The 57233-nt window shown below is 55.2% G+C and carries 56 protein-coding genes, 1 pseudogene and 1 riboswitch (2 of these 58 running past the window's edge); of the genes and pseudogenes, 16 read left to right on the top strand and 41 right to left on the bottom strand.

Features of this window, described 5'->3' with window-relative positions; genetic code table 11:
- Positions 1-752, top strand: partial view of a glycoside hydrolase family 95 protein gene (locus OGM59_09195; protein UYI90859.1) — the final stretch only. The gene continues 1333 nt to the left of window position 1, outside the view; 752 of the gene's 2085 nt are visible here — the last part of the coding sequence; its start codon lies off the left edge, out of view; the stop codon is at positions 750-752.
- A 349-nt stretch (positions 753-1101) separates the two neighbouring features.
- Here the strand turns inward: OGM59_09195 and OGM59_09190 are convergent, their stop codons facing one another.
- The 19 genes from OGM59_09190 to rpmH form a co-directional block, all read right to left on the bottom strand.
- On the bottom strand, positions 1102-2280 hold the full coding sequence (locus OGM59_09190) for a DUF975 family protein (protein UYI90858.1): 1179 nt from the start codon (positions 2278-2280) through the stop codon (positions 1102-1104).
- 22 nt (positions 2281-2302) lie between these two features.
- Positions 2303-3685, bottom strand: coding sequence for a glycine--tRNA ligase (locus OGM59_09185; GenBank protein ID UYI90857.1), 1383 nt, complete (start codon positions 3683-3685; stop codon positions 2303-2305).
- Between the two features lie 370 nt (positions 3686-4055).
- The gene (gene nadA, locus OGM59_09180; GenBank protein ID UYI90856.1) at positions 4056-4970 is read right to left on the bottom strand and encodes a quinolinate synthase NadA; all 915 of its coding nucleotides are present in this window, start codon (positions 4968-4970) and stop codon (positions 4056-4058) included.
- Between the two features lie 24 nt (positions 4971-4994).
- Positions 4995-5423, bottom strand: coding sequence for a Fe-S cluster assembly scaffold protein NifU (gene nifU / locus OGM59_09175; protein ID UYI90855.1), 429 nt, complete (start codon positions 5421-5423; stop codon positions 4995-4997).
- A gap of 17 nt (positions 5424-5440) precedes the next feature.
- Positions 5441-6616, bottom strand: coding sequence for an aminotransferase class V-fold PLP-dependent enzyme (locus OGM59_09170; protein ID UYI90854.1), 1176 nt, complete (start codon positions 6614-6616; stop codon positions 5441-5443).
- 231 nt (positions 6617-6847) lie between these two features.
- Positions 6848-7588, bottom strand: a complete 741-nt coding sequence (locus tag OGM59_09165) for an aminoglycoside phosphotransferase family protein (protein UYI90853.1) — start codon at positions 7586-7588, stop codon at positions 6848-6850.
- 14 nt (positions 7589-7602) lie between these two features.
- Positions 7603-10203, bottom strand: coding sequence for a bifunctional acetaldehyde-CoA/alcohol dehydrogenase (gene adhE, locus OGM59_09160; GenBank protein ID UYI90852.1), 2601 nt, complete (start codon positions 10201-10203; stop codon positions 7603-7605).
- 588 nt (positions 10204-10791) lie between these two features.
- The gene (serS, locus tag OGM59_09155) at positions 10792-12078 is read right to left on the bottom strand and encodes a serine--tRNA ligase (protein ID UYI90851.1); all 1287 of its coding nucleotides are present in this window, start codon (positions 12076-12078) and stop codon (positions 10792-10794) included.
- Positions 12079-12082: 4 nt separating this feature from the next.
- Positions 12083-12934 carry a ParB/RepB/Spo0J family partition protein gene (locus tag OGM59_09150; GenBank protein ID UYI90850.1) on the bottom strand — a complete coding sequence of 284 codons (852 nt, stop codon included), beginning with the start codon at positions 12932-12934 and terminating at the stop codon, positions 12083-12085.
- A 46-nt stretch (positions 12935-12980) separates the two neighbouring features.
- Positions 12981-13745: an AAA family ATPase gene (locus OGM59_09145; protein ID UYI90849.1), complete on the bottom strand. Its 765-nt coding sequence runs from the start codon at positions 13743-13745 to the stop codon at positions 12981-12983.
- A gap of 301 nt (positions 13746-14046) precedes the next feature.
- The gene (locus tag OGM59_09140; protein ID UYI90848.1) at positions 14047-14880 is read right to left on the bottom strand and encodes a ParB/RepB/Spo0J family partition protein; all 834 of its coding nucleotides are present in this window, start codon (positions 14878-14880) and stop codon (positions 14047-14049) included.
- A gap of 99 nt (positions 14881-14979) precedes the next feature.
- Positions 14980-15684 (bottom strand): 16S rRNA (guanine(527)-N(7))-methyltransferase RsmG, encoded by a 705-nt coding sequence (gene rsmG / locus OGM59_09135; protein ID UYI90847.1) that lies wholly within the window; start codon positions 15682-15684, stop codon positions 14980-14982.
- Complete coding sequence (mnmG, locus tag OGM59_09130; GenBank protein UYI90846.1) at positions 15681-17546, bottom strand: tRNA uridine-5-carboxymethylaminomethyl(34) synthesis enzyme MnmG; 1866 nt, start codon at positions 17544-17546, stop codon at positions 15681-15683. Before mnmG ends, rsmG begins: the two co-directional genes overlap by 4 nt.
- Positions 17546-18910 carry a tRNA uridine-5-carboxymethylaminomethyl(34) synthesis GTPase MnmE gene (gene mnmE, locus OGM59_09125; GenBank protein ID UYI90845.1) on the bottom strand — a complete coding sequence of 455 codons (1365 nt, stop codon included), beginning with the start codon at positions 18908-18910 and terminating at the stop codon, positions 17546-17548. Before mnmE ends, mnmG begins: the two co-directional genes overlap by 1 nt.
- 496 nt (positions 18911-19406) lie before the next feature.
- Positions 19407-20453 (bottom strand): Jag N-terminal domain-containing protein, encoded by a 1047-nt coding sequence (locus OGM59_09120; GenBank protein UYI90844.1) that lies wholly within the window; start codon positions 20451-20453, stop codon positions 19407-19409.
- A gap of 42 nt (positions 20454-20495) precedes the next feature.
- Positions 20496-21479 carry a YidC/Oxa1 family membrane protein insertase gene (locus OGM59_09115; GenBank protein ID UYI90843.1) on the bottom strand — a complete coding sequence of 328 codons (984 nt, stop codon included), beginning with the start codon at positions 21477-21479 and terminating at the stop codon, positions 20496-20498.
- Entirely contained in the window at positions 21476-21760 is a 285-nt protein-coding gene (yidD, locus tag OGM59_09110) for a membrane protein insertion efficiency factor YidD (protein ID UYI90842.1), read from the bottom strand. Before yidD ends, OGM59_09115 begins: the two co-directional genes overlap by 4 nt.
- On the bottom strand, positions 21744-22088 hold the full coding sequence (gene rnpA, locus OGM59_09105; GenBank protein ID UYI90841.1) for a ribonuclease P protein component: 345 nt from the start codon (positions 22086-22088) through the stop codon (positions 21744-21746). The genes yidD and rnpA overlap by 17 nt, the downstream gene beginning before the upstream one ends.
- A gap of 20 nt (positions 22089-22108) precedes the next feature.
- Positions 22109-22243, bottom strand: coding sequence for a 50S ribosomal protein L34 (gene rpmH / locus OGM59_09100; GenBank protein UYI90840.1), 135 nt, complete (start codon positions 22241-22243; stop codon positions 22109-22111).
- 222 nt (positions 22244-22465) lie between these two features.
- On the opposite strand from rpmH, the gene OGM59_09095 reads away from it, so the two are divergent.
- The gene (locus OGM59_09095; protein ID UYI90839.1) at positions 22466-23311 is read left to right on the top strand and encodes a VanZ family protein; all 846 of its coding nucleotides are present in this window, start codon (positions 22466-22468) and stop codon (positions 23309-23311) included.
- Positions 23305-24012, top strand: coding sequence for a 5'-methylthioadenosine/adenosylhomocysteine nucleosidase (locus OGM59_09090; protein ID UYI90838.1), 708 nt, complete (start codon positions 23305-23307; stop codon positions 24010-24012). The genes OGM59_09095 and OGM59_09090 overlap by 7 nt, the downstream gene beginning before the upstream one ends.
- Here OGM59_09090 and OGM59_09085 read toward each other — a convergent pair whose 3' ends face one another.
- A complete protein-coding gene (locus OGM59_09085; protein UYI91774.1) occupies positions 24013-24648 on the bottom strand; it encodes a helix-turn-helix transcriptional regulator in 636 nt (211 codons plus the stop codon).
- Here OGM59_09085 and OGM59_09080 point away from each other — a divergent pair.
- On the top strand, positions 24647-25507 hold the full coding sequence (locus OGM59_09080; protein ID UYI90837.1) for a histidine phosphatase family protein: 861 nt from the start codon (positions 24647-24649) through the stop codon (positions 25505-25507). The two genes, OGM59_09085 and OGM59_09080, sit on opposite strands and share 2 nt — an antisense overlap.
- Positions 25508-25774: 267 nt before the next feature.
- On the opposite strand, the gene OGM59_09075 is transcribed toward OGM59_09080, so the two are convergent.
- The 10 genes from OGM59_09075 to dnaA all read right to left on the bottom strand — a co-directional run bounded on the left by OGM59_09075 (position 25775) and on the right by dnaA (position 37916).
- Complete coding sequence (locus tag OGM59_09075) at positions 25775-27565, bottom strand: LCP family protein (GenBank protein UYI90836.1); 1791 nt, start codon at positions 27563-27565, stop codon at positions 25775-25777.
- Positions 27566-27737: 172 nt separating this feature from the next.
- Complete coding sequence (gyrA, locus tag OGM59_09070) at positions 27738-30251, bottom strand: DNA gyrase subunit A (protein UYI90835.1); 2514 nt, start codon at positions 30249-30251, stop codon at positions 27738-27740.
- A 41-nt stretch (positions 30252-30292) separates the two neighbouring features.
- Positions 30293-30817 (bottom strand): hypothetical protein, encoded by a 525-nt coding sequence (locus OGM59_09065; GenBank protein ID UYI90834.1) that lies wholly within the window; start codon positions 30815-30817, stop codon positions 30293-30295.
- Positions 30814-31326 (bottom strand): YcxB family protein, encoded by a 513-nt coding sequence (locus OGM59_09060; protein UYI90833.1) that lies wholly within the window; start codon positions 31324-31326, stop codon positions 30814-30816. The genes OGM59_09065 and OGM59_09060 overlap by 4 nt, the downstream gene beginning before the upstream one ends.
- A 283-nt stretch (positions 31327-31609) precedes the next feature.
- Complete coding sequence (gene gyrB, locus OGM59_09055; GenBank protein ID UYI91773.1) at positions 31610-33529, bottom strand: DNA topoisomerase (ATP-hydrolyzing) subunit B; 1920 nt, start codon at positions 33527-33529, stop codon at positions 31610-31612.
- A 122-nt stretch (positions 33530-33651) separates the two neighbouring features.
- Positions 33652-33885, bottom strand: a complete 234-nt coding sequence (locus tag OGM59_09050) for a DUF370 domain-containing protein (protein ID UYI90832.1) — start codon at positions 33883-33885, stop codon at positions 33652-33654.
- Positions 33885-34976, bottom strand: a complete 1092-nt coding sequence (recF, locus tag OGM59_09045; GenBank protein UYI90831.1) for a DNA replication/repair protein RecF — start codon at positions 34974-34976, stop codon at positions 33885-33887. Before recF ends, OGM59_09050 begins: the two co-directional genes overlap by 1 nt.
- Complete coding sequence (locus OGM59_09040; GenBank protein ID UYI90830.1) at positions 34973-35215, bottom strand: RNA-binding S4 domain-containing protein; 243 nt, start codon at positions 35213-35215, stop codon at positions 34973-34975. The genes recF and OGM59_09040 overlap by 4 nt, the downstream gene beginning before the upstream one ends.
- A complete protein-coding gene (dnaN, locus tag OGM59_09035; protein UYI90829.1) occupies positions 35205-36317 on the bottom strand; it encodes a DNA polymerase III subunit beta in 1113 nt (370 codons plus the stop codon). Before dnaN ends, OGM59_09040 begins: the two co-directional genes overlap by 11 nt.
- A 252-nt stretch (positions 36318-36569) precedes the next feature.
- On the bottom strand, positions 36570-37916 hold the full coding sequence (gene dnaA / locus OGM59_09030; GenBank protein ID UYI90828.1) for a chromosomal replication initiator protein DnaA: 1347 nt from the start codon (positions 37914-37916) through the stop codon (positions 36570-36572).
- 319 nt (positions 37917-38235) lie between these two features.
- Here dnaA and OGM59_09025 point away from each other — a divergent pair, with 319 nt between their 5' ends.
- The 7 genes from OGM59_09025 (at position 38236) to OGM59_08995 (ending at position 42131) form a co-directional block, all read left to right on the top strand.
- Positions 38236-39168, top strand: a complete 933-nt coding sequence (locus OGM59_09025) for an LCP family protein (protein UYI90827.1) — start codon at positions 38236-38238, stop codon at positions 39166-39168.
- 72 nt (positions 39169-39240) lie between these two features.
- A complete protein-coding gene (gene folE, locus OGM59_09020; protein ID UYI90826.1) occupies positions 39241-39798 on the top strand; it encodes a GTP cyclohydrolase I FolE in 558 nt (185 codons plus the stop codon).
- Positions 39799-39807: 9 nt separating this feature from the next.
- The gene (folP, locus tag OGM59_09015; protein ID UYI90825.1) at positions 39808-40614 is read left to right on the top strand and encodes a dihydropteroate synthase; all 807 of its coding nucleotides are present in this window, start codon (positions 39808-39810) and stop codon (positions 40612-40614) included.
- Positions 40611-40934 carry a YbjQ family protein gene (locus OGM59_09010; protein UYI90824.1) on the top strand — a complete coding sequence of 108 codons (324 nt, stop codon included), beginning with the start codon at positions 40611-40613 and terminating at the stop codon, positions 40932-40934. Before folP ends, OGM59_09010 begins: the two co-directional genes overlap by 4 nt.
- Entirely contained in the window at positions 40931-41296 is a 366-nt protein-coding gene (folB, locus tag OGM59_09005; GenBank protein UYI90823.1) for a dihydroneopterin aldolase, read from the top strand. The genes OGM59_09010 and folB overlap by 4 nt, the downstream gene beginning before the upstream one ends.
- Position 41297: 1 nt before the next feature.
- Positions 41298-41792, top strand: coding sequence for a 2-amino-4-hydroxy-6-hydroxymethyldihydropteridine diphosphokinase (folK, locus tag OGM59_09000; protein UYI90822.1), 495 nt, complete (start codon positions 41298-41300; stop codon positions 41790-41792).
- Positions 41793-41954: 162 nt separating this feature from the next.
- A complete protein-coding gene (locus OGM59_08995) occupies positions 41955-42131 on the top strand; it encodes a hypothetical protein (protein ID UYI90821.1) in 177 nt (58 codons plus the stop codon).
- A 59-nt stretch (positions 42132-42190) separates the two neighbouring features.
- Here OGM59_08995 and fba read toward each other — a convergent pair whose 3' ends face one another.
- The 4 genes from fba to OGM59_08975 all read right to left on the bottom strand — a co-directional run bounded on the left by fba (position 42191) and on the right by OGM59_08975 (position 46095).
- Positions 42191-43132, bottom strand: coding sequence for a class II fructose-1,6-bisphosphate aldolase (fba, locus tag OGM59_08990; protein UYI90820.1), 942 nt, complete (start codon positions 43130-43132; stop codon positions 42191-42193).
- A gap of 444 nt (positions 43133-43576) precedes the next feature.
- Positions 43577-44026 carry a GNAT family N-acetyltransferase gene (locus OGM59_08985; protein ID UYI90819.1) on the bottom strand — a complete coding sequence of 150 codons (450 nt, stop codon included), beginning with the start codon at positions 44024-44026 and terminating at the stop codon, positions 43577-43579.
- Between the two features lie 173 nt (positions 44027-44199).
- On the bottom strand, positions 44200-45132 hold the full coding sequence (locus OGM59_08980; GenBank protein ID UYI90818.1) for a glycosyltransferase family 2 protein: 933 nt from the start codon (positions 45130-45132) through the stop codon (positions 44200-44202).
- Positions 45133-45471: 339 nt separating this feature from the next.
- Entirely contained in the window at positions 45472-46095 is a 624-nt protein-coding gene (locus OGM59_08975) for an ECF transporter S component (GenBank protein ID UYI90817.1), read from the bottom strand.
- A gap of 101 nt (positions 46096-46196) precedes the next feature.
- Positions 46197-46333: riboswitch (FMN riboswitch) on the bottom strand.
- 117 nt (positions 46334-46450) lie between these two features.
- Here OGM59_08975 and OGM59_08970 point away from each other — a divergent pair.
- From OGM59_08970 to sleB, 4 genes are all read left to right on the top strand, one after another.
- Complete coding sequence (locus tag OGM59_08970; protein ID UYI90816.1) at positions 46451-46762, top strand: metalloregulator ArsR/SmtB family transcription factor; 312 nt, start codon at positions 46451-46453, stop codon at positions 46760-46762.
- Between the two features lies 1 nt (position 46763).
- Positions 46764-48770, top strand: coding sequence for a heavy metal translocating P-type ATPase (locus OGM59_08965; protein ID UYI90815.1), 2007 nt, complete (start codon positions 46764-46766; stop codon positions 48768-48770).
- Between the two features lie 490 nt (positions 48771-49260).
- Positions 49261-49527, top strand: coding sequence for a hypothetical protein (locus tag OGM59_08960; protein ID UYI90814.1), 267 nt, complete (start codon positions 49261-49263; stop codon positions 49525-49527).
- Positions 49528-49541: 14 nt separating this feature from the next.
- Positions 49542-50249 (top strand): spore cortex-lytic enzyme, encoded by a 708-nt coding sequence (gene sleB, locus OGM59_08955; protein ID UYI90813.1) that lies wholly within the window; start codon positions 49542-49544, stop codon positions 50247-50249.
- 137 nt (positions 50250-50386) lie between these two features.
- Here the strand turns inward: sleB and OGM59_08950 are convergent, their stop codons facing one another.
- The 5 genes and pseudogenes from OGM59_08950 to OGM59_08930 form a co-directional block, all read right to left on the bottom strand.
- The gene (locus OGM59_08950) at positions 50387-51796 is read right to left on the bottom strand and encodes an aminopeptidase (protein ID UYI90812.1); all 1410 of its coding nucleotides are present in this window, start codon (positions 51794-51796) and stop codon (positions 50387-50389) included.
- Positions 51793-52305 (bottom strand): dephospho-CoA kinase, encoded by a 513-nt coding sequence (coaE, locus tag OGM59_08945; GenBank protein UYI91772.1) that lies wholly within the window; start codon positions 52303-52305, stop codon positions 51793-51795. The genes OGM59_08950 and coaE overlap by 4 nt, the downstream gene beginning before the upstream one ends.
- A 54-nt stretch (positions 52306-52359) precedes the next feature.
- Positions 52360-53361, bottom strand: a pseudogene (locus OGM59_08940) (L-threonylcarbamoyladenylate synthase).
- Positions 53362-53549: 188 nt separating this feature from the next.
- Positions 53550-54620, bottom strand: a complete 1071-nt coding sequence (gene prfA / locus OGM59_08935; GenBank protein UYI90811.1) for a peptide chain release factor 1 — start codon at positions 54618-54620, stop codon at positions 53550-53552.
- A 44-nt stretch (positions 54621-54664) separates the two neighbouring features.
- The gene (locus OGM59_08930) at positions 54665-54847 is read right to left on the bottom strand and encodes a DUF951 domain-containing protein (protein ID UYI90810.1); all 183 of its coding nucleotides are present in this window, start codon (positions 54845-54847) and stop codon (positions 54665-54667) included.
- A gap of 120 nt (positions 54848-54967) precedes the next feature.
- On the opposite strand from OGM59_08930, the gene OGM59_08925 reads away from it, so the two are divergent.
- Positions 54968-55909 carry a S1 RNA-binding domain-containing protein gene (locus OGM59_08925; protein UYI90809.1) on the top strand — a complete coding sequence of 314 codons (942 nt, stop codon included), beginning with the start codon at positions 54968-54970 and terminating at the stop codon, positions 55907-55909.
- Positions 55910-55984: 75 nt separating this feature from the next.
- Here OGM59_08925 and OGM59_08920 read toward each other — a convergent pair whose 3' ends face one another.
- Together OGM59_08920 and OGM59_08915 are read right to left on the bottom strand one after the other, a co-directional pair.
- Positions 55985-56953: an ATP-binding protein gene (locus OGM59_08920; protein ID UYI90808.1), complete on the bottom strand. Its 969-nt coding sequence runs from the start codon at positions 56951-56953 to the stop codon at positions 55985-55987.
- A gap of 9 nt (positions 56954-56962) precedes the next feature.
- Positions 56963-57233, bottom strand: partial view of a DnaD domain protein gene (locus OGM59_08915; protein UYI90807.1) — the 3' end only. It continues 794 nt past the right edge of the window; only the last 271 of its 1065 coding nucleotides appear in the window; its start codon lies beyond the right edge, outside the window; its stop codon occupies positions 56963-56965.

Here is a 57233-nt window from a genome sequence, read left to right as displayed (position 1 = left end):
GCCTGTACCAAAAGGATCCGGTCTTTGACGAAAAGCTGAAAGGCATGTTCGCCGGCGCGCTGGCATTCTTTAATTCCAGTATGACGGTGCACAACGGGCAATCGGTCACCTGCCCCTCCATCAGCCCGGAAAATACATTCACGGACAACGGGCAGCGCAGCGCCGTGACCTATATGCCCTCCATGGATCGGGAAATTCTCCACGATTTTATGGAGAACTGCCGAGCGCTGGGGCTGGACGCACCGGTCATTGACCAGGTAGCCCTCGCGCCGGATGGCCGGATACCGGAATGGGCGGAAAATTACCGAGAGACCGAGGTGGAGCACCGCCATGTGAGCCACCTGTACTGCATTTACCCTTCTCACCGGGTGCAAAGCGATGCGCTGCAAGCGGCAGCCAAGCAGTCCCTGCTAAAGCGGGGCTTTGGCGGCACCGGCTGGTCCCTGGGATGGAAGGTGTGCCTGTGGGCACGGCTGGGCGACAGCGAGAACGCCCTGCGGCTGATCGAAAATCAGCTGCGCCCCATTAACCCCAAGGCGCTGATCCGGGTGCGGGGCGGCGGCTCCTATCCCAATTTGCTGGACGCCCACCCGCCGTTCCAGATCGACGGCAACTTTGGCGTGACCGCCGGCATTGCAGAAATGCTCATTGGCGGTGCCCTGCCCAAATGCTGGAGTGGCAAGGTCACCGGCCTGGTAACCCCGGACGGCACCATCAGCTACGCCTTCAAAAACGGCAAGCGGGTGGAGTGAGCAACAACGGATTGTCATTTATTGCAGGGATGGCAGATTGCCGCCTGCCAATTCCGGTAGTGATGCGAATGCGGCGAAATCCCCCCTGCGGCTACGCCGCATCCCCCCTTTACAAGGGAGGTGGCAATGCCGTTAGGCATTGACGGAGGGATTGATGCACTCGCTACGAAACAGTCCCCCGGACTGTTTCTCCCAAATGCTAACGCATTTGGAGCCTCGTGTCTCTTGCACTGCGTGCAATTCACTCGGGCGGCAAATTGCCGTCCCTACGAGGCCAACAAAATACGGTTATGCAACTCTATCAAAAAAGAGCACCCGGTGGGTGCTCTTTTGTTTTATACAATTATATTTATTCGTCCGTACCATCGGTAGGCTCCGCAGGCGGAGTTTGATTCCACACCGGGGGTTCCGCAGGCGGGGTCTGGTTCCACACCGGCGGCTGTTGGGTGGGCTGCTGCCCATCGGCAGTGGGTGCACCGGGTGCCTGGGGCTGCTCCGGTGGATTCGTTCCCTGCTGGGTGCCGCCGTAGCCGCACTGCTCATAAGACCGAAAATCGTCTGCCATAGGCGGGGTATACGGATTATACTGGCCGTTCATGGGCTGCTGCTCCCGGCGAGGCGCTGTATAGGCGCCATAAGCGCCGTACTTGGCCATACGCTCCGCCTCGCTGAGAAAGTCATCCTCCGTCAGCTGACCGGTGGCCAGAGCGCGCATACGGAAATTCTGATAATACAGCGCCCGGGTGGTCTTGTAATAGGGCAGCACATAAATACCGGCAATCCCGGCGGTGCACGCCATCAGCAGCCACCACAGAATAAAGCTCAGATCCAGACGGAACAGCTCGCCACGGTGACCGTCTACCATACGACGGCTAAGCTTCAGCGCTTCCATCGGTGACAGGTTGGAGTTATCCACCATCAACTCGTTGGCAAAATAAATGCCGTAACTGTACACAATGCCGGGGATAATCAACAGCAGCGACCACAGGAAAGTGAACAAGCCACCTAAGATCACCAACAGCAACCGCCCGGAATAGTGCTTGTTAAAGGTGTTCTTAAACACCTGGCCCAGGTCCGCACCCAGGCGTACCGGTGGCGCCGTACGCACAAAGTACACATAGTAGCCGTCCAGGGTCACATTCAAGGGCGACAGCAACAAAGCTGCCAAGCTGAACAGCGCACCGAACCCGGCCAGCGCCGCAACGGACATCGTCTCTGCCGTATTGTTACTGGTCGCTACCGGGGTAATGGCGCCGGTGCCGTCAAACTCCTCCAGCGGGTTGTCGTCCTCGTCCTGATCGTCGAAATCAAACTCCTCCAGCGGGTTATCCTCACGATTATCCCAGCTGCCATAGTCGCTGGCATGATTATAATTGGAGATCTGCTTGACCAGATTAATCTGAGAGTTATTAAACATACCCATACCGGTGAGCACCATCACCACAAAGGTGATCACAAACAGGGCGCCCCATTTGTTCTGCACCAGTATGCGCGCCTGGGATTTAATTTGCTTGCGGTTCAATTCCATAAGAAATGCCTTTCGCTTTTACTTAGAATTCCAGCTTGCTCTCAATAAAGGCGGTCAGCTCGCTGATGGGCAGGCGCACCTGCTCCATGGTGTCGCGGTCACGCACAGTGACACAACCGTCCTCTACGGAATCAAAGTCATAGGTAATGCAATAGGGGGTGCCGATCTCGTCCTGGCGGCGATAGCGCTTACCAATAGAACCGGCGTCGTCAAAGTCCACATTGAACTTCTTGGACAGAGTGTCAAATACTTCGCCCGCCTGATCGCTGAGCTTCTTGCTCAGGGGCAGCACAGCAGCCTTAAAGGGCGCAATGGCCGGGTGGAAGTGGAGCACCACGCGGGTGTCGTTCTTCTCCGCATCGATCACTTCTTCATCATAGGCCTCAGTGAGCAGCGCCAGGAACAGCCGCTCCACACCCAGGGACGGCTCGATCACATAGGGCACATACTTCTCGCCGGTGGTCTGGTCAAAGTATTCCAAATTCTTGCCGCTGGTCTTAATGTGCTGGGTCAGGTCGTAGTCGGTACGGTCCGCCACGCCCCACAGCTCGCCCCAGCCAAAGGGGAAGCGGTACTCAAAGTCCGTGGTGGCCTTGGAGTAGAAGCAAAGCTCCTCCGGATCGTGGTCACGCAGCCGCAGGTTCTCCGGCTTCATATTGAGAGAATACAGCCAGTCACGGCAGAAGCTGCGCCAGTAATCGAACCACTCCAAATCCGTGCCGGGCTTGCAGAAGAACTCCAGCTCCATCTGCTCAAACTCGCGCACGCGGAAGATAAACTTGCCGGGGGTGATCTCGTTACGGAAAGACTTGCCTACCTGGGCCACGCCGAAAGGAATTTTCTTACGGGTGGTGCGCTGCACATTGGCAAAGTTCACAAAAATGCCCTGTGCCGTCTCCGGGCGCAAATAGATCTCGTCCTTGCTGTCCTCGGTAACACCCTGGAAGGTCTTGAACATCAGGTTAAACTGGCGAATGTCCGTAAAATCGTGGGCGCCGCAGTTGGGGCAGGGAATGTTCTTTTCCTTAATATAGTCGCTCATCTGTTCGTTGGTCCAGCCGGCCACATTGGTGCCGTCAAAAGCCTCGATCAGATCGTCCGCACGGTGGCGAGTCTTGCAAGCGCAGCAATCCATCAGCGGATCGGAGAACCCGCCCAAATGGCCGGAGGCCACCCAGGTCTGGGGGTTCATCAAAATGGCGCTGTCCAAACCAACATTATATTTATTCTCCTGAATAAACTTCTTGCGCCAAGCCTTTTTGATATTCTCTTTCAGCTCCACGCCCAAGGGGCCGTAGTCCCAGGTGTTGGCCAGGCCGCCGTAAATCTCAGAGCCGGGATACACAAAGCCGCGCCCCTTGCTGAGGGTAACCAGCTTTTCCAGTGTTTTCTCAGAATTATCCATAAAAAAGTACCTCCGCTTGTTTTATATAGTAATACGAATACAAGTTTAGCACAACCGGGGGCAAAGGTCAACATTTTTGCGGGGCGTTGTGGGAAATCCGTTGTAGCGGACAATCCCTCCGTCTGCTCGCACGCTCGCAGCCACCTCCCTTTACACAAGGGAGGCTGATCGGTTACAAAATCTTGGCCCCCCTTGCAAAGGGTGACTCCCCGCTGTGCGGGGAGATGTCGCGCAGCGACAGAGGGGACGGGCGCCGGTTAGGCGGAAAGCGGCGTAGCCGCAGGGGGGATTGCGCCGGAGGCATTGGGGGGATTTCACAACAAACAAAGGACGGCCGAGGCCGTCCTTATGTATTTCTATCTATTCTGCTTTACTGGGAGAGTTCTATCATACGGTCAATGCAGCGCACGGCCTTTTCCGCAATCTCCGGGGGCACGGTGATCTCCTGGCCGGCGGTGCCTTGCAGGCAGCCCAGCACATCGCCCAGGGTGGTGGCCTTCATATTGTGGCACACGCAGTCCTTGGACAGGGGGTAAAAGCGCTTGTCCGGGCACTGCATTTGCAGGTGCTCGCAAATACTGTTCTCCGTACCGATGATAAATTCTTTGGCGTCGCTCTGCATGGCATAATGCATAATGCCGGTGGTAGAACCTACATAATCCGCCTGTTCCACAACGGCAGGCACGCACTCCGGGTGCACCAAAAACAGCGCCTGGGGATGCTTGGCCTTGGCCGCCTGCACATCCCGGGCAGTAAGCCGGGCATGAGTGGGGCAGCCGCCGCTAAGCAGCTTAAAGGTCTTTTCCGGCACCTGGCGAGACACATAGTCCCCCAAATTGCAGTCCGGGATAAAGAGAATTTTGTCGTTGTCGATCTTGCGGATCACCTTTTCCGCACTGGAAGAAGTGACGCACACATCGCACACCGTCTTAAGCTCCGCCGTGGTGTTGATATACGCCACCACGGTATAATCCGGGTAATTCTCTTTCACCTGTTCAATCACTTCCCGGTCCATCTGCTCCGCCATAGGGCAGCCGGCGTCCGGATTGCTCAGCAGCACCCGCTTGTCCGGCGCCAGCATCTTCACTGTCTCCGCCATAAAGCGCACGCCGCACATGAGTACCGTCTTGTTGGGCACGGTCTGGGCCAATTTGGCCAAAGCAAAGGAGTCGCCGGTGTAATCCGCCACCTCTAAGATGGCGTCGTTCTGGTACAAATGAGCCAGAATACACACATCGTTCTCCTTTTTCAGCCGCATAATCTCATCTTGTATATCCCGTATCATGGTTTTCTCCTCCCTTACACCGGGTTATTCATGGCAATGAGCGCAGTCGCCGGGGCAAAAGGCCGCCGGGTCGTAAGCAATGCCGTTCTTGTCATAATAATCTTTCACTGCTGCCTTGATGGCCTCCTCGGCCAGGACGGAACAGTGCATTTTTATTGCAGGCAGGCCGTCCAGCGCTTCCGCTACCGCCTGATTGGTCAGCGCCAGCGCCTGGTCAATGGGCTTGCCCTTAATCAGCTCCGTTGCCATAGAACTGCTGGCAATGGCAGAGGCGCAGCCAAAGGTGTTGAACTTCACATCCGTGATCACGCCGTCCTCCACTTGGATATAAATCTTCATAATATCGCCGCAGCGGGCGTTGCCCACCTGGCCAACACCGGAGGGGTTATCCAGCTTGCCCACATTGCGGGGGTTCATAAAATGGTCCATCACCTTATCGGAATACAAAGCCATCTTCTCGCTCCTGTTCTTTACGCTTTCTCGTTTTGCATTTGCTCCCAAACCGGGCTGATGGAGCGCAGATACGCCACCACCCGGGGCACCGTCTCGGCAATATGCGCCACCTGCGCCGGCGTGTTCTCCCCGCTAAGAGACAGCCGCAGGGAGCCGTGGGCCACCTCCACCGGTACGCCGATGGCCAGAAGCACATGGCTGGGATCCAGGCTGCCGCTGGTGCAGGCGGAACCGGAGGACGCTGCGATACCTGCCTGATCCAGCAGGAGCAGCAGGCTCTCGCCCTCAATGCCCGCAAAGCACATATTCAGCGTGCCCGGCAGCCGGAGCGCCCGGTCGCCGTTGATCCGGCTCTCCGGGATCCGGCTTAATTTATCTTCCAATGTGCGGCGCAGCTCCGTTACATACGCCGCGTCCCGGTCCAGGTTTTCCATAGCCTCATGCAGCGCAGCAGCCATACCCACAATGGCAGGCACATTCTCCGTACCGGCCCGCTTGCCCCGCTCCTGGGCGCCGCCTTCAATTACATTGGTCAGCGCCACCCCGCGGCGGGCGTACAACACCCCGGCGCCCTTGGGACCGTGGAACTTGTGCGCAGACAGGGACAAAAGATCAATATCACTCTGTGTGATGTTCAGCCGGGTATGCCCCACCGCCTGTACCGCGTCCGTATGGAACAGCACCCCGTGGGCACGGCAAATTTTGCCGATCTCTGCCACCGGCTGCAAGGTGCCAATCTCATTATTGGCGGCCATAATGGTTACCAAACAGGTGTTCTCATCCAGGGCCGCTTCCAGCTCCGCCGGGCGAACAATCCCATTCTCATGCACCGGCAGCAGCTCTACGGTGAAACCCTCTTTCTCCAGCGCCGCCAAAGTGTGCAGCACCGCATGGTGCTCAAAGGCGGAAGAAATGATCTTGGTCTTGCCCTTGCGACGACCGATAGCCGCCGCCGAGCGAATGGCCTGGTTGTCCGCCTCCGACCCGCCGGAGGTAAAATAAATCTCCTTGGGCGAGACGCCCAGGTCCGCAGCAATGCTGTCCCGGGCATTCTCCAGCGCTTCCTTAGCCCGCTGCCCTACAGAATGCAACGATGAGGGGTTGCCAAAATTCTCTTGCAACAGCGGCAGCATGGCCTGCACCGCCCGGTCACTCATTCTGGTGGTGGCCGCATTGTCCGCATACACCTGCATACCCGCACACCCTTTCATCTAAACTTTGAATTAAAAAATACCACACAATGCATACCCTGTCAATAGGATTTAACATTTTTTGGGGATTATGCAGAGAGGGGAAGTATTACAGCAGCGGCAGGGACTTGCTCCCACCGCATGATTCCTAAAAAAGACCCCGGCAGTGCAGGGGGGCGCACTGTCGGGGTACACACCTTGTTGGGCAGGAAACCCAACATGGAGGGGGGCTGATTATTGGAAGTCAAACACATTGACCCAGCGGTCCAGCACTTCCCGCTCGCCGGGAATGTGCTTGGTGCTCTCAGAGCAGGCCACAATGGGCATCCACTGCTGCACCAGCTGCTTGGGAATATCCGCTTTTTTGCAGAACAGCGCCAGGTACTTCTCTGCCACATCGCTCTGGCCGCTAAGGGTAAAGGTCAGGTAGGTGCGGGCCGCGTCCGCAGAGGCGTTGCCCTGGGTGGCATGTGCCCAGTCGATAATGTAATACCGGCCATCCGGCGTCACGATCACATTGCTGGGGCAGTAGTCGCCATGGAGCACCTTTTTGTGGGGTTTCATCCCCTCCAAGCGGTTGTGCAGGTCATAGCGCAGGGTGGCCTCATAATCGGAGGCGCTGATCTTGGCGTGCATTTTGTCCTTAATCTTATTTAGATGGGGGCAGGTTTTGCCCAAGATCTCCAGCTGAATATCCACAAAGGTATTCAGGTACTCGTCCTGCTTCTCCGGGTGCTGTGCCATCAGCTGGCTCAGGGGGGTACCCTCAATATACTCTCTGGTAATGGCCCACTTGCCGTCCACCTTGCTTACATTCAGCAATTTGGGAATCCGCAGACCGGTCTCTTCTACCCGAGCCATATTCAGTGCCTCGTTAAGCACATCGGCCTTGGAAAAGGTCTCGTCAAACACCTTGACGACCTTGTCGCCGTCTTTATAGATAACTTTATGCTCGCGCTCTTTCAGTGCTTTCATACAGATAACCTCCCTTATTCTTTGCCGTAGTAGGCACGCAGATACATATCCTTAATTTCGCTCATCAGGGGCAGGCGGGGATTGGCGCCGGTGCACTGGTCATCGAATGCCTGCTCCACCATATCGTCCAGGGTGTCCAGGAAATGCTTTTCGTCCACGCCGTATTCCTGAATGCTCTTCTTAATGCCCACATAGTCTTTCAGCTCGTCGATCTTCTTGATCAGACCTTCCAGCTTGTCAGCATCCGTGCGACCCTTAACGCCAAGAGCGTCTGCCACCTCGGCATAGCGCGCCAGGGTGTGGGGGTGGTCATACTGGGGGAAGGTGCCCATCTTGGCAGGTACTTCCGCCGCGTTGAACCGCAGTACATAGTCAATCATCAGTGCGTTTGCCACACCGTGAGGCAGGTGGTGGAACGCGCCCAGCTTATGCGCCATAGAGTGGCACACACCCAGGAACGCGTTGGCAAATGCCATACCGGCCATGGTGGCTGCGTTGGCCATCTTCTCACGAGCCACCGGATCGTTGGGGCCGTTGTCGTAGGCGCGGGGCAGGTACTGGAAGATCATCTGCAAAGAGCGGATGGCCAGACCGTCGGTATAATCGGTAGCCATCATGGAAGCGTAAGCCTCCAGGCAGTGGGTCACTGCGTCAATACCGGAAGCAGCAGTCAGACCCTTAGGCGCAGTCATGTGGAAGTCTGCGTCCACAATCGCCATATTGGGCATCAGCTCATAGTCCGCCAGCGGGTACTTCACGCCGGTGCGCTCATCGGTAATTACGGCAAAGGGCGTTACCTCGGAACCAGTACCGGCGGAGGTGGGAACGGCGATAAAGTACGCCTTTTCGCCCATCTTGGGGAAGGTGTACACACGCTTACGAATATCCATAAAGCGCATAGCCAGATCCAGGAAGTCCACTTCCGGGTGCTCGTACATCACCCACATGATTTTGCCGGCGTCCATGGCGGAGCCGCCGCCAACGGCGATAATGCAATCCGGCTGGAAAGCGTTCATGGCAGCCACACCCTCTTTGGCGCAAGCCAGGGTGGGGTCCGGTGCCACATTGAAGAATGTGGTGTGGGTCACGCCCATTTCGTCCAGTTTATCAGTGATGGGCTTGGTGTAGCCGTTCTTATACAGGAAGCTGTCCGTAACAATGAATGCCTTTTTCTTCTGCATCACATTGCCCACTTCGTCCAGCGCCACCGGCAGGCAGCCTTTCTTAATGTACACCTTCTCCGGGGCACGGAACCACAGCATATTTTCCCTTCTTTCTGCAACGGTTTTGATGTTCACCAGGTGCTTGACCCCTACATTCTCAGACACGGAGTTGCCGCCCCAGGAGCCGCAGCCCAGGGTCAGGGACGGTGCCAGCTTAAAGTTGTACAGGTCGCCGATACCGCCGAAAGAGGACGGGGTGTTCACCAGCACACGGCAGGTCTTCATCTTGGCGGAGAATGCGTCCAGCTTCTCCTGCTCGGTCACAGCGTTCAGATATACGGAAGAGGTATGACCGTAGCCGCCGTCTGCAATCAGCTGGGCAGCCTTTTCCAGTGCGTCATTAAAGTTCTCGGATTTATACATAGCCAGCACCGGGCTCAGCTTTTCGTGGGCAAACTCCTCGCTAATGTCTACGCTCTCCACCTCGCCGATGAGCACCTTGGTCTCCTCGGGAATGGTCACGCCGGCCAGTGCCGCAATGGTCACCGGCTTTTGACCCACGATCTTTGCGTTCAGGGCGCCGTTGATAATAATGGTTTTGCGCACCTTATCAATCTCGTCCGCTTTCAGGAAGTAGCAGCCTCGATCCTCAAATTCCTTGCGCACCGCCTTGTAGATCTTCTTATCCACAATGCAGCTCTGCTCGGAGGCGCAGATCATACCGTTATCAAAAGTCTTGGAATGGATAATCGAGTTCACCGCCAGCTTAATATCTGCGGTATCATCAATAATGGCAGGGGTGTTACCGGCGCCAACGCCCAGGGCAGGCTTGCCGCTGGAGTACGCGGCCTTTACCATACCGGGGCCGCCGGTTGCCAAAATGGTGTCTGCCTCTTTCATCAGCAGGTTGGTCATATCCAGAGACGGTGCGTCGATCCAGCTGATGATCCCCTCCGGCGCGCCGGCTGCCACAGCAGCGTCCAGCACGATCTTGGCCGCAGCAGTGGTGCTCTTCTTGGCCCGGGGATGGGGAGAGATGATAATGCCGTTGCGGGTCTTCAGGCAGATCAGGGTCTTAAAGATGGCCGTAGAGGTGGGGTTGGTGGTGGGGATCACCGCCGCAATCACACCCAGAGGCTCTGCGATCTTCTTAATACCGTAGGCCTTATCTTCCTCGATCACGCCGCAGGTTTTGGTGTTCTTGTATGCATTATAAATGTACTCTGCCGCGTAGTGGTTCTTGATGATCTTGTCTTCTACCAAGCCCATGCCGGTCTCTTCCACCGCCATCTTGGCCAGGGGAATTCTTGCCTTATTGGCAGCCATGGCCGCCGCAAAGAAAATTTTATCCACCTGCTCCTGGGTGTAAGTGGCGAACTCCCGCTGCGCTGCGCGCACACGGTCCAGCTCCGCCTCCAGCTTTTCTACGCTGTCGATGATTTCTCTTGCCATTTTATTGCCTCCAAGTTGTACTTACTATCATAGCGGTGTTCCGCTAATCCATCTATATCATACTGAAAAGCCTTTGCCTTTGCAAGCCTTTTGGGCACAAATCTACCATACCACTAAAAATTGATAATCTTTTAACGATGTTTTTGGGCATATTTTTGAATAAGCCGAAATAATTTGTTACAAAGTTCACAATATCATCCAGTTTCGGAACAATTTTCCGCCTTTTCCCCGGCGTTTCTCCCCTATTTCTCAAAACACGCCCACTATCGTGTTACACGGTTCACATTGTTTTTGGTGGAATTGCATAAAGCGGTGTAGTTATTTGTTAAGTGTTTGCTTAACCGTTTAATCCCTCCACCGCCTACGGCGGTCCCCCACCGAACCGGTGCCCGTCCCCTCTGTCGCTGCGTGACATCTCCCCGCACTGCGGGGAGTCACCCATTACAAGGGAGGCTTATCGGTTACATCTTCTTCGCCCCCCTTGCAAAGGGGGGAAAAGCGGCGCAGCCGCAGTGGGGGGGTGCACGGTCCGCATACGCAAAAAACAGCGCCCGTCCGCAGACAGGCGCTGTTTGGCGTGGAACACTATTATTTTTTCGGCACCAGGCGCTCTGTGCCGCCCATATACGGCTGCAAGGCCTTGGGCACCAGTACGCTGCCGTCTGCCTGCAAGTTGTTCTCCAGGAAGGCGATGAGCATTCTGGGGGGCGCCACCACCGTGTTGTTCAGGGTGTGGGCCAGGTAGTTGCCGTGCTCGCCCTTCACGCGGATCTTCAGGCGGCGGGCCTGGGCGTCGGACAGATTGGAGCAGGAGCCCACCTCAAAATATTTCTTCTGGCGAGGGGACCAGGCCTCCACGTCTACGCTCTTGACTTTCAAGTCTGCCAAATCGCCGGAGCAGCACTCCAGCGTGCGCACCGGAATATCCAGGCTGCGGAACAGGTCCACCGTGTTCTGCCACAGCTTGTCGAACCACATTTTGCTCTCCTCCGGCTTGCAGACCACGATCATCTCCTGCTTCTCAAATTGATGGATACGGTACACGCCGCGCTCCTCAATGCCGTGAGCGCCCTTCTCCTTGCGGAAGCAGGGAGAGTAAGAAGTCAGGGTCTTGGGCAGCTCGCTCTCCGGGGTGATGGTATCAATAAATTTGCCGATCATAGAGTGCTCGGAAGTACCGATCAGGTACAGGTCCTCCCCCTCAATCTTGTACATCATGGCGTCCATCTCGGCAAAGCTCATTACACCGGTAACCACATTGGAGCGGATCATAAACGGCGGCACGCAATAGGTAAAGCCACGGTCGATCATAAAGTCACGGGCATAACTGATGACCGCAGAGTGCAACCGGGCAATATCGCCCATCAGGTAATAAAAGCCGTTACCGGCCACCTTGCGGGCAGCGTCCAGATCAATGCCGTCAAAGCGCTCCATAATGTCCGTATGGTACGGCACCTCAAAGTCCGGCACCACCGGTTCCCCAAAGCGCTCCACCTCTACATTTTCACTGTCATCCTTACCGATGGGCACGCTGGGGTCAATGATATTGGGAATGGTCATCATGATCTTGGTGACCTGCTCGTTCAGCTCGTTGGCCTCTTTGGTCAGTTCTTCCAGTTCCTTGGCCTGATCCGCCACCTTTTGGCGCAGGGCCATGCCCTCTTCCTTCTTGCCCTGTGCCATCAAGGCACCGATCTCCTTAGACAGCTTGTTGCGGTTTGCACGCAGCTCGTCCGCCTTGGTCATGGCAGCCCGACGACGCTCGTCCAGTTCGATTACCTGATCCACCAGGGGCAGCTTCTCGTCCTGAAATTTCTTTTTGATGTTCTCCTTTACCAGTTCGGGATTTTCCCGCACAAATTTCATATCCAGCATGCTTTTATTCTCCTAACTTATTGGCCAAATCTTTTAGATCTTCATTGGAATAGAATTCAATCTCCAGCGTACCTTTGCCCCGGCCGGGCACCACGCGCACCTTGCGGCCCAAGGTCTCCTTCAGCGCCAGTTCCACCTCGTCGTAAAACGCATCCCGTCGGGATCGGGGCTTGGGTGCCGCACCGGCTTCCTGCTGACTGCGCTTGGCCAGCTTTTCCACATCCCGCACCGTAAGTTTGTGTGAAACGATTTGCTCCGCTGCCGCATAAATCAACGCCTCGTTCGGCAGTCCCAGGAGCGCCCGGGCGTGACCGGCAGAGATGGTGCCGCTTTTGGTCATCTCCCGCACCTCCGGGGGCAGCTTCAGCAGCCGCAGACTATTGGCAATAGCCGGGCGGGACTTGCCTACGCTGGCTGCCACCTGATCCTGGGTAAAACCGCAGCGATCAATCAGTGCTTGCAGTCCCTCCGCTTCCTCAATGGGATTCAGATCCTCACGCTGCAAGTTCTCAATAATGGCGATCTCCATGGTCTCCACATCGGACAATTCCCGGATCACCACAGGTACCTCTCGCAGTCCGGCGATGCGGCTGGCTCTGTATCGCCGCTCACCGGCCACCAGCTGGTACCCGCCGCCGGGCAGGGGCCGCACCAAAAGGGGCTGCAACACGCCGTGCTGGCGAATGCTCTCCGCCAATTCCTCCAACGCCGTTTCGTCAAAGGTCTTTCGGGGCTGCTCCTTGTTGGGTACGATCTCCTCTAAGGGCAGCGTGTTGTTTGCCACCAACTCATCAACGGAATTCTCTAAAAACAACTGGCCCAGTCCTTTGCCCAGGCCGGATTTTTTATTAGCCATCGCATTTCCTCCGCTTTTCCTATACCTATTATATTATAGAGCCGGGTCAACGGCTCTGCTTAACCACCTCGTCTGCCAACTTTTTATACGCAAAGCTGGCCTTACAGTATTTTTCATAATACAGCACCGGTTTGCCGTAGCTGGGGGCTTCTGCCAGCTTGACGCTGCGGGGGATCATGGTGTGGTAGGTTTTGCCGGGGAAGTATTTCTCCACCTCGTCTACCACCTGCTGGGTCAGCTTTAATCGGCTGTCATACATGGTAAAGACCACCCCTTGCAGCTCTAAGTGGGGGTTATAGTGCTGTTTGACCGTGCGCACGGTGCTGAGCAACTGGCTCAAGCCCTCCAAAGCGTAATATTCGCATTGCAGGGGTACGATCAGGGTGTCTGACGCCACCAGTGCATTCAGGCTCAGCAATCCCAAGCTGGGCGGGCAGTCAATAATAATATAGTCATACTCCACCACCAGGGTGGCAATGGCTTTTTTTAGCGCACGAAACCGATCCTCCGTTTCCGCCAGTTCCAGCTCCGCGCCGGCCAAGTTCATGTTCGCCGGCAGCAAATCCAGGTTCTTAAAGGGCGTTTCGTGCAAAATCGCACGGGCAGGCTGGTTGTCCACCAAAATATCATAGGTGGAATACTCAATTTCGCTTTTATCCACACCTACGCCGCTGGTGCTGTTGCCCTGGGGGTCAACGTCTACCAGCAAAGTCTTTTTGCCCTTGGCGCCTAAAGCAGCCGCCAAATTGACGCAAGTGGTGGTTTTGCCCACGCCGCCTTTTTGATTAAAAATAGAAATGGTTTTTCCCATATCGGCACCTCCGATTGGTATTATACAACAAAGGCCCGTCCGCTTCAAGGGTTTCACGTGAAACAGCGCGTATTATTTTTGGAGATTTGTGGCTGTCAGATTTGGCCATACCATATTTTGTGGCACCGTTTTCGTGTTTCACATGAAACAACATTTGGCTGCTTTTCCGGCGTGTTTCACATGAAACATATAAATTGCGAGCCTACACTGTGTTTCACATGAAACACAGAATGGCCCGGCGTTGCCGCCGAGCCATCCCGTGTGATGAAAAGAGGAGAATATGTTAAAACGGTTTCCCGTTTTAAGCGGGTTTGTCTGCATTTGCAGAGGATTGTGTGGTGCTTTCGTCAGTATGCTTGGGTATGCGTACATGGAATTCGATATAATCGTCTGTCTCTGTTTTATTGCTGACCGCGTCAATACCGCTGGCTTGCATTGTGGCAATGGCCTTGTTTACAGTATTGACAAAGATACGCACATCTCGAAACAGGGGCACCACCTTGCGGCGGTGCTTGTCCGCCGGCGCATCTTCGCCCAGCAGGTGGGCGATCATGCTTTCTGTCTGTTCTACATTCAGGTGGCGGTCGGTGACTGCCCTTAGCACTGTCCACATGACTTCCGGGTCGTCCACTTTCAGCAGTGCTCGGGCGTGGCGCTCCGTCAGCCCTTCTTTCTCAATATAGTACCGCACATCGGCAGGCAGTCGCAGCAGGCGCAGCTTGTTGGAGAGCGCTGACTGGCTCTTGCCCAGTTTTTTGCCGATCTCCTGTTGCGTTAGTCCAAAATGCTCGTGCAAATGCGCAATAGCCAGGGCTTCCTCAAAGAAATTCAAGTTCGCTCGCTGAATGTTCTCTAAAATGGAGATCACTGCGCTGTCCTGATAATCACAGTCCAGCACAATGCAGGGCACCGTTTGCAGGTTGGCCAAAATGGATGCCCGCAGCCGCCGCTCCCCGGCAATCAGCTCATAATAATCACTGTTGTTGATCCGCCGTGCCAGCAATGGCTGCAACACGCCGTTTTGCTGAATGGAGTCTGCCAGCCCCAGCATTTCCTCGCTGCTGAATTGCTTGCGGGGCTGGTAGGGGTTGGGCAGCAGCCGTTCCGTTGGGATCTCTACGATCTCTTTGGCCATGTCCTCATCTCCTTTGACTATACTGTATCACAGTTTAGAACAAAAAGAAAGACTTTCCCATCGGGGGAAAGTCAATCTAAAACCGCAGCTTCGACAGGCTTATAACGGCTTGGTATCTATTTTTTTAGGCTTTCGCGGGTATTTTGTCGGGGTTTGCGATATTTTTCGCACCACAACCAAATGGCGGCTGTCGCCGCTTGGTAGTTTATATGAAACATTCTGTTCCAACTCCCCGCCAAGGGTCGCTATGGCACACTTTGCCGCCGCCACCTCGTCCTCCGCGCCTTTCAGCGCCAAGAACGCGCCGCCCACTTTCACAAAAGGCAGGCAGTATTCGCACAGCACCGGCAGGGGCGCCACCGCTCTGGCAGTGGCAATATCGTACTGCTCCCGATAGTCCGGGTCTTTGCCCAAAATCTCCGCCCGCTCATGCACCAGCTCTGCCACCAGCCCGCAGCCATGGAGCACATCTTTCAGGAACACCAGCCGCTTATGCAGACTGTCTGCCAGGGTCAGATCCAGATCCGGCCGGGCGATCAGCAGCGGCAGACCGGGAAACCCGGCACCGGTACCTACATCAATCACCCGGGCATTTCTCGGTATCTCCACAAAACGCAGCGGCTCTATGGAGTCGATAAAATGCTTTTCCAGTATGCCCTCCGGATCGGTAATGCCGGTCAGATTCATTTTTTCGTTCCACGCCACCAGTCGCTGGGCATACAGATCCAGCCGTTGGGCTGCGTAGCCGTCCACAGCAATGTTTCGTTCTTCAAGCAGTCGGGATAATTTCTCCGTGTCGATCATAGGCTCTCCAATAGAATGTGCAACGCTGCCACATCCGCCGGGTTGACCCCGCTGATCCGGGCAGCCTGCCCCAAGTTTTCAGGGCGAACGGCAGCCAGCTTTTCCTTAGCTTCCAACCGCAGGCCGGTGAGTTTGCTGTAATCTATGTCCGCCGGTATCCGCTGGGCCTCCACCCGGCGCAGCTCCTTAATCTGCTGCTCCTGACGGGCAATGTACCCGGCGTATTTAATACCGATCTCTACCTGTTCAAACACCGCTGCCGGCAGGTCCGGCCGTTTCGGATCCACCGGTGCCAAATCTGCGTAGGTCAGTTGGGGGCGCCGCAGCAGTTCCTCCAGCTTGCAGCCGGTTTTTAGGGGTGCCGTGCCCTTAGCAGTCAATATTTGCTGAATGGTGTCGGTCAGAGGCACGCTCACCTGCGCCACCCGCTGCCGTTCTTCTTCAATCAGCCGTTGTTTTTCCAAGTATTTATCATACCGTTCCTGTGAAATCAGTCCCACCCGGTAACCGGTAGGTGTCAGTCGCCGGTCGGCGTTGTCCTGGCGCAGCACCAAACGGTACTCGCTGCGGCTGGTCATCATACGGTAGGGGTCTGTGCAGCCCTTGGTCACCAAATCGTCGATCAGGGTGCCAATGTAACTGCTGCCCCGATCCAGCACCAGCGGCTCCCGTCCCAGCACCAACATAGCGGCGTTGATCCCGGCCACCAGCCCCTGGGCGGCGGCTTCTTCGTAGCCGCTGGAGCCGTTAAACTGCCCCGCACCAAACAGCCCGGGGAAGTCGTGAAACTCCAAGCTGGCTTTCATGGCTCGCGGGTCCACGCAGTCGTACTCAATGGCGTAGGCGGTGCGCATCACCTGGGCGTGCTCCAAACCGGGAATGGTGTGGATAAACGCCAACTGCACATCCTCCGGCAGGGAGGAGGACAACCCTTGCAGGTACATTTCTTCCGTCTTTTCGCCGCACGGCTCCACAAACAACTGGTGCCGTTCCCGATCAGAGAAGCGCACCACCTTGTCCTCAAAGCTGGGGCAGTACCGCGGGCCTTTGCCCTCAATTTTGCCGCTGTACATAGGGCTGCGGTCCAGGTTGTCTAAGATCACCTGTTTGGTGGCAGCATTGGTGTAGGTGATGTGACACACCACCTTGTTCTCCGGCGGTGTATCCGTCTCAAAGCTAAAGGGCACCGTGCGGTCGTCGCCGGGCTGCACTTCCATTTTGTCAAAATCCAAACTGCGGGCGTTCACCCGGGAAGGGGTGCCGGTCTTGAACCGGCGCAGGGGCAGACCCAGCTTTTTCAGCGCCGTTGCCAGCGCCGTTGCCGGGAACATACCGTCCGGCCCGCTTTCGTAGCTCACATCGCCCACATACACGCGGCCGCCCAGGAAAGTGCCGGTAGCCAGTACCACCGCCTTGGCAGTATAGATCGCTTCCAGCTTAGTGGTCAGGCGCCAAAGACCGTCCTCGCCTTGGACAATATCTGTAATTTCGCACTGGCGCAGGTCCAAATTGTCTTGCCGCTCCAGCGTGTGCTTCATCCCTCCGGCATAGGCGCGCCGGTCAATCTGTGCCCGCAGGGAATGCACCGCCGGGCCTTTGCCCAGGTTCAGCATTCGAGATTGAAGCGTGTAGCGATCCGCCGCCTTGCCCATTTCGCCGCCCAATGCGTCTATCTCTCGCACCAGGTGACCCTTAGAGGTGCCGCCGATGGAGGGATTGCAGGGCATATTGCCCACCCAGTCCATATTGATGGTAAACACAGCGGTGCTGCACCCCAGCCGTGCCGCTGCCAATCCGGCCTCGATCCCGGCATGGCCGGCGCCGATCACCGCCACATCGTATGCTTTTGCAAAATATTCCATTACTTACCTACACAAAATTTTTCAAAAATCCGATCTACCACAGCTTGTGTCGCCCGGGCACCGGTGAGAGAAAGCAGGGCATCCGCCGCCGCGTCAATGCTCACATTCACCGCGTCATAGGTCATGCCGCCTTCCAGCGCGGCCACAGCCTCCGCCACACAGTCTGCCGCCGTTTGGCAGCACTGCCGCTGTCGCTCGTTGGCAAGGAGCGGATCCGCCGCGTCAAAATTCTGCACCCCAAGGGCGTCTGCCACCGCCACCGCCAAATCGTCCCGACCGATGTGGTTCTTGGCGCTGTACGCCACCACCCGATCAAAGGCGGCTCTGATTTTTTCCTGCACCGCCGCCGGGGGCAAATCGTTTTTGTTCACCACCGCCACAGCGGTTTTGCCCTTGCAAAGGGTCATCAGTTCTTCGTCCGCCGGAGTCAGGGGCGTACTGCCGTCAAACACCGCCAGCACCAGCCGCGCCTGTTGCAACCGGGCCTGTGCTCGTTCCACGCCGATCTGCTCCACCACATCGTCCGTTTGGCGCAGCCCGGCGGTATCCGCCAGCCGCAGAGTCAGATCTCCCAGCCGCACCGTGCGCTCCACCACGTCTCGGGTGGTGCCCTGCACGGCGGTCACAATGCTGGTCTCCTGACCGGTCAGGTCATTCATCAGGGCGCTTTTGCCCACATTGGGGCGCCCAACGATCACCGTGTCCACCCCGGCGGTCATCAGCTGACCATTGTCATAGCCTGCCAGCAGGTGAGAGAGCAAGCCCTGCGCCTGTTGCAGACTCTCCAGCAAGGTGTCACTGTCCAGTTCCGGGATCTCCTCGTCCGGGTAGTCCACCCAGGCCGCCATACCGGCGCTCACTTCCATGAGAATATCCAGCGCGCCCTCGATCTTTTGCCGCAGAGCGCCGGACAGGGCGGTATAGGCACTGTCTGCCGCCGCCTGGCCGGAGGCGGAAATCAGATCCGCCACGCTTTCCGCCTCGGTTAGGTCCATTTTGCCGTGTAAGAACGCCCGCTTGGTAAATTCGCCGGGACCGGCAGGGGCTGCCCCGGCAGCCAGAACCGCTTGCAGGGTGCGTTCCACCGTCACCAGACCGCCGTGAACGCTCAGCTCCACCACATCCTCACCTGTGTAGGAGCGGGGCGCACGAAACACCAGCGCCACCGCCTGATCAAAGGCTTTTTCACCCTGTGCCACGCTGCCGAAACGGGCCGTGTAGCCGGGCAGATCGGAGAGCCGACTGCCGTCTGCCGCACGGAATACTGCCTGGGCGATCTCTACCGCCCGATCACCGGACAGCCGCACCACGCCGATCCCGCCCACACCGTGGGGGGTGGCGATGGCCGCGATGGTTTTTGCCATACCTGCACCTTCTTTGTTTGGAGTTATGATAAAGTGATGTTCCGTATAATATCAATATCTGCGTAGGGGCGGATCGTATCCGCCCGCGGGCGGCAGGTTGCCGCCCCTACAATAAACCTTTTTGCCTCCCTTGTAAAGGGTGACTCCCCACGGTGTGGGGAGATGTCGCGCAGCGACAGAGGGGACGGGCACCGGTTAGGTGGTGGGTTTGCCGTAGGCGAACTCGGAGGAATTTATGCACTCGCTACGAAACAGTCCCCCGGACTGTTTCTCCCAAATGCTGACGCATTTGGAGCCTCGTGTCTCTTGCACTGCGTGCAATTCACTCGGGAGCAAGCCCCCGCCCTACCACGGTCCGATGTGGGGATCGGACCCTACATTCTCTGTTTTTACAAACCCCAAAATATTATTTATACCTATTATAATATACCGCCGGGCAAAATACAAGAACGGCGGAGCCGTGGTTGCCCTGCGGTTCCGCCGTTGGTATTTGGACTTATTCCGCCGTAGGTGCAGCAGGGGCTGCTTCCTCAGCGGGAGTCTCCTTTTTCGGCACTTCGATTTTGCCGAACTTGGGCAAGTCTGCCCGGTCTGCCTTGGGGGCTGCCGCAGGCTTGCTGCCGGCAGAACGATTGCCGCCGCGACGACCGCCGCGACTGCCACGGTTGTAGCGCTCCCGATCACTGCCGGTGTTGGTCACGCCGCCTTCCGGCTCCAGCACCACGCGACGGTTCTGATCCACACCAATGGAGCGAGAGGTCACACCCTCTACCTCCTGAATGGCAGTGTGCAAAATGCGCCGTTCATAGGGATTCATAGGCTCAAAGGTGTAGCGCTTGCCGGTGCGCAGCACATAGGCCGCGTTTTTCTTGGCCAGGTTCTTCAAGGTTTCCTGGCGCTTTTCCCGGTAGTTGCCCACATTCAGGGCCACGCGCACATACTTATCGGTCTGCTTTTTGATCTGCAAAGAGGTCAGGTATTGCAGGGCGTCCAGGGTCTCGCCCCGGTGGCCGATGATAATACCGTAATCCTCGCAGTCAATGGTGATCTCCACCAGGCCGTCCTTCAGAATGCCGGCCACCTGGGGATCCTCCACTTGCAGGCCCTCGATCAGGCGCTTTAAGTACAGGCAAGCGCTGTTCAGATCTGCGTCGCTAAGCTGCACGGTTGCCTTCTCTCGGGGTTTATCTGCTTTGGGTGCACGGGCGGGTTTGTCCGCCTTAGGTGCACGAGGCTTGTCTGCCTTGGCAGCACGGGGCGCGCTCTGCTTCTCTGCCTTTTGGGGCTTGTCGCTGCGCTGCGCCTGCTTTTTGGGCTGCGCCGGTGCTTCGCGGCGGGGCTGGGGCTTCTTTTCCCGCTTGCCGTCGTCGTAGCTGACCTTGACCACAGCGTCGCTGCCGCCAAACAGGCCAAGCACCTTCTTCTTCGGCATCTGTACCACTTCCACATGCACATCTGCCGAGGCGGGCGCATTCAGACCGATGAGGGCCGTGTTGCGGGCCTCCTCCAGGGTCTTGCCTCTGCCTTCAAATTCTTTTAACATGCTTTCCTCCGACTTATCCTCCCGGTGACCCGGGGGGTCGTGTTATTTCATTTTTTTGATGTTCGCTTCTCTGGAGCGCCGGTAAATGGTATTCTCCAGCATCAGTCTGGCCTGGCTGCGCTTCGGCGGGAAGAACTTGGCCAGGAAAAGCTGCTGCACAATGGCCACCAGGTTGGAGATGATCCAGTAAAAACCGACCGCTGCCGGTACCTTAAACGAAATGTAAAAGGAGAAGAACGGCATCATCAGCATCATAATCAGCATCTGGCTGGTCTGCTGTGCGGCTGCCGGATTGTTCTTCTTCTGGATCATGGTAGACACCAGGGTGGAGGCCAGGGAGGTCACCAGACAAAGCAGGGGAATGATAATAATGATCCCGTCTTTCCAGTGGGGAATGACGGTCATATCTAAATTACCGATCACCATACCGTTGCGGTACGCCTGAATGGCGGCGCAGTTTTCCGCAGTAAACAGGGTGGGGAATTTCTCAACCAAAGTGTCCTTATAGGCGCCGAAATTCTCCAAAATACCCAGCTGCAAATACTGGCCCTTGTAGCCCAGCTCCTGCACCACCTGCGCAATGTTGGCGGACTGATCCGCAAAGCCCTTCATCCCCAGCACATAAGACAGGGGATAATAAATAATCCCGATGATGCCCATCAGGAACACCATCTGGAAAAGCATCGGTCCGCAGCCCATCTGCATGGGATTGTGGCCCTCGCGGGCGTACAGATCCTGGGTCTCTTGCTGGAGCTTCATCCGGTCCTTAGGGTCCGGGTACTTCTTCTGCAGCTTCGCCAGCTTGGGCTGCAAGCGGGCGGTCTTGGCCATGGTCTTTTGCTGGTGGATGTTAAAGGGCAGCAGGATCACTCGGGTCACCACCGTAAAGATGACGATGGCCACGAAATACTGATTGTTCAGCAGATCCATCAGGAACCCCATGCACACACCGAACAGCCAATAAAGCGGCTTAAAAAGGCCCATGCCCGCGGAAGAAGAAGTGGCAGCTAATAAAATACTGTTCATGCATTGTCCTCGTTAGATTCAGTTGTAGAGCAGGGAGCGCAGGGCTTGTCCTTCTTTGGGGGCACCGGGTCGTACCCGCCCTTAAAGAAAGGATTGCAGCGCAAAATACGCAAAAACGCCAGCCAGCACCCCTTCCACACGCCGTGGATCTCAATGGCCTCCAGTGCATACTGGCTGCAAGTAGGGGTATAGCGGCAGGCGCCGTGCGAAAATCGGGGACTGAGGGTTAGCTGGTAGGTACGAATCAGGAAGATCGCCAGCTTCTTAACGATGTTCTTCATGCGATAACACCCCTAAGGCCGTCAACTGTTTTTCCATATCCGCCAGGACCACCTGCATCTTCACTCTGGTGGTGCGGCTGCGCGCCACGAACACCAGATCCCATCCGGTCACACCGTCCTCCAGCTGTGAAAAGGCGGCACGAATCACCCGGCGGGCGCGATTGCGCTCTACGGCGGTGCCGATTTTCTTGGAGGTGGTAATGCCCACCCGGGTCTCACCTCGGCGATTCTTCATACAATAGGTCACCAGGCTGGCTCCGGCCTTGCTCTTACCACGGTGGTACAGGCGGCGAAAGACCTTATTCTCCTTTATGGCGCTGCTTTTCACAATACGCTCCGTTCGGTCAATTAGTAAGACAGGGACTTGCGACCCTTAGCACGGCGGCGGGCCAGTACCTTTCTGCCGTTCTTGGTGGACATTCTCTTTCTGAAGCCGTGCTCCATCTGTGCGTGCCGCTTCTTAGGCTGGAAAGTTCTTTTCATCTTGCATTCACTCCGTTTCTGAAAATCAAACTGGTCTTGATTTTACTTATGCTCTGCACGGCATAGTGCAGGCGAATTGACTTTTGGCTTGTGGGATAGTGATCCACATTAGCGGTTGATATTATATTATAAAATGCGCCCTGTTGTCAATAAAAATCTGTTACTTCTTGTTTTTATTCTCATAATATATTATAATGTCACTATATGTTGGGGGTAGAACCTATGCACACTACAAGTCCGTGGCGCGCTGTCAGCCGTGTGGCCCTGGTTTTGGGGCTGTTTTTTACAGGCTGCTGCTTTTTAGACAGCTGGCACGCACCGTTCTTTTTCAACTTCCGCTACCAGTGGTTAAAGCTGATCCTCTCTTTTGTGATCCCTGCGGCGGTCACGGTGTGGAACTTTTTGACCGAGCGCTCCCTGCGCTTTGCAGGCACCGCCTGCGCCGTTTTAATGCAGGTGTCGCTGGTGCTGTTCTTTATCGACCGCTATACGGTAAATTTAATTGCCCGGCTGGATGACAGCCGCATTATCTACCACTTTCTTTACACCCTCATCAGCGTATTCACCCTGCTGGCGGCAGGCTGGATTTGCGCCCGGTGCAGCAAGGCGTGTGTGGACTTTGCCCTGTTTTACCGCCGGTTCTCCCTGGGCTATCTGCCTTTGTGTGCGTTTCTTTTTATCCTGCAGTTTTTTCTGCTGCGCACCTTTGGCAATATTTTCGTTACCGCCAACGGCGTACCCTTCCGGGGCGAGATCTACTGCCTGTGGTATTATGCCAAGACCGGCACCCTGTCTTTTTCCACCGCCCTGCACTCGGCAGGGAATGTGTTGTACTTTACCTCCCTGTCCCTGGCCCTTTGCGGCACGGTGCGGCGGCGTCCGGTGCTGTGGGGCACCCTGGTGCCTGTGGCCCTGTCCGTGTTTGTAGAGAGTTTTCAGCTTCTCACCAAAAGCGGGGACGCGGATGTGGACGATATTATCTTAAACACCCTGGGAGCCGTGCTCGGCGTCCTGATTTTTCGGCTGCTGCTGCGGCCCTTACTGCAAAAGGAGACCCGTATATGTTAGGCATTATCGGCGCAATGGATGTGGAGGTCCGCACCATTAAGGACAAGATGACCGGCACCGTCACCACCCGGGCGGCAGGCTGCGACTTCGTGACCGGCGAACTGGAGGGCGTGATGATCACCGTGGTGCAGTGCGCACCGGGCAAGGTAAATGCCGCCCTATGCACCCAGCTGCTCATTGACCGTTTCCAAGTGGATCGGGTCATCAATATCGGCGTAGCTTGCTCCCTAAGTGAGCGGGTGGTGATTAAAAATATCGTCATTGCCACCGATGTGTGCCAGTACGATATTGACATTACCGCTTTAGGCGAGCCAAAGGGCTTTATCAATGGCCTGGGCACCATTAAAGTGGCAACGGACCCAACCCTGTCCGATCGGCTGGCGCGCACCGCCATCAACAGCGGCGAGCGTATCCATCGGGGCACGGTAGCCAGCGGCGATACCTTTATCGGCACCGCAGCGCTGAAGTCTGCCATCGCCGGGGAGTTTGACGCCCTGTGCGGCGAGATGGAGGGCGGCGCCGTGGGTCAGGTTTGTGCTGCCAACGGGGTGCCCTTTGCGGTAATGCGCGCCATCAGCGACGGCGGCGACGAAAACGCAGCCATGGATTACCCCACATTCAAAAAAATCGCCGCAGAACTGTCTGCGACGATCTTAACGCGATTTGTGGCGGAGGAGCAAACCCAGGAGAGCCTGTTCTGATCACTCGATCACAAAATTATTCAGGATATATTCTTCCGCCTCGGCAATGATGGTATGCAGCGCCGTCTTTTCCGGCACATCGGAGCCGGTGCGGCTTTTGTCCTCAATAAACACAAAGCGGGCGTCCTGCACCGCCAAGGCAGCGGAGGCCAACTCACGACCCAGATTGTAGTCCAGCTTGAACATCTCTCTGGGCAAAATACCGGCCTTTGCCATCGTCAGCGCACCTCGGTACAGGCTGAGCATATAGTAATCATAAATATACCGGGCAGCGCCCCCGCGAGAGGCAGCGGCTGCCGTATCCAGCAAAATACGGGTGGCTTGGCTCAGGGTGCTCAGGGGCATATCATCGTCCTCTGCACCCAAACTGGCATACACGGACGGATCCAGTCCGTTGCGGCTGGCAGACACCCCCAGCAGGTAGTCGGTGGTTACGCCGTAGTAGTCGGCGCACTTGACCACAAAGTCCAGCCCGCACTCCCGAATGCCTTTTTCGTAATGGGACAGCAGTGCCTGGCTGATACCCAAATCGCCGGCGGCTTTTTTTTGGCTGATGCCCCGCTCCCGACGCAGCTGGCTCAGAGTGGCGGCGAACTTGCTGTTTTTCTCCGCCTTGTCGGCTTTACTTTGGCGCATGGCGCGCTTGGCGGCTTTGGCCCGCCCTTTCAGGTCCTTGAACTCTTCTTTGACCTGTTCCAGGTTCTCGCTTTGGATCTCCATTTGTTCATTCACTCCCAAAAATATTACAACGAGTATTATATATCAGCTTATACTCTTTGTAAAGGGCTATTTTATTCTGTCAACAATTTGTAATGTTTCGTCGGCTATCGCCGTTGTTCAGGAGGATTTTGCATTGAAGTCATACACGGTTTATCTTTTTCGACACGGGCTCACCAAAGGCAACCTAAACGCACAGTATATTGGGCAGACGGATTTGCCACTCACTATGGATAGTATTAACCAACTGCATACCCTGCGGGGCAAGTACCCGTACCCGGAGGTGGACGCCGTGTTTACCTCCCCCTTAAAGCGGTGCAAGGACAGCGCCACCATTCTCTTTCCCCGTAACAATTTGATTACCATTGAGGATTTTAAGGAATATAACTTCGGCGAGTTTGAGGGCAAGACCGCTGCGGAATTGCAGGACAACCTGGACTTTCGGGACTGGCTGCAAGGGGATATGCAGGCAAGCCCGCCGTACGGCGAGACCAACGCCCAGTTTATGCACCGGGTGTGCGCCGCTTTTGAAAAAGTGATCTCCGGCTGTGTCCAAACCGGCACCCGGCGGATCGCCCTGGTGTGCCACGCCGGGGTCATGATGACCCTGCTCACCTGCTACGGCCTGCCGGAGGCAGCCATGGCCAACTGGCAGACGGACCCGGGCTTTGGCTACAAGCTACACCTGGACCCGGCCCTGTGGATGCGCGCCAATAAAATGCAAGTGGAGGACACCGCCCCCATTCCCATGGCGCAGTTGGAGCAGGTAGAGGACTAAGATTTTGTGACGGCATTTAACAGTGCGATCGGGCATCGCACCCTACAAAATGGAATTTGATAAATAAAAAATGTTGGGATCAAGCGGGCGGATGGTATCCGCCCCTACGGTCCACCGGTTACCAAAACGCCTGCGGTCTTTTATGTTTTTTAACATCTATTTACTCGTAGGGGCGGCAATCTGCCGCCCGCATTTACATAAAATCATTATCAAAAAAGCACCCCGGTAGGGTGCTTTTTTACATTTCTTCTTCTGTTTATTCTGCCGTTACAGCAGGTTGCAATAATCACAGCGGTTCTCTGCCAATTTAATATTGCTCTTGCCGTAGATCTTCATTTGCAGGTCGTAGGCGTCCTGGGGAATATCCGACTTCCACAGCCACACGCCCCGACTGGGACCGCAGGGGGTCAGCTGGGTGGGACCGATCAGGTAGTTGCCGCCGCGGGCATGATCCGGCGTAGGCACAGAAAAAGTCTGGGTCTCATAATTCATCCAGCCGTTGGAAAGAGCATAGGTAGCCAGGCTCACCAGTTCTTTTTTGCTGTACCCGGTGTACACATAGCCCACCAGGTCGTTGACCACTTTCAGCAGCTCGGTGGTGGAAGAACCTTTCATCTTCTTAAACACCTGAAGCAGCACGGTCTTTTGCCGATCGGCGCGGGCGTTATCCGTGTCAATCTTACGAATACGGCAGTAGGCCAGCGCCTGCTTACCGTTCAGCTTCTGCTTACCCTCGGTGCCCTCATAGCTCTTCTCGATATACACATTGCCGTAGCGCTTGGGGTGGTTGTTGATCTCGTTGATCTCCCGATCGGTAATGGTAATGGTCACGCCGCCCAGGCTGTCAATGATCTTGGGGAAGCTGGCAAAGTTCACCACCGCGTAGTTGTCGATCTGGATCTTATAGTAACGCTCCACGGTTTTGATGTATTCCTTCATGCCGCCCATGGAGGCAGCGCCGTTGATTTTGTCGTACTGGCCCTCACCGTTCGCCTCAAAGTACACATACAAATCGCGCAGTACGGAGGTCAGAGTGATCTTGCCGGTGTCGATATTAACGCTGGCGATAATGGCAGAGTCGGCACGAGAGGTGTCGCTGATCTGCTCCTCCCGGGTGTCCTCACCGATAAGCAAAATGTTCTTTACATGGGTAGAGCTGACCGGATCGCCGTTTTTGTACCAGTTTTTCAAATATTCTTTATAGGTCGTTGCATCTGCCGCAGACGGCTCCTTGATCTCCGGAAAGTTCTCTTTTAAGAAATCCATACCATGATAGGAGGTGTCCGTCTTTTTGTAATCGTCCGCTTCGTCGGTGAACTTACCCAACAGACCGTTTACATAGCACACGGCAAAAACGCCGCCGGCCACAATCAGCACGGCCAGCACAACAATAATGGCAATGGAAATTTTGCCCTTTTTGGTCTTGCGCCAGGGCATAGCGTTCGGATCTTTTTGCTTTTTGCCGCTTTTGTGCTTTTTGCCGCTTTTGCGCTTTTTGTCCGCTGCCGCCGGTGCATTCTCCGCCTTGCCGGAGAGAGAGAACAAATCAATCATCTCGTCCGTGGCTTGGTGGCGCAGATTCGCCGGCTCCAGCGGAGGCTGGTTTTCCGGCTTTTGGCTCGGCTTGTCCGGGGTCACGGTGCGATCCCGATTTTCGTATGCCGGGGGCGGGGGTTGCAGCTTGCGGCGCACCTGCTGCACCGGCACATCGGCAGTGTCTGCCTTGGGTGCGGCGGGTTTGGGTGCCCGTTTGGCTTCCGGCGCAGGGGCAGCTTTTTGCTGCGGCTCCGCTTTCGCTCGGGGTGCCGGGGTGGGCTGCGGCGCTGCTTTCGGCGGCTGCGGCGCTGCTGTTTTTTTCTCCTTCGGTTCCGGCTTTACAGCGGGCTTTTCCGGACCCAGCAGCTCCTCCACCAGTTTACCGGCGTAGGCTTCTCGATTGGCGTCCGTCTGTACAGGCGCAGCCTTGGGCGCAGGCGCAGCCTTTAAGTTGCTTTCCTGCTCTGCCCGGCGCTGCTTTACCTCGGACAAAATATCGTCAATATTATAGTCTTTTGCCATGAAAAAGATCTCCTCTTTTTGCAGGTAGTTCCGTTGGGACCGACAGCACAAAAAACAAAAGCGCCTGTGTGCCCCAAAGCATAGCCACAATTATACTTCATTTTTTATGTCATTACAATAAAAAATTTGTAAAATCTTGTGCTTTGTGAACACACAGACGGTTAAGTGTCTATTATTCTGCGGTTTCCGGGGCAGATGCCGGGGTTTCTGTGCCGTCACCCTCCGGGGTGTCGTCCGTTTTCTCCGGCTCCATGTGCTCCACCACGGACAGGGTAACCACCTTGTCCTCGTCTGTGGTACGCATCACCCTTACGCCCTTGGCCGGGCGCTTAAAGGCAGAGATCTGATCCACAGGGGTGCGAATGACAATGCCTTCCTGGGAGATCATAATAATATCTTGATCCTCACGCACCGGGGCGATCATGGCCACCTTGCCGTAGGTCTCGGTATGGTAGTTGATCAAACCCTTGCCGGCACGGGACTGCACCCGGTAGTCGTCAAAGTTGCTCTTGCGGCCGTAGCCGGTCTCGCTGACGGTGAGCAGGCGGGTGTCCTCCAGCGCCACGGCAAAGCCAACCACATAGTCGCCTTCTGCCAGCTGAATGGCGCGCACGCCGCGGGCGGTACGGCCGATCAGACGGGCGTCGCTCTCCTTAAAGCAAATGCTCATACCATCGTGGGTAGCCACGATCAGATTGCGGTTGCCGTCGGTGATCTCCACCCAGCTCAGTTCGTCGCCCTCGTCCAAATTGATAGCGATAATGCCGGTTTTGCGAATATGATCGTACTGGCTGATCTCCGTGCGCTTGATCACACCGTTCTTGGTAACCATGCACAGGTACTGGCGCTCTTCGCTGTCCGGCACCCGCACCATAGCGCTGATCTGCTCCTCATTCTCCAAAGGCAGCAGGTTCACCACATTCATGCCCTTGCTGGTACGGGAGGCGGCGGGGATCTCGTATCCCTTCATCTTAAACACCTTGCCCTTGTTGGTAAAGAGCATAATGTAGTCGTGGGTGGAGCAGGTAAACATGGTCTTGGCCACATCTTCCTCTCTGCGGCTCATGCCCATAATGCCTTTGCCGCCGCGGTTCTGTGCCTTATAAGTATCTACCGTCTGGCGCTTCATATACCCCATGGTGGTCAGGGTGAGCATGCAGTCCTCTACCGGAATCAGGTCCTCGTCATCCACATCGCCGGAGGCAGCGGTAATCTCGGTACGCCGTTCGTCGCCGAATTTGTCGCCGATGGCGCGAGCCTCTTCCTTTACGATCTCCAACACCCGGGTCTCACTGCTGAGAATGTCTTGATAATCGGCGATCTTGATGTGCAGCTCGCCCAACTCGTTGCGGATCTTTTCAATTTCCAGTCCGGCCAACTGACCCAAACGGAACGCCACAATGGCCGCAGCCTGTGGCTCGTCAAAGTCGTACTTGGCCATCAATTCCTGCTTGGCCTCGGCTTGGCCGCCTTTGCAGCCGCGAATGGTGGCGATGATCTCGTCCACAATATCAATGGCGCGGGCCAGACCCTCTAAGATATGGGCGCGATCCTGGGCTTTCTTCAAATCATAGCGGGTGCGGCGGGTGATGATCTCTTCCTGGAAGGAGATGTAATTTTGCAGCATTTCCTTCAGGGAAAGAATGCGGGGCACGCCGTCTACCAGCGCCAACATAATCACACCGAAGGTTACCTGCATTTGCGTCATCTTGTACAGGTTATTGAGCACCACCTGGGCATTGGCGTCCCGCTTAACGGTGATCTCAATGTGCATACCTTTGCGGGAGGAGAAGTCCTTAATGTCCGCCACGCCCTCGATCTTCTTGTCTCGGGCCAACTCGGCAATGCTGGCGATCAGCGCCGCCTTGCGCACCTGGTAGGGCAGCTCGGTAACCACGATCTTGTAGCGGTCGCCCTTGCTCTCTACAATCTCTGCCCGAGCACGCAGATAGATCTTGCCCCGGCCGGTCTCATAGGCCTGGCGAATACCCCGAGCGCCCATAATGATACCGGCGGTGGGGAAGTCCGGGCCTTTAATGTGCTGCATCAGCTCCGGCAATCCGGCATCCGGGTTGTCGATCAGGCAACACATACCGTCAATCACTTCCCGCAGGTTGTGGGGCGGAATGTTGGTGGCCATACCTACGGCGATACCGCTGGAGCCGTTCACCAGCAAATTGGGATAGCGGGCCGGCAGTACCACCGGCTCTTTCAGTCGGTCATCGTAGTTGGAGGCAAAATCCACCGTGTCCTTGTCAATATCTTGCAGCATTTTCATGCTGATCTTGCTCATTCGGCTCTCGGTGTATCGGTACGCAGCGGCCGGGTCGCCGTCTACGGTACCAAAGTTGCCGTGACCGTCTACCAGCGTGTAGCGCATGGAGAAGGTTTGGGCCAGTCGCACCATGGCGTCATACACAGAGGCGTCACCGTGGGGGTGGTAACGACCCAGCACGGTACCTACGGTGTCTGCACACTTTCTGTACGCCCGATCCGGGTACAGGTTGTTCTCAAACATGGTGTAAAGAATACGGCGGTGTACCGGCTTCAGCCCGTCCCGCACATCCGGCAGGGCGCGGCTGACGATCACGCTCATAGAGTAGTCCAAAAAGGCCTTGCGCACCTCTTTGTTAATCTCTACATCTACGATCTTTTGATTGTCATACCGGATCTCATTGTTATCCATTGGCATTCATCTCCTAAATACGGGCCGCAGCCCGGCAGGTTTTACTTGGTCAATTTATAATAAGCGGTGTTTTCCAGCATTTCCCGCAGCCGGGGCAGTTCGCTCTCCGGCAGTGCCCGCTTGGGCAGCAGCAGCGTAACGGTGCCGGGAATGGCAAAGGCAAACAGCCGCCCGGTCTCAAATACGGCGCCAAACATGGCCATAGGGTACACCGCGTGAATTTCGCACTGATCCGGCTTTTCGCCGGGCATGGTCCACTCCACCTCCGTGCCGGTAATGCGCATTTGCACCGGCGCAGTCAGGGACGGATGTGCCTTGCACAGGCGGGTATACATCCGCCGAGATACAGGTTCGCGGCACAGCAGCAGAACGCCCATGGCCAACAAGGGCAAACAGGCCGCCAGCGCAACGGCAGGCCGGTGGGACCGGGCGCTAAAACCCGCCACCGCACAGCCAAATCCAACAGCTGCAAAAAAGAGAATGGGGGTCGTGCGGGTCAGCCGCCGGCGCAACGCCGCCATATCGGCAAAATCCGCCGCGTTTAAGCAGTAGTTTACTTCGATCATTTTGCACCTCCAAAGGCCGGTGCCTTCTCGTGCAGGGCGCTGAGCAGTGCGTTCAGATCCGCCGGGTCACAGTCTGCTTTTTCAATCACAAACAGCCCCATTCGGTAGCACCCGATGAGAATAATATAGTCCTTGGTCTCCTTGGCGTAGGTGATCCCCTGCCAAGGCAGGGTGTACTGCTCAAATTTGCTCCACACCTGCAGCGCCTGCTCCTCCAGCCGGAGGGTAAAGGGCTGGGTCAGTGTGGGAGAGTTGCCAAACTCCCGCAGCACGGAACTGCGCCGCACACAGGGCAGCAGCACAGCCATGGCTGCTACAATACCGCTCAGCGCCGGGAGTATTGCCGTCTCTTCCACATCTTGCAGCAGAAAATACAGCAAAATACCCGCCACTGCCAGCACCGCACACAGGGCGCAAAACACCCATTGCAGCCGCAGCTTCTGCCGTTGCAGCACCCGCCACCCGGCGTAATACGCCCGTGGCGTCATTTTGAATTCAAATGTGGTCATGGTGTTCTCCTTTGTTTGGGAGAAGATGTGATTGAATCTCTCAGTCGCGCTAACGCGCCAGCCTGCGGAGCGTCGTTTGAACCCCGCCGGGGTAGGCGTTTACTTGCAATTAAATGTCCAAATTCTGTACATATTTTGCCTTTGATCCGGCAGGGGGCTTTTGCCACAGCACAGTTGGTGCACGCCGCTATCAAACGCTCCACCGGAGCGTTCTCCCGCAGCCCGGCTGCGCCGGCCTGCGGAGCGTCGTTTGAACCCCGCCGGGGTAGGCGTTTACTTGCAATTAAATGTCCAAATTCTGTACATATTTTGCATTCTTTTCAATGAATTCACGGCGGGGTTCAACATTATCGCCCATTAAAATAGAGAATGTTTCGTCCGCCTGCTGGGCGTCCTCTACGGTCACCCGCAGCATAATGCGAAATTCCGGATCCATGGTGGTCTCCCACAGCTGCTCCGGGTCCATCTCACCCAAACCTTTGTATCGCTGAATGTCGCACTGGCCGCCCATTTCTTCAATGAGCCGGTCCCGCTCCTCGTCGCTAAAGGCATACTTGAATTTTTTGCCCTTTTGCACCTTAAACAGCGGGGGCTGGGCCAGGTAAATGTAGCCGCCCTCAACTAAGGGCTTCATATAGCGGAAGAAGAAGGTCAGCAGCAGGGTACGAATATGCGCGCCGTCCACATCCGCATCGGCCATAATCACGATCTTGTGGTAGCGCAGCTTGGTAATGTCAAAGTCCTCGCCGATGCCGGTGCCCAGCGCGGTCACCACAGGCATCAGCTTTTCGTTGCCGTAAACCTTGTCCAGCCGTGCCTTTTCCACATTCAGCATTTTACCCCAAAGGGGCAGAATGGCCTGATGGGCACGGTCCCGTCCGTCCTTGGCGGAGCCGCCGGCGGAATCACCCTCGACGATGTAAATTTCGCACAGGGAGGGGTCGTTGGAGGAGCAGTCCGCCAGCTTGCCCGGCAGCTTGCTGCTTTCCAGCCCGGTCTTATTACGGGCATTATCTCTGGCCTTGCGGGCCGCCTCTCTGGCGCGAGAAGCGTCCAGGGACTTGGACAGCAGCGCCTTGGCTACCGCCGGGTTCTCCTCAAAATAGGTCATCAGTTTGTCATATACCAAGGAGCTGACCAGGCCGGTAATGTCCGTATTGCCCAGCTTGCCCTTGGTCTGGCCTTCAAACTGGGCCTCGGTAAGCTTCACGCTGATGACGGCAGTCAGCCCCTCGCGCACATCGTCGCCGGAGAGCTTCTTGTCATTTTCTTTCAGAATATTAAATTTTTTGCCGTAGTCGTTAAATACCCGGGTCAGGGCGGTTTTGAACCCGGTCTCGTGGGTACCGCCGTCAATGGTATTTATGTTGTTGGCAAAGGACAGCAGGGTCTCATTGTAGCTGTCCGTATAGCACAGCGCCACCTCTGCACTGCGGTCGTCCTTGGTCGTGGAGATGTGGATCACTTCGTCCTGAATGGGGTTTAGTCCCCGGGTGGTGTTGATGTACTTTACAAATTCCCGAATACCGCCCTCGTAGCAGAATTTCTCGGCTACCGGCTCTTCGCCTCGCTTATCCGTCAGCGTAATGGACAGCCCGGCGTTCAGGAACGCCTGCTCCCGCAGACGGCGGGCCAGTACATCGTACTCGTACTCGGTGGTCTCGGAGAAAATCTCCGGGTCCGCCTGGAAGCGAATGAGGGTGCCGTGCCCCTCCCGATCGGCAATAATATGCAGGTCGTCTACCGGTTTGCCTCGCTCAAAGCGCTGGGCGTACACATGGCCGTTCTGGGTCACCTCTACCTCCAGCCACTGGGACAGGGCATTTACCACAGAGGAGCCTACGCCGTGCAGACCGCCGGATACTTTATAGCCGGAGCCGCCGAACTTACCGCCGGCGTGGAGCACGGTGAGCACCACTGTTACAGCAGGCAGACCGGTCTTTTCGTTAATGCCGGTGGGAATACCACGGCCGTTATCCCGCACGCTAATCACATTACCAGGCAAAATCTCCGTCTCAATGTGGGTGCAGACCCCGGCCAGTGCCTCGTCAATGGAGTTGTCTACGATCTCATACACCAGGTGGTGCAGACCTCGGGGGCCGGTGGAGCCGATATACATACCCGGGCGCTTGCGGACGGCCTCCAGGCCCTCCAGCACCTGAATATCTTTTGCGGAATATTCTTCCGTTACAACGGTGTCCATATCCGCTTCTTCCAAAACAGTCTTTTCTTCTTCAGCCATAACTTCTGCCTTTCTGCCCACAAAGGCGTTCTCCGCACTGTGGGCAGGTGCGGTGCCTGTGTCCGTATTCTATCGAAAATGGGTTATTTCCATCGTTTGATCAGAGTGCTTACATTCAGGGGACTGATATACACCGTCTCTTTGGTAAGCACATAGCTTTTGGGCAGGTCGTAATTTACATACTGTACCCGCTTTTGCTGCTCTGCCCTGGTTAAAAAATCTCGGGTGGCCTTACCTACCGTGGAGGTATCCATATCAAAAATACCAATAATATCGCCGGTACGCACCACTGTGTCGCCGCCAATGTGCAGGAGCATCAGTTCACCACCTTGCCGTTTTCAATATGAAAGGTTTTGCCCCGGGTGCCACGCAAGATGGTGCCCGCATCACAGCAGGTGATAAACAACTGCATACCCTTCATGTGGTTGAGAATATAATCTTGCCGCCCTTCGTCCAGCTCGCTCATTACATCGTCCAGTAGGGCAATAGGGGCTTCATTTGTTTTTTGTTGCAGAATTTCTGCCTCCGCCAGTTTTAGGGAGAGCACACAACTGCGCTGCTGCCCCTGACTGCCGTACTTTCGGGCAGAGATACCGTTTAAGGTAATATCCAGATCATCCCTGTGGGGGCCAACGGTAGTGGCCCGGTGGTAAATATCCTCGCTGCGGGCACTTTCCAGCAAAGAGAGCAGCCGCCGTTCCAGTTCTTCTACGGCCAAATCACCGTAATCAAAGGCGCCTTGCAGTCGGGCGCCGATCTGCTCCCGCCCGCCGGACAGACCGGTGTGAATACGGGAAAGCGGTTCTTCCAGCGCAGCCACATAAGCACGGCGCTGATAAATGATCTTTGCCCCGGCACGAGCCAGGTTGCCGTCCCAAATAAACAGGGTGTCGGCGCTCATTTTACCTGCCGCAATATCTCGCAACAGCATATTTCGCTGGGCCAAACTGCGGTTGTAGTCGCTGAGCAATTTTTTATATCCTGTACGGATTTGGCACAGAGCAAGATCTAAAAACTTGCGCCGTTCTGCCGGGCCGTCTTTAATCATGGTCAAATGGGCGGGACTGAACACCACCGCCTTGATCTCCTCCCCCAGTGCGGCGGCAGAGGTCTTGGCAATGCCGTTTAAGGTGGCGCTGCGGCGTTTTTTGATCTGTAACATGGCCGTTTGGGGTCGATTACCGCTGACAAAATGAATTTGCAGCTGTGCCTGTTCTTTGCCAAACTGTACCAGCTCGCCGTCCCGGGCGCCACGAAAACTTTTAGCACCGGTAAATAGGTACACCGCTTCAATCAAATTGGTCTTACCCTGGGCATTTTCACCGTAGATCACATTTACATCGTCAAAATCCAACACCAGGTGTTCCAGATTGCGGTAGGCGTCAATACCCATGCGTTCTATCTTCATTGCTGTATGGTAAAATCGGTGCCGTGGATGACCACCACATCGCCGGGCTTAATTTTTTTGCCTCTTGCGGTACAGGTTTCCCCATTCACTTTCACCAGTCCGTCCTGGATCATTTGCTTGGCCTGGCCGCCGGTTTCCGCTTCGCCTTTGAATTTCAGCAGCGCGTCCAGCCGGATAAAGGGGGTACTGATGGTCACCGTCTCTTGCCGGTGGGGTTTGATATTTACATTAAGCTTCATTTTTCAGCCTCATAGGCAGCACCAAGAACAGGAAGCTGTCGTCGGTCATAGGCAGCACCTTTACCGGGCTAACCGGGCCGGACAACTCAATGCGTACCTGATCGGTGTCTGCGGCGTTCAGTGCATCCAGCACATATTTGGAGTTAAAGCCGATTTCCACCCGATCGCCGCTTACATTGGCGTGGGTGTAGTTTACCACCCGGCCCAGGCCGGACACAGTGGATACTCGCATTTCGTCTGCATCAAACAGGCAGCGAATGGGGTTCTTTTGGTTATTTTCAATGACCGGAATGGTACTGGTAATGCAGTGAATGGCATCCTCGGTGTTAATAAGTACCGTGGTGTTACTGCTTTTAGGCACTGCGGCGTTATAATCTAAGAATTCGCCTTCCAGCAACCGGCTGATAATGCTGTACTGCCCCACTTCAAATACAATATGACGCTTACCTACGGAAACGGAAATATTTTCGTCCTCCTCCGGGTTCAGCAGCTTGATCAGCTCCCGTACTGTCTTTTTGGGTACGATAAAACTAATATCCTCACCGTCATATTTTACGGTTTCCGTGCGAATGGCCAAACGGTAGCCGTCTACGCCGATCAGGCGCAGCTGGTTCAGGCTCATTTCAAATTTAAGCCCTGTGTGCACCGGCTTAGAGGCTTCGCTGTCTGCCACCGCAAACAGCGTCTGCTGTACCATCTTTTGCAACAGGTTCTGATTTAAGAACAGAGGATAGCCGCCGCTGACGCTGGGCAGTTCCGGATAATCGTCTGCGTCAATACCGGTAATGGCATATTGGGCAGCGCCACAAATAATGGAAACAGAGGTGCCGCTGATGTCAAAGGTCACCGTCTCTGCCGTCAATTCCTTAATGATATTGCAAAGCACTTTGGCATTGATCACTATGGCACCCGGTTCGGTAACGCTGGCTTGCAGGGTGGTGTTGATGCCAAATTCAAAGTCATAGCCGGTGAGGCTCAGCGTATCGCTGCCGCATTCCATTAAGATACCCTCAATGGTGGGTACGGTCATTTTGGTACTGACTGCGCGCATCACATTATTGCAGGCGGTATTCAGTTCTCTGGCGTTGCAGGTGAATTTCATAAAATTCGCTCCCTCCGTTTCCTATTACAGTATGGGTTTTAGTAGTAGTAGTATAGGGCGGTGAAAGTGTGGAAAGCGGCAAAATTGCGGTCAACCGCGGGATTTTCGGCGCCTTTTTCTTCCACGCCCGGATTTTGAAAATTTGTTGAAGATGTGGAAAGATTTTGTCTTTCACAAGGGGTGTGCAAATTTTCTTTGTGCAAAATGAAAAAAATGTTGAAAATTTTGGTTTGTAAGGCGCGTATTTTTGCCTTACTGATTATCCTTGTGTTGGTTAATGTTGTTGACAATGTCGTTGACCTGACGAGCCAGGCGAGAGTCCTTTTTCATGGCCTTTTCAATACTGTTCACATTGTACATAATGGTGGAATGGTCTTTTTTAAATTCTTTGCCGATCGCCACATAGCTCATACCGGTTACTTCCCGGATCACATAAAAGGTAATCTTGCGGGCGTGCGTTACGGCTGCTTGTTGCTTGGTGCTGTAAATTTCTTCCTCAGAGATGCCGGTAACCCGGCTCACCTCGTCTACCACTCTTTGAATAGTGACCGGTAGGGGCTGGCTGTCCTCAATAATATCTTTAATTACCGTCTGTGCCCCGGCAATGGTGGGCTTTTGGTTAAACAGGTTTTGCATGGCCTGCAATTTTTTTGTCACACTCTCCAGGTGGCGAATATTGTTTTTTACATTTTTTGCAATATATTCTACCACTTCTTGCGGAATGTCAAAATCCAGCATTTCCGCTTTGCGCTTAATGACGGCACAGCGGGTCTCAAATTCCGGCGGGTTAATGTCCGCCAGCAGACCGCTTTCAAACCGGGTTTTCAATCGGTCGGTAATCATGGGAATGTCTTTCGGCACTCGGTCAGAGGTAATGACCACTTGCTTGCCTGCGTCCTTCAGTGCAGAGAAGGTGTGGAAGAACTCCTCAGTAATGGATTCTTTCCCGGCTAAAAACTGAATATCATCCACCAAAAGTACATCAATATTTTTTCTGTACTTGTCGTGGAAGTCATCGGTAGTGTGCCGCTGCAAGGCAATTACAAATTCGTTGCCAAAGCTTTCCGCCTTTACATAAAGAATACGCTTTTCCGGAAAATTGTCTTGAATTTCGTGCCAAATGGCGTTAAGCAGGTGGGTCTTGCCCAGTCCGGAGGGACCGTAAATAAACAGTGGGTTATAGTTGGTTTGGCTGCTGACGCCGCCCGGATCCTTTGCCACCGCCATGGCTGCGCGGTAAGCAAATTTGTTGGAATAGCCCTCAATAAAGGTGTCAAAAGTATGAATATCCCCCGGCTGCTCCGTGGGCAACAGATGGGTATCCTTGGGCTTTACTTCTTCTTTAGGCATATTGTCCCGGGTTGTGATCTCTACCGTAACATGAAAGCCGATCACTTCTTCAAATGCCGCTTCCAACGGTTCTTTATACTGCTCGCTGACAATATTGTATTTCATTTGGTTGTTACATTCCACCACAGCACACTTGCCGTCCAGGTTCTTTAAAATCAGATCCTGCAGCCACATTCTGTAGGCAGTCTCGCTGACCTGGGGCTTCATGTAATTTAAAACAGCCATCCAAATTTCATTTATGGAATCCATATCTTCTCCTTAAGGGTACTTCACAAATCTCATAATGGTCGTGGTTGGGGCACCGGAGCCACCTTTTGCCACGACGCCAGAATACAGAGTCTATTATAGCAGTATTTATGATTATAATCAATACTTATTGTAAAAATATATATATTATATATATAATATAGAGTAGATATTCTATAATATAAAATCCGGGCACGATAACGAATTTCTTCAGCGTGGATTTGGTATAGATGCCGAACAATAAAAATGTGCCGGTGCACCTTGCACCGGCGGGTATGATCCTGTATAATAAGCATATTAAGACAGAAAGGAGCACCCCCTTATGAAGATCTTTAAAAACCGGGGCGATATTTATCTTTCCAAGTCTCGCACCGGGGCAGATCGGGAACAGCATATTCTCCTGGGCATTTTGGCAGCTGTGCTCCTGGTGTCTATCGTGGTTGTGGTCTATGTAGGGGCCAAAAATGATTTTTCCGCCAAGAAGTTTTTTGCCCCGGACCAAACGGTAGCAATTTTCCAAACAGCCGATGATACCACCGCCCCGCCGGAGTTGCCTCGGGTCAGCGGAAAAACCAATTATCTGCTGGCGCTTACTGGCAAAGATAATCAAAATTTGTATGCGGCTGTGTTGATTCAAACGGATATGGACAGCGTGTCTTATAAAATTTGCAATCTGCTGCCCCAAACCACCGCAGAGGGCAGCACCTTAGCAGGCGTTTACAACAGCGGCGGGATCAACAGCTTGGTACAGATGACGGAGACAGCCACCGGGATCAAGCCGGATTTTTACATTGTAATGACCGTTACGGATTTTGCCTCATTCTTTGATGATTTAGGGGAGGTAAATTATCCTCTTGCAGCGGATATTAAGTACCGCAATACTACCGCGGCAGATCCGTTCAGTTTGCGGATCAGCGCCGGCGAGGCCAGTCTGAACGGCAAGCGCTTTACTGCTTTGTGGCGCTATTTTTTGGAGGAAAAAGACTTAAAGTCTGCCAACGATTTAGGTCTGGCGGCACTGAATATGTTGTTCAGTGCAGACAACGGCACGGAGAAAGACGAGTTGTTCCGGAATTTTGTGACCCTGGCGCGTACCAATCTGACCGTGCGTGATTTTTCCGGTCGCAGCGACAATATCAAGGTGCTTACCGGCACCAAAAACGGCGTGAATGCCTACAATGTGGAGCCGGAATACAACGGCAATGCCTTAACAGCCCGTGATAAAAGCACCATACAGGGTTATTTCAGCAAATAACGGGTACACACTGCTTTTACGGCAAAAGCGCCGCAATGGGCCGTCTGTGCCGGATTTTAGGAGAACAGGTCAATGGATAAAGAAAGATTGCAAGCCGCTGTGCGGGAGATTTTGCTGGCCGTGGGTGAGGATCCGGATCGCCCGGGATTGGTAGAGACTCCCCGCCGAGTGGCGGATATGTACGCCGAGGTGTTTGCCGGACTGGAAACGGACCCTCGTCAGCACTTAAAATTTTTTGAAGAAAAAAGCACCGACGAAATGGTGATTGTGCGGGATATTCCCTTTGCCTCTATGTGCGAGCACCACCTGCTGCCCTTTGTGGGCAAGGCACATATTGCCTATATTCCGGCAGACAACCGCATTATCGGCCTATCCAAGTTTGCCCGCATTGTGGACTGCTTTGCCCGCCGTCCCCAGGTGCAGGAGCGACTGACCCACGATGTGGCGGACTTTTTGAACGAGGAGCTGCGCCCCAAGGGCGTGGCGGTGATTTTAGAGGCGGAGCATATGTGTATGAATATGCGTGGCGCCAAGGCTGCCGGCAGTACCACCCAAACCTCCGCTTTGCGGGGCATTATGAAAACGGACGCGCGCACCCGCGCCGAGGCGCTGGCACTGCTGACCAAGTAAGGAGTAACTATGGCTGTTTGGCATTGCAGAGAGAAAGAGATTGAGTACGGCAGCAAGGTTTTGCTGATGGGTATTGTAAATGTGACCCCGGACTCCTTTTCCGACGGAGGCGACTGGCTGGACCCGGCCACGGCGCTGACCCACGCCCGGGCGCTAGAGGCGCAGGGGGCGGATATTTTAGACATTGGCGGTCAGTCCACGCGCCCGGGGCACACCCCGGTGACAGATAAAGAGGAATGGGCGCGGCTGGAGCCGGTGCTGTCCGTTCTTTGTAAGGAGACGGCGCTGCCGGTGTCGGTAGATACGTATTATCCCTATGTGGCGGCGCAGGCGCTGCGCTGCGGGGCGCAGATCATCAATGATGTGAGCGGTGTGGTCAATCCGGAAATGGCTGATGTGGTGTGTCGCTACGGTGCCGGCTGGGTGATTATGCACGCCGGGCCGGGCACGCCGTCGGATGTAAAGGCGTTTTTTGCGGACAGCGTAACCGCCTGCCGGGCACTGGGTGTGCAGGACAGCCAAATTTGCCTGGATATGGGCATTGGCTTTGGCAAGAATTTTCAGCAGGACTTGGCGCTGATCGCCAATATTCCCCAATACAAAATGGCGGGCTTTCCGCTGCTGCTGGGCTGCTCCCGCAAGCGGGTGATCGGCCGGGGCAGTGATCAGCCGGAGCCAAAGGCGCGCACATACGGCAACATTGCCGCCGATACTGTGGGTATTTTAGGCGGTGCGGACATCATCCGCCTGCATAATATAGAACAGGAAAAACAGGGCGTCTTAATGGCGCAGCATTTGAAAGGAGCAAAAATATGATCAGTGTAACCACCCCTACCGTGGAGAACGGCGTGATCGTGGAGTACAAGGGTATTGTCACCGGTCAGGTGGTCAACGGCGTGAATTTTATTAAGGACTTTGGCGCCTCGATTCGCAACATTGTGGGCGGGCGCAGCGCCGGGTATGAGGAGGAACTGGAAAGCGCCCGTCTGGCCGCACTGGCAGAGATGGAGAACCGCGCTGCCCAGCTGGGCGCCAATGCGGTTGTAGGCGTCAATATCGACTACGAGGTGCTGGGTCAGGGCAATATGCTGATGGTCAGCGCCACCGGCACCGCAGTGGTGGTGCAGAACAAATGACAGACAGAATTTTGATCCGCGGTCTGCGGCTGTTTGGCTATCACGGGGTGAACCCGGAGGAGAAAATTCAGGGTCAGCGCTTTGAGATTGACGCGGATTTGTATGTAAATTTGGCAAAGGCCTGCCACAGCGACCGGGTAGAGGACACCGTCAGTTACGCCAAGGTGATCAAAACGCTGCGCCGGGTGTTCACAGAGCGCACCAATGATCTGTTGGAGCGCACCGCAGAGGATCTGACCGCCGCGGTACTGGCCGAGTACCCGGAGGTGCTGCGGGTGGATTTGACCTTAAAGAAACCACAGGCGCCCATTCAGGCAGATTTTGACTGGGTGGGAGTCACCATTTCCAGAGACAGGAAGTAATATGTATTATGTACTCAGCGCCGGCACCAATTTGGGCGACCGGCTGGCCAATTTAACTTATTGCAGAGAGGCGCTGGACCTGGTGCCCGGCACCCATGTGGTGTCTGCCTCTGCCGTTTATCAGACCCAGCCGGTGGGTTATGCCCGGCAGGACGATTTTTACAATGTGTGCTTTTTGGTAGAGTCCCGGCTAAACCCGCATGAGATGCTGGGCATGTGCCTGGGACTGGAGGCCGGTTTGGGCCGGGTGCGCGGGGTAAAGAACGGCCCTCGGGTGCTGGATGTGGATGTGATCTTTGCCGGCAACTTGCAATTACAAACGGAGAATTTGGTGGTGCCCCACCCCCGCTACCGGGAACGCCGCTTTGTGCTCCAACCGCTCCTTGATATTTTCGTAGACGGCCGGGCATTCGGTATGGAGTTTGCCTCCTGTCTGGACAAAATCGACGGCCAGGCAGTGGAGAAGATTCCCACCCAGCCGGACTGGAATTTCTGAAAAAAAACGACCCTGCGCATTGGATAAGAGCAGGGTCATTTTTTTGCCATTTTTTTCCGTTAAAATGTGCGGGCACAGGCAAAAACTGCGTGGACTTTTTGTGCCCGCGCGGTGCAAACTAATAGAGCAAGGCGCGTTGCAATTTAATAACGGAGGACGAATATGAAAAAGAAAACGGTAAATATGATGAAGGGTTTGGGCGTGGCCATGGCTGTGGGCAGCATGGTCGCCGGTACGGTTGCCACCATGAACAGCAATTCCGCCAAGACCCAAAAGACCATGAAAAAGGCGGTTAATTCCGTGGCGAATTTTGTAGATAATGTATCGTCTATGATGTAGCCGCCGGGCAAAAAAAGAGACCCTTGGTAAAAATAACCAAGGGCCTTTTTTTATTAAAATCAGTCGTTGGCGTGACCGGCAGTGCCGAACACAACATCGATCTTGTGTGCCACAACTTCCTCAATCAGGTCGCGGGCAGGGGTCAAATACTGACGGGGATCGAAGTGGGTGGGGTTCTCTGCAAAGTGCTTGCGGATGGCAGCGGTCATGGCGATACGAATATCGGAGTCTACATTGATTTTGCAGACAGCCATGGAAGCAGCCTCACGCAGCATATCCTCCGGAATACCAATAGCGTCGGGCATCTGACCGCCGTACTGGTTGATCATCTTGATGTGGTCCTGGTTAACGGAGGACGCACCGTGCAGTACGATGGGGAAGCCGGGCAGACGGCGCTGCACCTCTTCCAGAATGTCAAAACGCAGCTGCGGCTTCTGGCCGGGCTTAAACTTGTAGGCGCCGTGGCTGGTGCCGATGGCGATGGCCAAGGAGTCCACACCGGTGCGGTTTACGAAATCCTCAACCTCTTCCGGGCGGGTGTAGCTCTCGTTACCGGCCTCTACCTTTACATCATCTTCCACGCCGGCCAGGGTGCCAAGCTCGCCCTCAACCACTACACCGTGGGCGTGGGCATACTCAACCACCTTTTTGGTCAGAGCAATGTTCTCCTCATAGGGCTTGCTGGAGCCGTCGATCATCACGGAGGTGAAGCCGCCGTCAATGCAGGCCTTGCAGGTCTCAAAATCCGGGCCGTGATCCAGGTGCAGGGCGATGGGCAGACCGGTCTCTTCGGCGGCAGCCTTTACCATAGCAACCAGGTAGTCGTGAGAGGCGTACTTGCGTGCGCCGGCGGAGCACTGCAGGATCACAGGGGCGTTCAGCTTCTTGGCTGCACGGGTGATGCCCTGCACGATCTCCATGTTATTTACATTGAAAGCACCGATGGCGTAACCGCCCTCATAAGCCTTCTTGAACATTTCGGTAGTTGTTACCAGTGGCATAGTGTTCTCTCCATTCAAAGTAAATTATGATCCGGCGGATCATTCATTGTGCATTATACACCATTTTGTCCAAAATAGCAAGCCGCAGCGCAGATTTTGCACCGCAGTTCTGCCACAAAACCGGCCGCCTGCGCCCTATTTTTTGTATGGTTTGACAGATTGGGGGTACAATTTCTAAATCCCTCAGTCAGCTGCGCTGACAGCACCGGCTGGGTGGAGGGATTACAAGCAACCGCAAATCCATAAAAAAGAGAACGGTTGGAGTACACCCTCTGTAAGGAAGTTACATAGAGAATATACGGAGAAGTAGAAGTCCGCACCCTTTTTAGGGCGCGGACTTCTACTTTGGATTGTGGTGGCACAATCCGATGCTCGCTAAACCTGTGGACACTGTCGGTTTGAAAGTAATCTCATACGCTAACCTCTAAGCCGAATATCTAATGATCATATTGTTGACTTAACAAATAGCTGATCAATTGAGCCAAATATTGTTTTATAATCACCCAACTTTTCAAAACCATATTTTTCGTATAGCCCTATTTCTCCGCTCAGAATATATACTTTTTCATATCCTAGCTCACGAGCATATAAAATAGCGCTTCGAATCATTAACTCCGATAGTCTATTACCACGGTATGGTTCATCAACAAAAACAAATCCTATAAATGGTGTAAACGGATATTCTTTTGGCAGCTCATCCTTTTCAGCCAATGTGCAAAATCCTGCCACTTTTCCATTTACACAAGCAACAAACACTCTTTCCCATGTATTAAAGTCATTGCTTTTCATCTTTTGAGCCAAATAAGGGCCCGCTTTCCACGAGCATTTTTCAGCCAAACAAATAGTTTCATTCCAATATTCATGTATTTGGGTCATACAATAAATTTCAGTCATTTATTCCCCTTATAAAAATTCCCATTTATCGTATTGTAAGTATAGCACATAATCATAATTAGCATCAACACTACTCTCGGCAAGCTGCCATATATTCTGTCTGGTTAAATAAATTTAAAAGGATACGCCTCCTTACGAAGTGTATCCTTTTCCCGTTCTCTTTCGTTTCGTCATTATTTTTTGTAATCGAGAATTTCTTTTGCCAGGTACACCGGGCGGCGCTTGGTCTCAATGTAATTCTTGGCCAGGTACTCGCCGATGATGCCGATGGTAAACAGCTGCATACCGCCAAAGAAAACGATCAGAATCACCGTCTGGGTAAAGCCGTCTACCGCAATGTGCTCCGTAGCCTTGCGAAGGAGGGTCACGATAAAGTAGATAATAGAAAAGGCAGTGGAAAGCAGCCCCAACACCGTTGCCAGCTTTAGCGGCGCGGTGGAGAAGGCCAAAATGCCGTTCCAGCCGTATTTCAGCAGCTTTTTGAACCCCCATTTGGTGGTGCCGCTGGCCCGCTCTTTGGCTTCATAGGGAATGTACTTGGTGTTAAAGCCCACCCAGCTGAACAGCCCCTTGGAAAAGCGGAAATACTCCGGCATTTGCAGCAGCGCATCCCGTACGGTGCGGCGGAAGGTGCGAAAGTCGGAAGCACCGTCCACAAAATCCACTTCGCTCATATTGGTGGCCATTTTGTAAAAAGCGGATTTCACGGAGGTCATCAGCTTGTTCTCGTGCCGGGTCTCCTGAAAGGCGCACACGCAGTCCGTGTCCGGCTCTGCGTCCAGAATTTCTGTCATTTGCTTTACGATGGCCGGATCCTGTTGCAGGTCTGCGTCAATCAAGCTGATATACTCGCCGTCGCAGTGTTGCAGCCCGGCGTAAATGGCGCTCTCCTTGCCAAAGTTGCGGGAGAAGCTGACCACCCGAATGTTCTGCCGGCTTTGCCGGTGCAGTTCCTTTAGATTTTGCAGGGTCTTGTCCTTGCTGCCGTCGTTGACAAAGACGATCTCGTAATCGGACGGGTCGGGAAATACCTCGGCCACCGCCCGGGCAAAGGGAAAAATATTGTCCTGCTCGTTAAAGCAGGGTACGATCAGCGACAGGCGCATGGAAATTCCTCTCTTTCACAACAGATATAGTATCGTATCCGGTAATGAAGTCATTATAACACGCCCGGGGGAAATGTCAAGGTGGGGGAAGTTTTTTGTTTTTTAGGCGTTTGTGGCGGAAAAATCCCTCCGTTTTTTGTTTTATCCCCTCAGTCAGCTGCGCTGACAGCTCCCCTTAATGAAAAATAAGGGGAGCTAAGTTATATAGGGCTTGCCTCCCTTGTGTAAAGGGTGACTCCCCACGGTGTGGGGAGATGTCGCGCAGCGACAGAGGGGACGGGCACCGGTTAGGTGGTGGGTTCGCCATCGGCGAACGCGGAGGGATTGTTAGAAATCCTCTTATTTTCTACCATGCAGCAGCGGCGACAGGGGTTTATAGATCCCGGCGCAAAGCGCAGCGCACAGCAGCCCCTTGGCAACGGTAAAGGGCAGGTTAAAGATAAAGAGCGCCTGCAAAATGCTCTTGGTGGCGGGCAAAATGGCCTGGTACATATCCAGCACCGCCGCCTGGGGAAAGCCCAGCACATTGTAGTAAAGCGGATAGATAATCCAGTAATTGACCGGCACGCTGATGAGCCCCATAATCACCGCAGACAGCACGGCGGCGGCCAGGGCGCCCCGCTTGGTCTTGTGTTTTTTATAGATTGCGCCGGCGGCAACGGACAGAACCGCCCCCAGCAGAAAGTTGGACAGCTCGCCCACATACATACTGGAGGACAGCGGCAGGTGGATCAGATTTTTGATTCCTGCCACCGCCACGCCTGCCAGCGGACCGTAGGCAAAGGCCGCCAGTAGTTCCGGCAGGTCGGAAAAGTCCAGCTTAATAAAAGCGGGCATAATGGGAATGGGAAATTCCAAAAATTGCAGCGCAAAGGCAACGGCAGACAGCATGGCAATGCCGGTAAGCCGCCGGGCGGCGCCGGTTTTTGAGGTGGATTTGGTGGTTTTTGAATTTGCGGTCATCTTTCTTACTCCTTTTGACCGTGGGCAAAAGAGAAACCCCGGCACATGGCGTACCGGGGCAATTTGGTTTGACAAGACCAACGGCGGCGCAGCACTGCGCCGTACCTTTCCTCTCATCCGGACTTACAAGGGAATACCTTGCTCACCGTCGGTGCCTGAATTCCACAGGCTCGGCCCGTTGCCGGGTTCGCAGACTCTCACTGCCGGTAGGGATTTGCACCCTGCCCCGAAAAGTATTTGTCACCTATTATTATATGCAAGCCCCGCCGTTTGTCAAGGGGCGGGGTTGACAATGGGTGTAAAATAAAATAAAATCGAGGGAGAAATACTGGACCTGCCGGAGAAGGAGCCTGTTATGGATGCATATTTGACGAATAATTTGGAGCAGTCGGACGAATTGGCCTATGATGTGGCCGATTTGTTTAAGCTGTTTGCAGACAGCACCCGCATTCGCATTTTGGTGCTGCTGTTTGACCGGGAGTTGTGCGTAGGGGATATTGCTGCCAATTTGGAGATGAGCCAGACTGCCATCTCCCACCAGCTGCGTATTCTAAAGCAAAACCACCTGATCAAGTACCGCCGGGAGGGCAAGAATATGATCTATGCCCTGGCGGATGACCATGTAAAGACCATTATTAACTGCGCCATTGAGCATATTGAGGAGTAATATGAGCGAAAAAGAATTGCATACCCACGGGACGGATTGCGCCTGCGGACACAACCACCATCACCACGACGACGGCTGCGGCTGCGGTCACGACCACGCCCATGAAGACATTGACAAAAAGGCCTTTTTGCGCAAGTTTGTGCCGGGGCTTTTCTTCTTTTTGCTGGGCGCGGCGGTGGAGCATCTGATCCCCGGCAGCGAGAGCAGCACCCTGTGGCATTATGTTGAGCTGGCAGCCTTTGCCTTGTCGTATATTTTTGTGGGTTTCTCCATTTTGCGCGAGGCGGTGGAGGGTGTGCTGGCCAAGAACATATTTAACGAAAATCTGCTGATGGCGGTGGCGTCTCTGGGCGCCTTTGCCATTGGGGAGTATTCTGAGGGCTGCGCCGTGGTATTGCTTTATACCGTGGGCGAATTTTTGCAAAGCCTGGCGGTGCAAAAGAGCCGCAGATCCATTAAAGGTATGCTGGAGCAAAAGCCGGACACCGTGCGGGTACAAGCAAAAGACGGTATGACGGAGGCGGCGCCGGAGACGGTGCAGCCGGGCCAAACCATTGTGGTGGAGCCGGGAGAGAAGATCCACCTGGACGGTACGGTGCTGGAGGGTAATGCGGAGGTGGACACCGCCGCCCTTACCGGCGAGAGCATCCCGGTATCCGTTGCCCCGGGTATGGAGGTGCTGGCCGGCAGCGTAGCCATTGACGGCGCGCTGACCATTCGGGTAGACAAGCCCTATGGAGATTCGGCGGTGGCCCGGGTGCTGGCGGCACTGGAGCACGCCCAGGACAGCAAAAGCCATACGGAAAAATTCATCACCCGCTTTGCCCGCATTTACACCCCCATTGTGTGCGGCATTGCCTTGGCGCTGGTGCTGATCCCGCCCCTGTTCTTCGGCGGCGACTGGCACGAGTGGATCTACCGTGGGTTGTCGGCTCTGGTGGTGTCCTGTCCCTGCGCCATTGTCATTTCCGTTCCCCTGTCCTTCTTCGGTGGGCTGGGCACCTGCTCCCGGGAGGGTATTTTGGTAAAGGGCGCCGATCATTTGGAGACCCTGGCCCGCTGCGATGTGGGTGTGTTTGACAAGACCGGCACCATCACCAGCGGCAAGTTTGAATTTGTGCGGTGCGAGTGCGTGCACTGCCATTGTATTGATAAGCACAACCACCGGGAGCTGCTGCGGATTATTGCCGCCTGCGAGCGGTTGTCTACCCACCCCATTGCCAAGTCCATTTGCCTGGCCTTTGGCCAGTTTGCCGATGACTGCGTGGTGACGGACGCCAAGAACTACGCCGGTATGGGCGTGTCTGCGGTGGTGGACGGCGTGCGCTACTATGCCGGGAATGAAAAGCTGATGCAAAAGATCGGTGTGCCCTTTACAGAAACGCAGCTGGTAGGCACCGCCGTGTACTGCTGCACGGACACGGAGTTCCTGGGCGACATTGTGTTTGCGGATATTATTAAAACGGACAGCCGGGAGGCCATTGACCGGCTGCACCATATGGGTATGAAGCAGGCCATTATGCTCACCGGCGACCGAGCGTCCATTGCGGCGGATATTGCCGCCAAGGCCGGGTTGGACGGCTACTATGCCAAGCTGCTGCCGGAGGAGAAGGTGCAGCGGGTGCAGGCCTTGCAGCAGCAGGGCCACACGGTGCTGTATGCCGGCGACGGTATTAACGACGCGCCGGTGCTGGCAGCGGCGGACCTGGGCGTAGCCATGGGCGGCGCCGGAGCGGATGTGGCCATTGAGGCGTCAGATATGGTGATCCAGGGCGACTCCCTGAGCCAGCTGCCGGTGGGCGTGACCGTTGCCCGCAAGACCGTGGGCATTGCCCGGGAGAATATTATCTTTGCCATTGCGGTTAAGCTGCTGATCATTCTTGGCTGCGCCGTGGGTATTTTTGATGAGAATGCCATGTGGCTGGCAGTGTTCGGCGATGTGGGCGTGTGTTTGCTGGCGGTGGCGAATGCCCTGCGGGTGCTGCATATCCGCAAGAAGAAAAAGTAAAACAGAAAAGCAATCGGATAAAACAAAAAAGGGACTGCTGGGCAGTCTCTATTTCTTTTGCCTTTTATCCATCATTACTAAAAAATTCAGGGCGATTTTGTGCATATTTTTTCTTGACAAACGGCGGTGCGGACGTTCTATTCTCTGTCAAGAGGAAAAGATGAAATTTTCTAAAAAATAGCAATTTTCACAAAAATTCGCGGTGTGGGATTTCTTCTCAAAAATGTTGAAAACTATGTGTAAAGGGTTAAAAACTCCTATGATTTTGAGTTTTCAACCGGAAAAATGCCCGATATTATGCGAAAAATGCCCAAATTTTCAACATTTTCCACCGTCTTTTCCACAATCTGTGGGCGCAAGGTCAATATACTGATTGTAGTGGCCGCGTGGGCTGTCAAGGCTTTTTTTATGCTCACAATTCACAAAATTCCGGTATATTTTCGGCATCTTTGCCACACACTAAAATCAGCAAACAGAAAGGACGAACAGCATGATCAAAGGCGTCAGCAAACAGGTGCTTGAGGTGACCAATCCGGAAAACCCGTATTTTGAAAAAATCGTGTTTTTTGTAAAACCCCAGTACGCCCGAGAGGACCGGGCTGTGCTGGAGCGAGAGGCCCATTCCCTGGCTGCCCGCGCCGGTCGGCCGCCCAGAGTGCGCCGCTCCCGACGAGAGAAGTGGCACTTTGCCCTGCGTTGTCTGCTCAGTGCCCTGGCCGGGGTGGCGCTGTCCTTTTTGATCTACACACTGTGTTGAAAGGGTGATCTCTCATGACGATTTATAAGGCCGTGCGGAATTTCTTAACGGTGTTTGTGGTGCTGGCGGTGGCTGCCGGTGCCCTTTGCATTGGCGGCGGGGTGTACTACGCGGTGCAGTCCGCTGCCAGCAGCCAGGTGCTCTCCAAGCTGGGCTCCACCGGTGCGGAGGTGACCCGTGTGCAAAAGAAGCTCAAGGAGCTGGGCTATTACAGCGGCGCTGCCGACGGCATTTACGGCAATGCCACCAAGGCGGCGGTGAAGGCGTTTCAAAAGAACTGCGGCATTACCGCAGACGGCGTGGCCGGACCAAAGACCCTGTTGTACCTGGGGCTGGGTGGTAGCAGCAGCGGCAACAGTACCGGGTATTCGGATGCAGATGTGGAGCTGCTGGCCAAGGTGATCAGCGCCGAGGCGCGGGGCGAATCCTATGAGGGTCAGGTGGCGGTGGGCGCCGTGATCCTGAATCGGGTGGCGCACCCCTCCTTCCCCAATTCCATCAGCGGCGTGGTGTACCAAAATGGGGCGTTCTCCTGCGTCAACGACTCCAACTGGTACGCCCCGGTGGCAGACAGCGCCAAGCGCGCCGCCACGGATGCCCTAAACGGATGGGACCCCTCCGGCGGTGCGGTGTATTATTTCAATGCGTCCAAAACCTCAGACAAGTTTATGCACTCCCGACCGGTGATCAAGGTGATCGGCAATCATAAGTTTTGCTCGTAGGGAGGTATGCGCCTGCGGACGGCAGATTGCCGCCCCTACGATAAACCTTTTTGCCTCCCTTGTAAAGGGAGGCAAAAAGGTATAGATTTATATACAAAAAACCGACACGCGGAGTGTCGGTTTTTCTTTTGCGTTTCTTATTTGGTAAAGAAGGTGGTGAAGGCTTTGTACGCCATATATACATCAATTTTGGAAACGATCTCATAGGGTGCGTGCATGGAGAGCACCGGCACGCCTACATCAATTACATCTACATCCAAATTGGCAATATACATAGCCACGGTGCCGCCGCCGCCACCGTCAACCTTGCCCAGCTCGCCGCTTTGCCACAGCACGCCGTTTTCCTCCAGCAAGTTTTTGACAAAGCTCACATACTCGGCGCTGGCGTCGGAAGTGCCGCTTTTGCCGTGGGAGCCGGTAAACTTGGTGACCACCACGCCCTCGTTGATAAAGGAGGCGTTGTTCTTCTCAAAGGCAGAGGACCAAGTGGGGTCAAAGGCAGCGTTTACATCGGCGCTCAGGCACTTGGAGTTGCGCAGCACATCGCGGCCCTCGTAGCCCTCCAGCCGCGCCAAATCCTCAATAAAGTATTTCAGATAGCTGGAGTTCAGCCCGGTGTTGCCGTCGGAGCCGGTCTCCTCTTTATCCGTCAGCACGGTAATGCAGGTGTACTCCGGCGGCTCGCTGACGCTGAGAATGGCCTGCAAGGCCGGATAGGCGCACACACGGTCGTCGTGGCCGTAGCCGCCGATCAGGGAGCGGTCAAAGCCCAGGTCGTCAACGGTAAAGGCCGGCACCAGCTCCAGCTCGGCAGACAGCAGATCCCGCTCCACAATGCCGTATTTCTCGTACAGCAAATTGAGAATATTGAGCTTCACCTTTTCGCTGGCTTTGTCGTCCTTAAAGGGGCGGGAGCCGATGACAATGTTCAGCTCTTCCCCTTTGATCAGCTCGTTGATCTTGCGGGTGTACTGCTCCAGCGCCAGGTGGGGCAGAATGTCCGTAATACAGAACTTGGGGTCACCCGGCTCCTCGCCCAGGCGCACATCCACATAGGTGCCGTCGTTTTTGCAAATGCGGCCGTGGAGGGACAGGGGAATGGCGGTCCACTGGTACTTTTTAATACCGCCGTAGTAGTGGGTCTTAAACAGCGCCAGCCCGTTGTCCTCGTACACCGGGCGCTGCTTTAAGTCAATGCGAGGAGAGTCAATGTGGGCAGCTGCAATGCGCACGCCGTCCTTAATGCTGCGCTTGCCCTTCACGCACAGGATAATGGCCTTGCCCCGGTTCATCTTGTACACCTTGGCGCCCGGCTCCAGCTGGTCGCCGAATTCGTCAAAGGGCAGGAACCCGGCAGCCCGCGCCTGGTCCAGTGCCTGGGCAGCGGCCTCTCGCTCGGTTTTGCAGTGATAGAGGAAGTCCTTGTACCCCTCGCAAAAATCATCACATACGCCCAGCTCGGCGTCGTCCATAAAGTCTACGCCGTTCTCGCGCTTGTTGAACAGCAGCTCTTGCAGCTGCTGACCCTTGGTTTTTTCTTCATTCATAAGATAGCCTCCAGTATTCTGTCCACTTGGGATTTTATATCTCTGCCGTCATTGGTGACGGTGAATGTGCATTTCTCGGTGTAAAAGTCCGCCGCCGGTTGCGCCTGCATACGCAGCTGTGCCGCCGCCCGGTCTATGCCGTCCCGCTCCATAATTCGAGCCAGGCGGGTGTCCTTAGGCGCAGTCACTGCCAGGGTGTAGGCGCACAGGGCGTCCGCGCCGCTTTCAAACAGCTGGGGCGCATCCAGCACCGCCGGTAGCTTAGCTTGCTGCACACAGGCATCCAGCACCGCCGGATGGGTTACCTGATTCAGCTTTTCCGTAGCGGCAGGGGTGGCAAAGGCTTTGGCTGCCAAGGTTTTGCGGTCCAGGGCGCCGTCCTGGATGATCTCCTGCCCAAAGGCAGCCGCCAGGTCTTGCAGCAGGGGCGCGCCGGGAACGGTCAGCCGGCCATAGACCCGGTCGCAGTCCACCGGGTGCAGCCCGGCCTGTGCCAGCAGGCGGCACACATAGCCTTTCCCTGCGCCGGTAGGCCCGGTTACACCGATAAGAAAAGGCTTGGTTAGGTCTAAAATGCGAAAGGCCGCTGCCCGGATCAGCCGGTTGTATACTGCCATACCCACCCCGGTTTTGCGGGGCATACGGGCGTAGACTTTTTTGGCGCCCAGTTCGTCCAGCCGCCGCAGGGCGTCAAACAGCTCCCGTGCCTGGCTTAGGTCGTCGGTGGCCTTGCCGTAGGGCACCTTGGGCACCGTCACCCGGTCTTCTTCATAGCACAGGGCGTAGCAGCCCGGTTGACTGTTTACAAAGGCGGCGTAGGCGGCGCTGTCGCCGTTTACTAAAATCACCTGCGCCTTGGGGGCGTAGTGCTTGTATTTCATGCCGGGAGAGGCGGCGGTCTCGCCGTCTGCCATCTTTTCCAGCACCGCGGGAGCCACGGCAATGGGGCCGATCTCTGCCTCCAGCATTTCCTTGGTTACTGCGCCGGGGCGCAGCAGCGTTGGGGTAGAGGTAGCCAGGGTGATTACCGTGGACTCCACCCCGTAGGCGCAGTCGCCGCCGTCTACGATGGCAGCAATTTTGCCGTTCATATCCTCTTGCACATATTTGGCTCTTGTGGGGCTGGGCAGCCCACTGGTGTTGGCGCTGGGGGCCGCTACCGGCACCCCTGCCAGTTGCAGCAGTCGGTGGGCCACCGGGTTCTCCGGCATACGCACCGCCACCGTGTCCAGTCCGCCGCTGACGACTTTGCCGATTTTATCGCTCTTGGGCAGGATCACCGTCAGCGGTCCGGGGAAAAAGCGGTCAAAAAGTTTCTTGGCTTTCTCCGGAATTTCCTGCACCAGCGGGGCAATGTCTGCTTTTTCTGCCACATGCACAATCAGCGGGTTGTCGCTGGGGCGGCCCTTGGCGGCGTAAATTTGTGCCACAGCGGTTTCGTTCAGGGCGTCGGCGCCCAGTCCGTACACCGTCTCGGTGGGAAAGGCCACCAGCTGCCCCTGCCGCAGCAGTTCCCCGGCCAGCGCCAGGTCTTGTTCTGTTGTTCCCAGTTGTTTGGTTTCCATATCTTGTGTCCTTGATTTGATTTGCGGTTGAGGTAGAACACCTCCGGCGCAATCCCTCAGTCAGCTACGCTGACAGCTCCCTTTGCAAGGGAGCCTAAGATTTTGTAACCGATTTGCCTCCCTTGTAAAGGGAGGTGGCTGCGAGTTTACGAGCAGACGGAGGGATTACACGGTTATCAATCCCTACATTATTCCTCCGCGGCGCTGAGTTTGGCTGCCGTATCGGCGGTGATCAGGGCGTCGATCAATTCGTCCAGATCGCCGTTTAAGATTTGTTCCAGTCGATACAGAGTCAGGTTGATCCGGTGATCGGTGACCCGCCCCTGGGGGTAGTTATAGGTGCGGATCCGCTCGCTGCGGTCGCCGGTGCCTACCTGGCTTTTCCGTTCGCCGGCAATGGCAGCGTCGTGCTTGGCCTTTTCTGCGTCATACAGTCGTGCGCGCAGCACCTTCATGGCCTTGTCTTTGTTTTTATGCTGGCTGCGTTCGTCCTGGCACTCCACCACCGTGCCGGTGGGCAGGTGGGTAATGCGAATGGCGGAGGAGGTTTTGTTGATGTGCTGCCCCCCTGCGCCGGAGGAGCGGAAAGTGTCGATCTGCAAGTCCTTGGGGTCCAGTTCAAAGTCCACTTCCTCCGCTTCCGGCAGCACCGCTACCGTTACGGTGGAGGTGTGAATGCGACCCTGACTTTCCGTTTCCGGCACCCGCTGCACCCGGTGCACTCCGCTTTCAAACTTAAAGCGGGAGTAGGCGCCGTCGCCGTCAATGGAAAAGCTGATTTCCTTGTATCCGCCCAGCTCCGTGGCGTTCTCAGACAGAATTTCGCTCTTAAAGCCCTTTTGCTCCGCGTACATACTATACATACGGTACAGCACCCCGGCAAACAGGGCGCTTTCGTCGCCGCCGGCGCCGCCGCGGATCTCAATAATTACATTTTTGTCGTCGTTGGGATCTCGGGGCAGCAGCAAAATTTTCAACTGCTCTTGCAGCTGTTCCAGCGCTGCCTCGCTGTCTTTCAGTTCTTCTCTTGCCAGATCGCACAGCTCCGGGTCGCTTTCGCTTTGCAGCAGCTCTCGGGCTTCTTCCGCCGCCGTCTTGGCGATTTTATAGCGGGCAAAGGTCTCTACCACCGGGGTTAAGTGCTTTTGTTCTTTCATCAGGGCGGTGTAGCGGCTGATGTCTGCCACCACCGCCGGGTCGCACAGGTCTGCGGCGATCTTGTTGTACCGTTCTTCTACACGGCTGAGTTTTTCAAACATAAGCGTCTCCTTTTATATGTATTATATAATGAAAAGGAGACGGGCTACCCGTCCTGTACCACCCCGCGGATCAGCTTTTCCGCCTTGATCCGGGGCAGCAGCACCTCGCGCCCGCAGCCGGTGCATTTTAATTTATAGTCTACGCCCAGGCGGGTCACTTCAAAGATCGCGCACCCGCAAGGGTGTGTCTTTTTCATTTTGACCCGATCGTGCAGTTGTAATTCCATGGGGCTCTCCCCTCGTTTATTCTTGTTTACAGTATAGCACCTTTTGGCCGATTTTACAACATATCCGCCTATCGACAGGCATATATTTATAGCACAGGCAATTCGGAAAGGCGTGAGAACATGGAATTCTACCCGGAGGGAATGAATGCAGAACTGGACCGGCAATTTACTACACCGGAGGCGCTGCGCCGGGCGATGATGCAGGGATCCGTACTGGAGAGTCGGGTGCTGCTTTGTGACCGGGAACATAATCTTCATGTGGACCTGGGTGCCATGCGAGGGATCATTCCCCGGGAGGAGGGCGCCGTAGGAATCGACGACGGCACGGTGCGGGATATTGCCCTGATTTCTAAGGTTGGCAAGCGGGTGTGCTTTTCGATTTTAGGCTTTCAGCGGGAGGACGACGGCCCCTTTACCGCTATTCTTTCCCGCCGGGCGGTGCAGCTGCGGTGCAAGGCAGAGTTTTTGGACGCTTTAGAGCCGGGCGACGTGATTCCGGCCCGGGTGACCCATTTGGAGAAGTTTGGCGCGTTTATTGATGTGGGGGCGGGGCTGAACGCCCTGATCCCCATTGATATGCTTTCGGTCAGCCGCATTGACCACCCGCGTGCCCGCCTGCGAGAGGGACAGGAACTGCGGGTGGTGCTGCGCAGCCGAGAGCCGGATAAGCTGACTTTTAGTCTAAAGGAGCTGCTGGGCACCTGGCAGCAGAATGCAGCGGGCTTCTCCTCCGGTGAGACGGTGCCCGGCGTGGTGCGCAGCGTAGAGCCTTACGGCGTGTTTGTAGAGTTGACCCCAAATTTGGCGGGTCTGGCAGAGCCCAGCGCCGCTTTGGAGCCGGGTCAACCGGTGGCTGTGTATGTGAAGTCTATTTTGCCGGAGAAAATGAAGATTAAGCTGGTGGTCGTAGAGGCCTTTGACCCGCCGGCACCGGTGACACCCCTGACCTACTATGTGGACGGCACCCGCATGGACCGTTGGGTGTATTCCACCCCCACCGCCCCTCGCCAAACCGTCACAGACTTTGCCGCCCTGCGAGCACAAGAAAAAAGCACCCTTTAAGGGTGCTTTTTTTGTAGGATGTTCTGTATATCATGCGTTTTGATTTATTCCCTTTCGGCGCGGGGAGATTTGCGCTTATTTGATATACCGAATATCGTTGCCCACCAGTACCAGACGGGAATAGGCGCCGGCGATGCGGGAGGTGATGCGCTGGTCGTATTTTTGCGCCAGCTCGTCAAAGCCCAGGTTGGTGCTGATGACGGTGGGGCGGCTGCAAAGAATGCGGGTGTTGATGATATTGTACAGGCAGGCCACGGTATAGGCAGAGGTGTACTCGGTGCCCAAGTCGTCCAGGATCAGCAGGTCCGTATGAAGCACCCGCTCCTCCGTATATTGCAGGTTGCCGGTGCGGCCGAAATTCTCATTTTGCAGGTCGGACAGGATATTGTAGGCGGTGCCGTACTCTACGGACAGGCCCCGACCGATGGCAACATTGGCAATGGCCAGGCTCAAGTGGGTTTTGCCCAGGCCGGTCTGACCCATCAGCATCAGGTTGGCCGGCTCCCGCAAAGATACCCGCTGGGCGTAGCGATGGCAGGCCTCGGCGATCTTATCCGCCTTCGCCCGGGGCGAAATGCCGTTGTCCTCCGCCGTCTCCGGGTAATAGTTGGTGTCAAAGCTGTCAAAGGTGCAGCTGTCCAAGGGCGCCAGGCGGCGAATGGCCTCCCGCTGCAAATCCTTGAGCAGTTCGCGCTGGCAGGTGCACATTCGGTCACCTACATAGCCGGTGTCCTTGCAGGTGGGGCACTGATAGTGGTGGGCCAGAGCGTCCGGCGCATAACCGGCAGCCACCAGCAGCCGCTCCTTTTCCCCTTGCAGGCGCAGGCTTTCCGCTTGCAGCTTGTCGATCTCCGCCTTCGCGTCTTTGGCAAAGAACGCCTTGGAGATGGAAAAGCCCACTTGCCGCAGCTGATTTTGAATTTCCTCCAGCCGGGGAACCTTGGCGCTGACCTCTGCCAAAGTGGCGGCGGTGCGCAGCTCGTCTTCTTCCCGGCGGCGATCCAGCCGGTTCAGCGCTTTTTGGTAAAGATCGGAACTATACATAGCTTCTCCTTAGAACTTAATATCCGTATTATTCATGGTGTCTCTCTTGATCTGCTCCAGGTCGTAAGAGGGCTTGCCTTGCAGGCGGCCGTCGGCTTTTTTGGCCTTGGCGGCGGTAAAACTCTGTTGCTGTTCCTGCACCTGGGTGGGGGTGGTCAGCCCCTCTTTTTTCCACCGGCGCAGCACGCTGTCCATATACTTCAGCGATGGCTTGTCGGCGTTCTCTTTCATAATATCGCAGGCCAGTTGTAGCATATCTTCGCTAAAATCCCGACCCCAG

The sequence above is a fragment of the Oscillospiraceae bacterium genome (assembly GCA_025757685.1).
Lineage (GTDB): Bacteria > Bacillota > Clostridia > Oscillospirales > Acutalibacteraceae > CAG-217.
This window is presented reverse-complemented; position numbering and strand designations above follow the sequence as displayed.

Bases quoted from the DNA above. Each gene is read 5' to 3' on its own strand.
- OGM59_08960 (UYI90814.1), top strand. From the start codon at position 49,261: ATGATCAAAGGCGTCAGCAAACAGGTGCTTGAGGTGACCAATCCGGAA.
- fba (UYI90820.1), bottom strand. From the start codon at position 43,132: ATGCCACTGGTAACAACTACCGAAATGTTCAAGAAGGCTTATGAGGGC.
- OGM59_09115 (UYI90843.1), bottom strand. From the start codon at position 21,479: ATGAACAGTATTTTATTAGCTGCCACTTCTTCTTCCGCGGGCATGGGC.
- OGM59_09150 (UYI90850.1), bottom strand. From the start codon at position 12,934: ATGGCTAATAAAAAATCCGGCCTGGGCAAAGGACTGGGCCAGTTGTTT.
- serS (UYI90851.1), bottom strand. From the start codon at position 12,078: ATGCTGGATATGAAATTTGTGCGGGAAAATCCCGAACTGGTAAAGGAG.
- OGM59_09120 (UYI90844.1), bottom strand. From the start codon at position 20,453: ATGTTAAAAGAATTTGAAGGCAGAGGCAAGACCCTGGAGGAGGCCCGC.
- OGM59_08925 (UYI90809.1), top strand. From the start codon at position 54,968: ATGGAATTCTACCCGGAGGGAATGAATGCAGAACTGGACCGGCAATTT.
- OGM59_09025 (UYI90827.1), top strand. From the start codon at position 38,236: ATGAAGATCTTTAAAAACCGGGGCGATATTTATCTTTCCAAGTCTCGC.
- OGM59_09075 (UYI90836.1), bottom strand. From the start codon at position 27,565: ATGGCAAAAGACTATAATATTGACGATATTTTGTCCGAGGTAAAGCAG.
- rpmH (UYI90840.1), bottom strand. From the start codon at position 22,243: ATGAAAAGAACTTTCCAGCCTAAGAAGCGGCACGCACAGATGGAGCAC.
- dnaA (UYI90828.1), bottom strand. From the start codon at position 37,916: ATGGATTCCATAAATGAAATTTGGATGGCTGTTTTAAATTACATGAAG.
- yidD (UYI90842.1), bottom strand. From the start codon at position 21,760: ATGAAGAACATCGTTAAGAAGCTGGCGATCTTCCTGATTCGTACCTAC.
- OGM59_08950 (UYI90812.1), bottom strand. From the start codon at position 51,796: ATGAATGAAGAAAAAACCAAGGGTCAGCAGCTGCAAGAGCTGCTGTTC.
- OGM59_09040 (UYI90830.1), bottom strand. From the start codon at position 35,215: ATGAAGCTTAATGTAAATATCAAACCCCACCGGCAAGAGACGGTGACC.
- OGM59_09050 (UYI90832.1), bottom strand. From the start codon at position 33,885: ATGCTCCTGCACATTGGCGGCGACACAGTGGTGCGTACCGGCGATATT.
- gyrB (UYI91773.1), bottom strand. From the start codon at position 33,529: ATGGACACCGTTGTAACGGAAGAATATTCCGCAAAAGATATTCAGGTG.
- OGM59_08995 (UYI90821.1), top strand. From the start codon at position 41,955: ATGAAAAAGAAAACGGTAAATATGATGAAGGGTTTGGGCGTGGCCATG.
- nadA (UYI90856.1), bottom strand. From the start codon at position 4,970: ATGATACGGGATATACAAGATGAGATTATGCGGCTGAAAAAGGAGAAC.
- folE (UYI90826.1), top strand. From the start codon at position 39,241: ATGGATAAAGAAAGATTGCAAGCCGCTGTGCGGGAGATTTTGCTGGCC.
- dnaN (UYI90829.1), bottom strand. From the start codon at position 36,317: ATGAAATTCACCTGCAACGCCAGAGAACTGAATACCGCCTGCAATAAT.
- OGM59_08975 (UYI90817.1), bottom strand. From the start codon at position 46,095: ATGACCGCAAATTCAAAAACCACCAAATCCACCTCAAAAACCGGCGCC.
- OGM59_08985 (UYI90819.1), bottom strand. From the start codon at position 44,026: ATGACTGAAATTTATTGTATGACCCAAATACATGAATATTGGAATGAA.
- folB (UYI90823.1), top strand. From the start codon at position 40,931: ATGACAGACAGAATTTTGATCCGCGGTCTGCGGCTGTTTGGCTATCAC.
- nifU (UYI90855.1), bottom strand. From the start codon at position 5,423: ATGGCTTTGTATTCCGATAAGGTGATGGACCATTTTATGAACCCCCGC.
- OGM59_09010 (UYI90824.1), top strand. From the start codon at position 40,611: ATGATCAGTGTAACCACCCCTACCGTGGAGAACGGCGTGATCGTGGAG.
- OGM59_09095 (UYI90839.1), top strand. From the start codon at position 22,466: ATGCACACTACAAGTCCGTGGCGCGCTGTCAGCCGTGTGGCCCTGGTT.
- OGM59_08970 (UYI90816.1), top strand. From the start codon at position 46,451: ATGGATGCATATTTGACGAATAATTTGGAGCAGTCGGACGAATTGGCC.
- adhE (UYI90852.1), bottom strand. From the start codon at position 10,203: ATGGCAAGAGAAATCATCGACAGCGTAGAAAAGCTGGAGGCGGAGCTG.
- gyrA (UYI90835.1), bottom strand. From the start codon at position 30,251: ATGGATAACAATGAGATCCGGTATGACAATCAAAAGATCGTAGATGTA.
- OGM59_08920 (UYI90808.1), bottom strand. From the start codon at position 56,953: ATGTATAGTTCCGATCTTTACCAAAAAGCGCTGAACCGGCTGGATCGC.
- prfA (UYI90811.1), bottom strand. From the start codon at position 54,620: ATGTTTGAAAAACTCAGCCGTGTAGAAGAACGGTACAACAAGATCGCC.
- OGM59_09090 (UYI90838.1), top strand. From the start codon at position 23,305: ATGTTAGGCATTATCGGCGCAATGGATGTGGAGGTCCGCACCATTAAG.
- mnmE (UYI90845.1), bottom strand. From the start codon at position 18,910: ATGGCAAAAACCATCGCGGCCATCGCCACCCCCCACGGTGTGGGCGGG.
- OGM59_09145 (UYI90849.1), bottom strand. From the start codon at position 13,745: ATGGGAAAAACCATTTCTATTTTTAATCAAAAAGGCGGCGTGGGCAAA.
- OGM59_08965 (UYI90815.1), top strand. From the start codon at position 46,764: ATGAGCGAAAAAGAATTGCATACCCACGGGACGGATTGCGCCTGCGGA.
- OGM59_09170 (UYI90854.1), bottom strand. From the start codon at position 6,616: ATGCAGGTGTATGCGGACAATGCGGCCACCACCAGAATGAGTGACCGG.
- folP (UYI90825.1), top strand. From the start codon at position 39,808: ATGGCTGTTTGGCATTGCAGAGAGAAAGAGATTGAGTACGGCAGCAAG.
- OGM59_09065 (UYI90834.1), bottom strand. From the start codon at position 30,817: ATGATCGAAGTAAACTACTGCTTAAACGCGGCGGATTTTGCCGATATG.
- OGM59_08930 (UYI90810.1), bottom strand. From the start codon at position 54,847: ATGGAATTACAACTGCACGATCGGGTCAAAATGAAAAAGACACACCCT.
- rsmG (UYI90847.1), bottom strand. From the start codon at position 15,684: ATGATCGACACGGAGAAATTATCCCGACTGCTTGAAGAACGAAACATT.
- OGM59_08980 (UYI90818.1), bottom strand. From the start codon at position 45,132: ATGCGCCTGTCGCTGATCGTACCCTGCTTTAACGAGCAGGACAATATT.
- OGM59_09080 (UYI90837.1), top strand. From the start codon at position 24,647: ATGGCGCGCTTGGCGGCTTTGGCCCGCCCTTTCAGGTCCTTGAACTCT.
- OGM59_09185 (UYI90857.1), bottom strand. From the start codon at position 3,685: ATGGATAATTCTGAGAAAACACTGGAAAAGCTGGTTACCCTCAGCAAG.
- mnmG (UYI90846.1), bottom strand. From the start codon at position 17,546: ATGGAATATTTTGCAAAAGCATACGATGTGGCGGTGATCGGCGCCGGC.
- OGM59_09190 (UYI90858.1), bottom strand. From the start codon at position 2,280: ATGGAATTGAACCGCAAGCAAATTAAATCCCAGGCGCGCATACTGGTG.
- OGM59_09060 (UYI90833.1), bottom strand. From the start codon at position 31,326: ATGACCACATTTGAATTCAAAATGACGCCACGGGCGTATTACGCCGGG.
- recF (UYI90831.1), bottom strand. From the start codon at position 34,976: ATGAAGATAGAACGCATGGGTATTGACGCCTACCGCAATCTGGAACAC.
- OGM59_09165 (UYI90853.1), bottom strand. From the start codon at position 7,588: ATGAAAGCACTGAAAGAGCGCGAGCATAAAGTTATCTATAAAGACGGC.
- OGM59_09140 (UYI90848.1), bottom strand. From the start codon at position 14,880: ATGGCCAAAGAGATCGTAGAGATCCCAACGGAACGGCTGCTGCCCAAC.
- OGM59_09085 (UYI91774.1), bottom strand. From the start codon at position 24,648: ATGCGCCAAAGTAAAGCCGACAAGGCGGAGAAAAACAGCAAGTTCGCC.
- sleB (UYI90813.1), top strand. From the start codon at position 49,542: ATGACGATTTATAAGGCCGTGCGGAATTTCTTAACGGTGTTTGTGGTG.
- folK (UYI90822.1), top strand. From the start codon at position 41,298: ATGTATTATGTACTCAGCGCCGGCACCAATTTGGGCGACCGGCTGGCC.